The following is a 57671-nucleotide window of genomic DNA, read 5'->3' on the forward strand; positions in this document are numbered from 1 at the left end:
AGCAAGGACGCGGCAGCTGATGGCATAAATTGAAACTATATAAAAATACAAAGCTATATTTTTAATACTTGCTCCACAACTTTTGGCATTGATCCCTTTCTTTCTATTCATAGATGTGATAAGGATATTTAAATATAGCTTTGTGCCTTACTTAGCGAGCTGTTATGGAAGAAATAGTAAGTCTTGATGAAGCGCTGGCTTTGATCGAAAAAAGATATTTAAAATTGAAGCCAGAAAGTAGGACCGCATTAATGGAATGTGCCAGGATTGAGGTATTTGAAAGAAATGCGATACTTGTTAAAGAACATCAGTATTCAAAATCTTTAATGTTCATGGTAAAAGGAGCTTTGAGAGCCTACTATTTGAAAGATGGAAAAGACATCAGTGATTGGTTCGCCTTTGAAAATGACTTTATCTGTGAAATAAACAGTTTCTTTCTGGATAAACCCAGTGATCATTATTTTGAAACATTGGAGAAATCTACTATCCTGATCCTTTCAAAGGATTCCATAATGAAGCTTTGTGATCAATATCATGACATAGAAAGACTGGCGAGATACTCGACTACCAAAACGATGATCGGGCTTCAGCGAAGATTGGTTTCTCTGCAATTTGAAACTGCATTGCAGAAATACAATAACTTGCTGGCCGTTCATCCAGGTATTGTCCAGAGAGTCTCTCTAGGCCATATCGCTTCCTTTCTGGGGATCACATTGGAAACGCTGAGCAGAATCCGAAACCCGAGAAACGGAATTTGATCTATATCAAATGGACTAAGGATAATTAGTGAGATTTTTGAGATAAATTAAATTTTATGAAAATTTTAATAATTATTGGCGGTGTACACAGCCTGCTTTTCGGTTTGTTTCATTGCATGTTCTGGGATAAATTACATTGGAAATCGGAGCTGAAGAAAGTTGACCCAAACAATGAGGCCGTGATGCAGATCTTAAATCTCCGGATCATCTATGTTTTCTTTTTGCATGCTATTCTGTGTTTCTTCTTTATTGAAGAACTGTTGACCACTTCCCTGGGAAATTTTATGCTGATCGGATCGGCATTGTTCTGGTTGGGTAGAACAATTGAACAATTTGTATATCAAAAGCAACTGCCATTTAAAGACCCGGTCAATATGGCTGTAACGGTAATGTTTTTCATTGGAATAGCCATTTACACGATACCACTTATCCCATTCATATGATGCTCAGGATTGCTGGATATTTGAATGTTTTGATTTCATTTGGGCATATTGCCGGGCTGTTCCAGGCGGAGAAAATGTTCCGGTTAACCGGAATTGAACACGAAATGCAGGAACTCAGTGCTGTACATCATGTTTTGCCCTATGCATTGACGGTATTTGTTGCCCTTGTATTTTTCGTATTTGGTTTATATGGGATTTTGGCAACAAGCGAGGGGCTAAGATTGCCTTTTCTGAAACCCGGAATCTACCTCATTTCGGGAATTTATTTTCTGCGCGGAGCGGGAGAATTAATAGCCGATGGTATCCGGGGAACAACTACAACGTTAGGCTCGCTTTATTCGGTCATCGCGATATTCATTGCCTTATTGTATCTATTTGGTGGTTTACAACTGAACAGGACTCAAATGGAGTAAATATAAAAAAGGGATATACTGAGCTTTTCAGCCTGTATGATCCCTTTTTTTCTTTACGCTGGTATTTTTGGCCTTTTAAGCAGCTACCAACACTTGTTTAGGCTTTTTTTTGCTCTTTTTCTTTTTTCCCCACCAGATATAAAATCCGGTAATGGGTAAACTTGCACAGATCAGACTGGCTAAGAAGTATAGAATTTTGGTGGTGAGACCGCCAATCGCGCCTACATGTATCGCATAATTGAGCTTGCGTACCTGATCGGGGAATTTAAGATCTCCCAGTCTTTTCGTTGAATTTGGCAGGAGCTCCAGGGTTAAGGGATCAAAATTAAGGTCCCTCCAGAAGCCCATGGTCATGTCAGTACAGGCATAAATGGCCTCATCTGGTTTTTCTGCAAAATGTATGATGACCTGGTCTTTGTTATACAACGCAATTTCATTGACCACTTTATTATAAATCAAATCTGCATTTTGTAAAGAGGTGTTGACTGATGGACCGGAAACTTCTACTTTCTGTCTTCTCGGCCTTGAACCATTTTCACCTCCTGTTAACCAGTAAACGCCTTTTCCGAACCAGGAGAAGCTCATCACCAAGCCAGTAACTGCCATTAATACGGCCAGCAGCAGGGAATAGAAACCCAGTACATTATGAAGGTCATAATTTACCCGTTTAAAGCGTGCTTTCCATTTGATTTTAAAGCTTTGGTCGCGGGTGGATTTGGTCCATTTTTTTGGCCACCACAAAACGATCCCGCTAATCAGCAATAAAAAGAAGATAAAAGTAGACCAGCCTACAATTTGTCTGCCCAGCTTGCCTTCAATCCAAAGGTGCCGGTGTCCCTCATCCATAAAATGGAAGAAGTCGTCATGATCAACCATTGCAATGACTTCGGCAGTATATGGATTTACATAGACCATCGAATCCGACTCATGGACGCTGAAATGTGCAGTACGGTTTTCTCCATGATACCATACGGATTCAACATGTTTTCCAGGCAATGCCTGCTCTACTGCACGATGTAATACAGAAGGTGCTAATATTTTAGCATCCTTAGGCCTTTCGGCATGAAGCCATGGATAGGCAAGGCTTTTGATCTCCTGCTCAAACACCAGGACGCATCCGGTGATGCTGAGAATAACGACTACAATTCCTGAAGCTAATCCCAGCCAAAGGTGTAACCATGCGTTTATTGCGGATAGTTTGGATTTCATCTTTTAAAATAAACGGCAGCGCAACACCGTCGGTTGCGCTGCCGTGATTTTTTGTGGTGATTAGTTTAACTTGTAAAGCACAGGGGTGTCGCCATCGCCACCTTCAACTTTTGCTCCTTTTGTTAGTTTATCGGTATTCGAGTCGTATTCCCAGATATAAATTGCATCAGCCTTGGCATCGTTTACTGCGATATAGACTTTGCCGTTATGAACTACTGCAGAACGGGAATTCAACAAAGGGGGAAAGTCAAGTTTCCTCACGATTTTTTGTGAATGTACGTCAACCACAATGTATTCCCACATTGATTTGTACCACCAATCGTCTTTTTCTTTAACTACATTTTTGGCATCACGGGCATTGATCAATAAGGCCTTTCCGTTTCCAAGATATTCTACACCAAGCTGGTTGTCACCCTGACTAAGGGCACTGATGTTGAAGAAATATCCCGGATCAACAACTGTAGTCCCGTCTTTGATGCGGTAGAATCCTGTAGGCATGTTAGGTTTGTTACCACCTAACATTGGCATCGGATGGGTTAGTACATACGTATTGCCCTGATCATTAAACTTGTGGAAGTATCCGTTACGTAAAGCACCAAGAGGAGCAGAACGTGTATCCTTTCCTGTGATTTTAAAGTTATTCAAACCCGGATAGTCTATGGATGCAGTGTATGCAGTATCATAGGTAAGTTTGGTAATGCTGTTTCTTACCATGATGCCCATAAAAATCTTTCCACCTTGTGGTGTAATGGAGTTTACAGACAAAGTATGGTCTTTTGGTAATTCCTTTCCGGTATCAAATACACCACTTTTTATGACGGTCATATTGTCTACATCGATAACTGCATATTCGCTATTGCCACGTCCGCCGATCATCAGAGTTTTGCTGTCTATCCAGGTATGCCATCCAAGGTATAGATAAGACATTGCCGAAAATGGAATCTCTTTTATGGTCTGTAAAACTCCGTTTTCAAAGCTGTATTTCCCGAATTTGCCGCCATTTGGCTCAACGGTATAGAAGTATTTTCCTTTCTGGATGATGTTCTCACCCCAGGTAAAAATATTGGTTACATCGGTACCTGTTCCTACAGGAGTAATTACACCCGACATTAAATCACGAATTGGTAACAGGTATGAACCTTTAGACGTGCTGTAATGTATGGCAAATTCAGGTTTCCCCTCAGGAGTAGGGCCAGTGTCCCCTCCTTTAGATTTGCTGCAAGCGGTAATTGATGCAGCCACAAATAATGCACCTGCAAAAAGCAGACTGCGGTTCTTGGTTTTATTAAACATATTTATATTGATTTATTAAAATGAATTAATGTTATATCTCAGTTTTAAAAAGAATGCCCTTCCAGGTTTTTGCTGTTTGAATACATCATAGGCAATCTGGTCGGTTAGGTTGCGGGCCTCTCCGGTGATGTTGTAACGGCCATTCTTTAGGGAATAAGTGAGCGCGATGTTTTGTATCCATTGTGCCGGGATGTAATCTTTAGTTTTCGCATCCCCTAATTTTGACCAGCTTAAGGAATAGTCGTTCACAAACTGCATATACCAGTTAAACTGAATACGGTTGCCCTTTTTACCAAATACATTGCTTTTTCCCAAGCTTACATCAGTGTTCCCATACAACCAGGGTTCGTTTGGAGTACGGCTGCCATAGGTTATCTTTTCCCTGTTGGTCCCTTTTACATACCTTTCACGATCCACCGCATCGTAATAACTCATGTTTACCAACGCGGATAATAAGTCGCCATAAGTGTATTTTAATTCAAAATCAGCTCCTTTTATTTTTATTCCGCCTTCGTTTGCTGATTCGGAATAAGCGCCCTGAGAATTGCTGTAGGGTCTTGAAATGATGTAGTCTTTTGCGTTTCTATAAAATACGGATCCGTCAGCGCTAAAACGGTGCTTGCCGATTGTTTTACCAAAGAAAAAGCCCAGGTTAAAATTGTCGCTGTTTTCAGGCTTAAGCTCACTGTTACCGATAACATCCAGACCGTTTCCGAACAATTCAACCATACCAGGTAATCTGTAAGCATGTTCATAAGAGGCTTTGATGCCTAGTTCTTCTGTTATTTTATAAGTAGAAGCCAGACCATATCCATAGTATTCTGCTGTTTCAGCAGGCTTATTTGCGTCTGGCCGGCCACTGAACCCAAAGTATTTACCAAAAAATGAATTGGTCAGTTTATTGTTGAAGAAGTTTTGCTGATAATTTAAGCCTAAAACTGTTTTGTTTACACGATTGGTTTTGTTGTAAGTCTGGTTGTAGGGGTCTATCTCATCGTAACCTTCACGGCTGGCGCTGTTCAGGTTGTAGTTCAGATTGAAAAGGTGCTGTTCAGAAAGTTGATAATTCAGATTTAGCTGAACAAGGGCATTGTTGTTATTGTAGTGCAGGATAGATTTATTGCCCATTTCACCTCTGTTGGGATATTTTGGGTTTGGCAATTCATCTGGTTTACCGTTCCACCGGTAAGAGAAAAAAGAGCTGGTATCTGTGCGTACCTCTTTGCTGATCGACATATTTGCGAAAACAGTAGCCGACAAGCCATCTACAAATATCCTGTTTTTACGGTAGCGAAAACTCGGAACAATACTGTGGCTGTTGGCATCAACATTTCCATATATTTTCTCTTGTGTGGCCCCTGTTTGACGCTCATTTTTTACGTTATTATACGTTAAACCAAAAACCGCTATATCTGCCCATTTTTTATCGGCAACGCCCAATTCAACCTGCCCCATGTAAGACTGGTAGTCGTTATGGAATCTCCTGGCCGACGACAGGGTATCGAAACCTGATTTGTCTTTACTCGGAACCTGCAGATATACATTGGCTTTTGGATAGCTCCTCATTTTATAACTGTTGTCGGAATAGTTGTAATAGGAGTTTACGTTAATCTTTATGCCGCTTTTTGGGTGGGTATAACTTCCGCTAACGGCGGTACGGTGGGTGTTGAACGAACCATAACTGTAACTTACATCCAGGGATTTTCCACGGTCACGATTCGTGACGATGTTCACCGCCCCGCCCAGGGCATCCGAACCCAGATAGGGAGGAACAACCCCTTTATATACTTCTATGCGTTCTGCAATGTTGATCGGAATGTTATTGAAAGACATCCCACTTCCATAAGATTCCAAAGGAATTCCATCAATAAAAAATTTGACGTGGTTGCCCGAAAGCCCATTGATAGAAAAGGAATAATCAGAGCCCAATCCACCTTGTTCACGGATTTTAACGCCTGTGCTTCGGCTCAATACCTGATTGATATCGGAATTTGTATTGGCATATTGTTTCGTCTCGATCACGTTGACCGCATAGCCGGATTCTTTAATCTTCGTCGCTTTAGTCTTCCCGTTAATCGCCACATCCTTTAGCTCATTTTGACTTCCCTTTAAAGAAAAATTTAAAGCGCGTGTTTCCGATTCTTTAAGTACAATCTTCTGGTCGATCTTTTTGAAGCCGACAACGCTGATCTGAATGGTATAAGATCCAGGTGATAAATCCTGGAGTTCATAATTACCTTGCTGGTCGGTAGCGACCGTTTTGTTAGCAGGGAGCAGCCTGATCGTCGCGAATGGAATGCCTTCTCTTTGCTCATCGGAGACCTTTCCTTTGATGCTGCTTTTGATTAATTTCTGCGCTTGCCCACAAAATATACAGGCGCATAGTATGCCTGTTAGCAAGATTTTTTTAATTTGCATTACTTTTAGATGTTTCGATTTAAGAGTAACCCTTTTCAGGGCTTGGGTCATACAGCTGCGAACTGTATGGCCCTTTTTACTTAATAATTATCACAAGTCGTCCGTTTCCCCTACGTTATTTAGACTTTTTTTAAATAAGCTTTGTCAATAACTGATTATTACCCTTATATACCTGAATTGGAACCCCTTTCTTTATGGAATTCATCTGCAATTTTATGAAGCGGGGATGATATCCCTGCGCTAAACCTTAAAACCAAATAGGATGAAAACTACCTCCAATTACCTCCTCAGGGCGATGCTCTTTGTCGTATCCTGCTCTTTTGCCTGTAAGAGGGATTCCAGTCTGCAAGAAATGAACGCTGCTCCGGCAAAAGCACTGAAAACAGCAGCTGTGGCGTCTGTCGCAGATCATGTCATCGAAACTGGGATGAGCTTATCACAAATTAATGCGGTAATCGCCGGGGCAAATCCCGGAGAAACGGTGCTGGTACAACCGGGAACTTATTCGGTTACCGGCAAAATTGTGATGAAGGCCGGTGTTTCAATCGCCAAACAAACAAGCACCAACCCCATTTTCGATGCAAGTGCTTTATCCACCATTTTGACGATGAGTTATACCTCAGACATGAGCAATTGTCTGGTTTCCGGTATCACCTTCTGGAACATCAGGTTTTCTATGATCGGAGCCGGAAGTACTTCCTTTAAGTACTGCATTTTTGATTATGGAAAGCGGGCGTTGAATACCAATAAAACGAACAACTTAAAAGATGCTTACCTGGAATTCAGAGATGCAGACCTGAGCCTGGTCAGCAACTGTGTATTTTGTCACAGGGTGGCGGACCCGGGGAGGGGAGTCTGGTTGAAAAACACGACGAATTCCAAAATCATGAACAATACCTTTGGAAATGGAGGCACAACGGGGTATTTTGTGACTGCCATTAACGACAACAGTCAAAGCAATTCTTTAATCGACGGGAATACGATCACCAGAAATCCGGCACTGAGTCTGGTCGACAGCCTTACGGATCATGGCATTTATGCGCATAGTTTTAACGGATTAACGATTTCGAACAATACGGTTTCCGGATGGCCGGTAAATGGAAGTGGGGGAAGTATCAAGGCAAGAAACGGGCAAAACCTGAATATTTCGGGTAACACGCTGAATGACTCCGGAATCCTGCTGTATGAATATGCCAACAGCCCTTCTTTTCCTTACCTGAAATATGTGGTTGTAGCTAACAATACCATTAATATTCCTGCGGCTGCGGCCGATATGTATCATGGCATTGGGTATTACCGGGACAATACGATTCACTCGGAATACTCGATTAATATTTCTGATAACCTGCTGCCTAACGGAACAATTTATGCTGCCGGATCGGCCATTAATGTCGCTGATTTCAATGCTGCAGGGGGTGGCGTATATCATAATGATACCGCAACCGGATATCTGTTACTCAAGACGGGAATCAGTAATTCAGGTAATTATTAATTGACTTACGACTTTTTTCCAGTCTTGTTGTCATAACAGTATGAGGAAAATCTACCCGTTATTACTGGCGTTAGTTTTATTCGGTTCCTGTACAGCATTGAAAGAACTGCATGCTGAGCGAATGTCCAGGCCCGATTCCCAGTTCAGGATTCATGCCATCAGTCCGCTGATGAATGGATATTGTCTGCTCAGCGGACAGGATGATGACCATAACCAATATAGTTTTATTGCTAAGGATATTCCACATACTTTGAAAATAGGCGATGTCTATTCTATGAAATAAAATCAGGATGGTAACAGCTCAAATTGTAATACATAAAAAAGACCCGGATCATAAATCCGGGTCTTTTTGTTAGGGGGTACTGGGGGCTAACTCTTTTTTGATGGCTTCAGTGTTCCGGGAGCTGCCGGTTTCTGACCTTTGTCGGCTTTAGGCAGAGATTTAGTGTCTTTTGCCGGAATCTCTTTTTTTATCGTGTCTTTTTTAGCCGGAGCTTGTTTCGGTTTAATTTGTGCCATCGCACTCATGCCGATGGGCATTACTGCACAGAAGATAGCCGCAAGAATGGAACTTTTTAAAATAGACTGGATGCTTGAATTGTTTTTCATAATGATTTAATTTAATTGTTGTTTTAAGGTGTTTAATTGTTTTATGGCGCGATATTCACCAACGCTTTACTTTGTTCAGCATACTTTTTTACTTTCCCGTTTTTGGTATGGAAAACGCTGATTTTATCATTTGGTAAATCGATGCTCAATGTATAATCGTTATTGGCGCAATTGTGTTGCTCACAACCTGTGGTTGATATGATGTTATTTTCAACGCTGATTGGAGTTTCTGTATTCCAATATTTAATCATGAGGTCATAATCTTTGCCCAATAACTGCTGAAGCCTTGGTTTCAGTTTTACATTTTTTAATAATGCAACCTCATTGGGATACCTGCCGGTATAAGCAGCCAGGTCTGCCAGATCGGAATTGATCGGTTTGGCATCTATAATCTCAATTTTTGTATTGCCTTTATTTAATCTCTGCTTTTCAGTACATGAACCCAGCAATATGGTCATCGTCAGGGCTGCTAAAAATGTGCGGTTCATCGCTTTATTTTTTAAGAAGTAACTGTCCTCTGATTTCACCGGCAGGGAATTTTGTGGAAACGATGTTGAGGTACACCTTGTCTTCCAGTAGTGCTTTTTCTCCGGCCTCATTTAAATCAACGGTACCGCTGGAGGGTGAGTTGTACTTTGCACCATCTTTCTTGATATTGGCGACTAAGGTGCCCAATTCTGTTGCTGTTCCCAGGTGAAGGTTGATGCTTTCCGGATTTATGTCGCTGAAAGTCAGTCTGTAGGATAGTTTTTTAGTCGATTTTTTATAAGTGGCAGTAAGTGTTCCCGTTGCTGTGGAACCGGTTTTGGTATTGGTCGCATTCACACCAGAAGTGATGTTGTATTCGATTTCTTTTTTCTCGGTCGGACGTACGCTTTTTTTCTTACAGGCGCTGAAGAGGGCAAGCATACAAAAAATCGCGCCGAACATTAAGATTGGTTTTCTGAAGGAAATTCCTTTTAAATTGATGGATGTTTTCATTAACATAAAAATTAAATTTGTTTTTTGTTAGTAAGACACCCCTTCTTTTTAAAAGTCTTAGTCTTTTATTTTTTTTAAAAAATAAGAAGATTTCAGTAGGACTTAAATGAGTTTAGGTTGTCATCATGTATATATAGACTAAGGAATACTTATGACTGATCAGGATACTGAGCTCATAGAGGGGATCTGCCGAAAGGATAAACGGAGTTTTGAGTTGCTTTATAAAGGGTATTATAAAAAATTATACATTCTGGCATTTCAGTATGTACGTCAGCCGGAAATGGCTGAAGAGCTGGTAAATGATGTCTTCCTGAAGCTTTGGAACGATGCTGAGCAATTGAATATCAGGCAATCCCTGAGTTCTTATTTGTCCAGGTGTGTGATCAATACCGCACTAAACACAATAAAAAAAGAAAACCGTAAGGCCTTTCACCAGGAAAAATTCCTCTCTGGTTACGAGGAATCTGAAATGGAAAATGACGAAGCGCAAATGCTGGAAAATAAACTGATCAGACTGGAGAAAGCATTGGACAGTCTCCCTCCTCAATGTAAGAAAGTCATCATGATGAGCAAGTTTGATAAGTGTAAACAGCAGGAAATCGCGGATGCCTTAAACATTTCGGTGAAAACAGTGAAAAGCCACCTGACCAATGGGTATGAAAAAATCAGGGTCATGCTGTCAAAAGAACAGGTGCTGTTTTTCTTTCTATTTCTTTTATTCGCAGTTGAATTAAGACTTCTGCACTTAAATATTGTCTTATAAGTATCATGGAAGAAATTAATCATCCCAATCAAATCCCCTACCATCTGATCATGGATGAAATGGAAGGGGAAATTTCAGTGGCCGACCTTCAGGAGCTGGAAAACTGGAAAGCAGCCGATCCCGCTCATTTGCGGAGCTATCAGGAAATTCTTGACATCGCCGATCATGCGGAATTGTTAACGGTATACCGCGAAGCAGATCCGGAACTGGCCTGGCAAAAATTTAAGCCCTCGATCCCTGAAGAAGTTAAAATCGTTCCCCTTCATTCGGAAAAGAAAAGCGGATTGTTCTTTTTGAAATGGGCTGTTGCTATAGTAGTGGTCATTTCAGGAGCCTTGTTGCTGGCAAATCAGAGCGGATGGATTGGAAGCCAAACCATTAGCACCGGAAAAAATGAGCGGCAAAAACTAAACTTGCCGGATGGTACGGAAATTTTTATGAATGCCAATACCACGATTTCTTATCATAAGTCTGGATTTTTGAAGGCAAGAAATGTGGAGCTGGAAGAAGGAGAAGCTTATTTCAACGTCATTCACGATGAGGAAAACCCTTTTTCCATCAAGGTGGGCGATCTGAATGTAAACGATCTTGGAACAAGCTTCAACCTGAAAGTAGAACCCAAACAAGTGGTGGTAGTCGTGAATTCCGGAAAAGTTTCTTTGGAAAAAGCAAAGGATACAATTCTGTTATCTGCCCAGGACAGGGGAACCTTCAACAGGGAGACAAAGCAAATGAGCTTTGCTAAAAACAATGACCTCAATTACAGGGCATGGCACGACAAAACCTTACACTATGAAAAAGCGTCCTTGTCTGAAGTTGCGGATGACATGAAGGAATTATTCGGTACACACATTATTTTTCAGGATGCTGCGTTAAAGGAAAGGACATTAAGCGCTTACTTTAAGGACAAGACCGAAGCCGAAATTATGAATAGCATAGCCGAAACGCTAAGGCTAAAAGTAACGAAAAGAGGTGGTACATTTGTTTTATCTAATTAAATCCCAGGCCTATTTTTAAACTATACATTTTAACCATCATTACGATATAATTGTTAATATGATTTCTTTTTCCCTCATTTCTGAATGAAGGTCTTCTGTATCCGGCAATCCATGGTCATTAAATTTATGGCCATGGTTTTTCTTGTTTTAACGATAGGGAGCCTTGCAAAAGCTCAGCATATTCCTTTAAGAAAAAAAATGACTGTTCGCTTCTCCAATGTCACGCTGGAGGAGGCTTTAAATCTGTTGAATGCAGACCATACTACCCCGCTATCCTTTGATCCTGCGATTATCCCTTCCGGGAAAAGGTTTAACCGGTCTTTTTCTGATACCCCTCTCGCTTTGATTCTGGAGTTCCTCCTCGCTGAAACGGGCCTTTCTTACAAATTTCTTTTCAGAGAAGTGATTATCCTGCCTATGGAGCAGAATAAAACCACCCTGAATGGCCGTATTGTGGATGCAGAAACCGGCGAAGATTTGATTGGTGCCAGCTTTTATATCGAAAGTCTGAAGCAAGGGGTAAACAGTAACAACTATGGTTTTTATTCCCTGACTGTTCCTACCGATGATTATGAAATTCTGGTGAGTCATGTGGGCTATTCCTCACAAAGGCTGAAGTTCTCCCTGCAATTCCCCAACCATCTTCAAATGATCCGCCTGCAGAAACAGGTCAATAAACTGGAAGAGATCGTGGTAAAGGTGGTCCAGAGTCCGGATTCTATTGCGGCCAAAAATCCGGGGCAGTCCCTGAACTGGGAATCACTGAGAAACGCGCCCTATTATAGAGGCGAGGCAGATGTCATTAAAGCTCTTCAAATGCAAAATGGGATTGTTGGTTTAACGGAAGGCAGCAGTCAGATGTTTATCCGGGGAGGGAATAAAGATCAGAACCTGATCTTACTGGATGAGGCCATTGTCTACAATCCTGCACATTTATTCGGATTAACCTCCATTTTTAATCCGGATGCGTTAAAAAATATTCAGACTTATACCGATGCGATACCTGCCAATTTCGGGGGACGGTTGTCTTCTGTAATTGATGCCCGGATGGCAGATGGGGACGATAAGAATTTCCACATCAAAGGAGGGATTAGTTTATTGGCGGCAAGGGTTTCACTGGAAGGACCTCTGGTGAAGGAAAAAGGATCCTTTTTGTTTGCCGCCCGCAGGAGCCTGAACAATGTGCTCAGCCGGGACCTGGAGCTGTTTGATTTGAAACCTGCATATCATGATTTCAATTTTAAAGTCAATTACAGGTTCAACACCCGCGACAGGATCTTTTTCTCCTCCTATATCGGAAGAGACAAGGTGAGGTCGCAAAACGGATATTTTAACCGTTGGGGGAATCAAACGGCTACCTTACGCTGGAACCACATCTTTACGCCGAGGCTGTTTTTAAACTTATCAGCGATCTATAGCAACTATAAAAATCAGCTTTTTATCAATGCAGATTCCCCGGCAGGGATGGACAAATGGATCACCGGTATCAAGGATGCTACGGTAAAGGGGGATTTTATTTTCTATCATAAACCTCAAAGTCAGTTTCAGTTTGGCTTCAGCAGTATTCTTCATCTTTTTATTCCGGGAGAAATCAATCGGGAAGATCAGACGAGTATTCCCCGTGCGAGGGCTGCGGAATCCGCGATCTATGCCTCTCATCGACTGTTTTTAGGCGAGAAAATAAGACTTTTGTATGGCTTAAGGATGGGGATGTTTCAAAATATTTCCACCCCCAGGCTCTTTTATTTCGATGAATTCTATGAGCCGATTAACTATGAGGAAGATGTTAGGGGTGGATACAAGAAATTCTTTAGACTTGAACCTCGTTTTTCGTTCCAATATATGCTGCAACCTTCCAGTTATCTGCAATTCAATTATAACCGGAATTACCAATACCTGCAATTGGTGCAAAATGATGAACTGGCATTTTCATCTTTGGAAAGCTGGATTCCATCGAGTCCCAATCTGGCGCCACAGCAATCGGATATGTTTTCTCTGGAATATAAAAAGCGTGTTTCTTTTGGAAGCTTCTCTTTGAGTGGCTATTATAAAAAGATGCAGAATCAGCTGGAGATGATCGACCATGCACAGGTCATCAAAAACCCTGCGGTAGAAATGTTACTCCGTCCGGGCTCATCAGAAGCTTACGGTTTGGAGTTCATGCTGTCCAAAGATATTGGCCGCTTTAAGGGAAGCCTTTTCTATACCTGGTCCAGGGTCTTTCGTAAGATTGATCAGATTAATCAGGGAAAAAGATATCCGGCAGGGTATGACATCCCGCATGTGGCAAAGCTCGCCTTAGGCTATCAGCTTTCCGACCAGATATCTGTTAATTCCCTTTTCACTTATAATAAAGGCAGACCAGTGACATTTCCTATCGGATATTTTCTGCAAAAGGACGTGAAGGTGCCGATCTATCCGGAGCGTAATTCTGCCCGGATGCCTGATTTTCACCGCCTGGACATTAGCATGAAATGGGAACCTTCCATTGGCAATAAGACTAAAAAACGCTGGGTCAGTAGTTTTAATGTCGGACTGTATAATGTTTATGGAAGGAAAAACCCCCTGGTGTACAGAATCAACCAGAATAATCCGGAGGATTTGCAGTTTGATCAGCAGATTTTTTCCGGAAGAACATTGGCCCTCAGTTATAACTTTAAATTTTAGCAAATGAAATTAAAAGCCGATTTATGGATCCTTACGTTACTTCTTGTATTGATGGGATGTAAAAAACAAGAAGATCCTTTTATACCTCCCATGTATGATCTGATTGTCGAGGGAGGAATCAATACTTACAGTAAACACCAGTATATCCGCCTGATTAAGCCGGTAGACTTTGGAAATGAAGAGGCTTCGGTGAACCTGAATCCCATCAGTGGTGCAGTGGTGAGTGTAAATGACGGTGTTCAGGATGTTCCTTTTACTGAAATTCCGGGAACAGGTATTTATACAGCTGTTATGGAAAATAATGACAGATATGATGCTGCATACACTTTGACAATTAACTACAATCATAAAGAATATAAAGCAATTGATTCGCTGTATCCGGTGTTTCCTATTGACGCAAATTATATTCCGCTCTCTATAAAAAAAGCGCAGACGGGAGGAGTCAGACTGACCATTCCCAAGCATACTTTCGGAACCAAAATAGCACAGCAATGGTTGATCCTGCCGGAAGGCAAGACCTGGGATCCCGGAAAGTTTAATGAAAGTTATCCTTATAGTTACTCTCATGTGTATGGTACGCCCAATGCACTGCACCCCTTGATTCAAAAGGCAAGAATCGTAGATTCCGGAATAAACGACAACCTGGTCATTTATAAATATTCTCTCTCAGAAAATTATAGTGCTTACCTGTACAGTGTGTTCCAGGAAACGGATTGGAAGGGCTTATTGTCTTCTGTCCCCGGAAACGTAAAAGGCAATATTTCAGGCAATGCAAACGGTTTCTTTTATGCGATCGATGTAGAGGTGCAAACAAAATCTATCAAAGAACTGATGGAAAACTAAATCATAAAATATTTCATTTTCTTTCTAAGACTTTTTGAAGATTCCGTTGTCATAAAGGAAAACACTTGATCGTGTGCGCTTTTTTAGCCGCAGATCGAACACATTTATGAAATATTTTACGTCGTTATTCTTCTTTTTTATCATTTCCGGGGTCCGCGCACAGTCTGTTCAAATAAAAGGAAAGATCATCGATCAGTCCACAGGATTACCCTTATCTCATATCAATATCGGATTTTCAAATACTAACGTTAAATCGCGCAGTGATGCTGATGGAAAATATACCATCAGTACCAATGCAAAGGTTAAAGAGGTCAGTTATTCCGGCGTCGGCTATAAAAAGCAGGTCAGGACGATTACCAAAGCGGAGGTTCAGGAGATCAACATCAGCATGGAACCATCAACGCAAGACCTCTCTGAAGTTAGCGTAGTGGCTGCAAAACAACCCAGGTACAGGAACAAAAATAATCCTGCTGTAGAACTGATCCGCAAAGTGATGGAGCATAAGGAACGAAACAGTTCCAAATTTCATAAAGAAATGGTCTTTGAGCAATACGAAAAGCTAAATATGTCTTTGAGTATCAGCAGCGAAAAGGCGAAAAAATCTTCACTGCTCAAAAAGCTTCCTTTTCTGATCAGGAACTCGGATTCATTAAGAAGGCCGGGAAAACACCTGATTCCTGTATTCATGCAGGAGAAATTAAGCCGGTATAAATATTCCGCTCAGGGCCAGGATTCCAGCCTGGTTCTTGGAGAAAAGCAGTCCAGAATAGACCAGTACATTGATGAGGATGGAATCAATGAATATCTGGAAAAAGTGTACCAGCGGGCAGACCTCTATGACCATGATATCGGTATGGGAAACCAGCGTTTTCTAAGTCCTATCGCCGATATGGCGCCTCAGTTTTACAAATATTTTATTCTGGATACCTTGAAAGATGTCTCTCCATGGCAGCTTAAAGTGATGGTTTCCCCAAAAAACAAACAGGATGTTCTCTTTATGGGGTATTTATATGTGAGCCTGGACGGGCACTATGCCGTGCAAAAGGCTACACTTTCTGTAAATAACCAGATTAACCTGAACTGGGTAAGAGATTTGCAGATTACATTGGATTACCGCCAGGATTCCTCTGGCCATTACCACCTCGGCAAAAGTGTGATGAGCATGGACCTTGGAATCTTTAAAGAAGGAACCAGCGTTTTTGGGGAAAGGACAATCATGATCAATGATTTTGTTTTTGGTCCGCAGGCCTTGCAGAAAAAGATAGGGCCGAATGTGATTGCCGATCAGAAAGTAAACCGTCAACCTGAAGATTTCTGGGAAAAAGCAAGACATGAAAAGCTGTCCTTAACAGAGCAGATGGCGTATACGAATATTGATAGCCTGAAAAGCTCGAAGCCTTTTAAGCGGAAAATGGCGGTGGCTGCACTTTTACTGTCCGGTTATCTGACCAAAGGACCGGTAGAGATCGGACCATTTAATTCCTTTTTTAGCTTTAACCCGGTAGAAGGGGCAAGGTTTCGTTTTGGCGGGCGTACAACAGAAGAGTTTAGTAAAAAGCTGGTCTTTGATGGCCATGCTGCCTATGGCACAAAAGACCAAAAATGGAAGTATAGCCTGGGTGCCATTTATTCATTAACAGACCGCTCCATCTATCAGTTTCCGGTGAGGTCGCTGACGGTAAGGCATAGCTTTGAAACACAAATTCCAGGTCAGGAGCTTAACTTCCTGGAGGATGATAATTTCCTGCTTTCTTTCAAAAGAGGGGTAAATGACAAATGGTTGTACAACAGGAAATGGATGGCAGAATACCTGCATGAAACAGAACAACACATTTCCCTGCGGCTGACGTATAAAAATCAGGCGCTAAACCCTGCTGGCGGACTTTTGTTTCTTCCGCAAACTGCAATCCCTTCCCCGGCGATCCGGGAACTCCGTACTTCAGAGTTTTCCGCTGAATTGCGTTGGGCACCCCATGAGAAGTTTTATCAGGGGAAAAGATTCAGAAGGCCGATCAATAACGGCCACCCTGTATTTACTTTAAGAGGAAGTCTTGGCATGAAAGATTTTCTGGGAGGAGATTATAATTATCAAAGCCTGACCTTGAACGTAGCCAAACGTTTCTTCTTTTCTCAGTTTGGATTCTCGGATGTAGTGCTGGAAGGAGGGGCCGTATTTGGCAAAGTGCCTTATCCATTACTGAGTATCCACCGGGCCAACCAGACCTATGCTTACCAGCTGACTTCTTATAACCTGATGAATTTTATGGAATTTATGAGTGACCGGTATGCGAGCCTGAACCTGCAGCATTCATTTAATGGTTTTTTTCTGAATAAGGTGCCCTTAATCAAAAAGTTGCAATGGAGAGAGGTGATCTCGGTCAAAGTTTTAACCGGCAGTATCAGCGCCGGGAATGATCCGGCAAAGAACCCTCAGTTGTATCGCTTCCCTTTTGATGAGCACCAGAATCCCCGCTCTTTTGCCATTGGAAATGTGCCTTATATAGAGGGAAGTGTGGGTGTTTCTAATGTGTTTAAATTCCTGAGGATAGATTTTGTAAAACGCTTTACGCATTTGAATAACCCTGGCGTAAGTCCATGGGGCATTCGTGCAAAAATTAATGTAGACTTCTAATCGTATGAAAATTCAAATATCGACAATGACATGGCGACAGGCATGGAGCAACGGGGCTTTTAAAGCCAAATTGTTCTTAGGTGTTTTTATAATGGGATTGCTGGCTTTTTTTCTGCCGGTTTTCTTTGCGGAGATTGAGCAAAGAGATGGAATGGTGCTGGGCGATGAATTGTTGAAAATGATTCCTTCCTACGATGTTTCTCTAATGATCTTTATCGTCCTTTACGGGGGGATCTTGTGGTTGATCAGGGATGTGATCCGGAATCCCTTAATCTTCCTTACGGTACTTTGGGCCTATATATTCCTATGTGTAAGCCGTATTGTTACCATCAGTCTGGTTCCTTTGGACCCACCAGCCGGATTGGTGGAAATGTGGGATCCGCTGTCTATTTTCTTTTACCATACCAAAACCATTACCAAAGACCTGTTCTTTTCCGGACATACTTCTATTTTATGTCTGCTGGCCTTGTGTCAGCAAAGCAGGCAAAGAAAACTAATCGGATTTGGAATGACACTCCTGATGGGGGTATTGTTGTTAATTCAGCATGTCCATTATACGGTAGATGTCCTGGCGGCTCCTGTCTTTACGGTATTCTTCTGGTACCTGATCAGTATATCGGGTATCCAGCTTGGCGTATCCGATTTTAGGGCAGTAAGTAGTTCCCGCTCTGCCGATTCATCGGGATTGTAAGATTTTTTTAATAAATTGTCTATACTTTTAGCCCCCATACTAAATGATCCACGCAGATGATGAATAAAAAAGTCTCTATCAAAGATATTGCAAGACTTACCAATACCTCTATTACAACCGTTTCCTTTGTATTAAACGGGAAAGGACACATTAGTAAAGAGATCATTAAAAAAGTACTCGATAAGGCAAAGGAAATCGGATATGAACCGAACCGCATGGCCATTGGCTTGCGCACCGGGGTCTCTAAAGTCATCGGTTTGGTGGTAGAGAATATCGGAGGACCCTTTTTTGGAGAGATGAGTAAAGTGATCGAACAGGAAGCGGATAAGCTGGGCTACCGCATTCTTTATTGCAGTACCGATAACAGCATTAGTAAAGGAAAAGACGTCATCCGAATGCTGACCCAGCAACTGGTTGATGGTTATATTATTACTCCTTTAAAAGGCCTGGAAGAAGAGGTTCAGAAATTGGTGGATCAGGGGAAACCTGTGGTGCTGGTAGACGGCTATTTCCCGGGATTGAATATCCCGCATGTGCTGGTCGACAATTATAACAGCGTCAATAAAGCGGTGAATTGTTTCGTTGAGGCCGGGTATAAAAATATTGGTTTTGTGACCTCTGATCTTGACCTTATCCAATTGCAGGACCGGTTGATGGGCTATAAAGCGGCTTTGAAGATGAATGGGCTGAAGGAAGAAAAGGAACTGACGCTAAGATTGCCTTATCAGATGGATAAAGATGAAAGTGTAAAGGAGATCAAAAGCTTTATCGAAGCACATCCGGAGATGGATGCCATTCTTTTTACCACAAATTACCTGGGTATTATGGGTTTGAGAAGTGTAAAGGAACTGGGCTTAAATATCCCCTCGGATATGGCCATGATCAGTTTTGATGAGAGTGAAATTTTCAGTCTTTTCCCCCCGGGAATAACAACGATTCAGCAACCTGTCTATCAAATCGCGAAACTGGCGATAGATATGTTATTGTCGCAAATACGGAAGGAAGAAAGTACAGATGCGAATGAAATGAAGCTGCAAATCCCATCAAATCTGATTGAGCGGGGCTCTACCGCGAAAAAGGTTTTATCCTAGTCAGGGATTCCCAATTGTTTGACTGATGTCTGAATAATTGAAAACATGTGAATTGAAAGTCATATCAGTCATTTGCCCTTATCGGGGAGCTGTTTTGATTGTATTTTTGATTTTATTTTATTCACATGAAGAAACAACTGACTTCCATTCCTTATTCTGTATTGGACCTGGCTACTGTTATTGAAGGAAAAAAGCCTGCAGATACGTTTAAAAATAGTTTGAATCTCGCACAACAGGCAGAAGCCTGGGGCTATCACCGTTACTGGCTGGCAGAACACCACAACATGATCAGCGTGGCAAGTTCTGCAACTTCAGTTGTGATCGGACACATTGCAGGTGGTACTAAATCGATCAGGGTGGGTTCCGGAGGAATCATGTTGCCAAATCATTCCCCTTTAGTTATCGCCGAGCAGTTTGGAACTTTGGAGTCCCTCTTTCCCGGCAGGATTGACCTTGGACTCGGAAGAGCACCGGGAACCGATCAGGTGACCGCAATGGCGATCAGGGGAGAGCGGATGAATGCCGCCAATAGTTTCCCTCAGGATGTGCTGAAGCTTCAGGCTTATTTCTCTGAAGAAAACAGTGCCAGTAGTGTCCGGGCAATTCCGGGAGAAGGTCTGGATATTCCAATCTGGATTTTGGGTTCGAGTACCGACAGTGCCCGTTTAGCTGCGGCATTAGGCCTTCCTTATGCTTTTGCAAGTCATTTTGCCCCGGCACAATTCCTGACGGCCATCAATATTTACAGACAGAACTTTAAACCTTCCGATCATTTAAAAGAACCTTATGTACTGGCTTGTGTAAATGTGGTTGCCGCAGATACAGATGCGGAAGCTAATAAACTGGCTACTTCCCTGTACCAGTTGTTCAGAGGTATTGTAACAGGGAAACGTTCCCTGCTCCAGCCACCGGTAGAAACGATGGAGGGAATCTGGACCCCATATGAAGAAGAGCAGGCAGAACAGATGCTGGCCTGTACTTTTACAGGAAATAAGGAAACGCTGAGCAACGATCTGCAACAGTTTCTGGACCAGACTCAGGTTGATGAACTGATGACCACTTCGCATATTTTTGACCATCAGGCACGTTTAAAATCCTATCAGTTGCTATCAGAAGTCTTTAAAGGAATATAAATTGATGCGATATATTCAGCTTCCCATCTTGACTTTAGCCTGAGTTTTAGGGCTTTTACTTTTGAGATTAAAGCGTATCAATTTTGTATCAAGGGGTCACAAGGGACTTTATTCCGGTATTGGGTAAGACGGTATTAAACGCGTTGAAGCTCAGAAAAATTTAGCAGCAGCAGGTTTATTTTTTTCATCAGGCAACGCTTGGGGGAGAACATTCGTAATAGGAGTATAGAACTATTAATTAACCCCCTAAAATCTGACCTATGATGAACAATTCGAAAACCAGACTCCTGATGGTCCTGTGTCTGTTAACCAGTTTTTTTGCCTGCTCCAAGAAGGATGAAGTTAAAGATCCGGTTATTACTAAAAAAGGCTTACAGCTAACTACCAATGCTAAATTTGGTGCTGTTCTTACAGACAATGCCGGAAAGACACTTTATTTTTTCGCCATGGATGCCAATGGTACCTCCGGATGTACCGGTGGTTGTGAAGCACTATGGTCAGTTTACTATTCGGCCGAGCTTAGCGATAATGCCGGTATCAATGCTGCTGATGTAGGTGTGATTACCCGGGCTGATGGAAAATCACAAAACACGTATAAAGGCTGGCCATTGTATTATTATAAAAATGATGTTGCCACCGGCGATATCAATGGCGACGGAGTTGGCGGCATCTGGTTTGTTGGGAAAGCCGACTATTCCATCATGCTGGTGAACAATCAACTCCTTGGTGCAAATGGGAAACAGTATACTGAAGCACTTACAGAAGGACCAGGAATCACACAGTATTTTACCGATGGAAACGGAAGGACGCTTTATGCATTCGCTCCTGATAAGGCCAACAAAAACACTTTTACCCTGGCTGATTTGAGTAACAATAGCGTTTGGCCACTTTATGAATCAGATGTTAAAAGTCTGCCTTCAGTGATTAAAGCCGAGTTTGTCGGACAAATCACGGTATTTGGCAGGAAGCAGTTAACTTTTAAAGGTTGGCCCTTGTATTATTTTGGACAAGATGCCAAACGTGGCGACAATAAAGGAGTAAGTGTTCCTACTCCCGGAAAATGGCCGGTGGTTAAATTGAGTACTGCTGCGGCGCCATTAAACTAAAAACGCTTTCAACATTTTAAGGTTATTCTTTGACCCATGTGGGGCCGAAAGCTTCAGCATAAGCTGGAGCTTTCTCTTTTTACCGAAATGGCCCTCAACTGCTGAATCCAATCTTGGTATGTGTCCCGTCACAATAAGGTTTATTGGCGGAAGCACCGCACCTGCAAAAAGCCGTTACTTTATTCTTTCTGGTTTCATTTCCTTCCTTGTCCTTCACAATGAGGTTTCCATAAACGAGCAATGGCCCATTTGGGACGGCCTCGACAATGCTTTCCGCATGGCTTTCCTGGGGTTCTTCTACCTGATCATTCAGGTAATAACTAAGTGCGCCGGATGGACATCGTTTAACCTGGGCGATGATCTGATCGGTTGTCGCAGCTTCCGGTTTTATCCATGGGCGTTCAGCAGGATTAAATACCTCCGCAAGGCCACGCCAGCAGATTTTTGAATGGATGCATACGCCGGGTTTCCATACGATAGTCACCTCTCCATTGCTGTATTTTTTCGTGATGTCTTTCATGATAGGAGATTAACAATTAAGCCTATCATTAAGTTATGGAAAAAAAATCAAATTTAATTAATGCACCGGACGCTGTAAGGCTTTAAACACATATTCTTTATAGCTTGCCCCGATGGGAATTTCGGTGTTTCCGATTTCGATATCATAGGTGGTAAAAGCAGTTACCTTTTTCAGATTGATCAGGTAAGAACGGTGGATGCGCAGAAAACCTTTGCCTTGTAATTCTGCCTCCAGATCGCTGATTTTATATTTAGCCGTTACCTTGTTGCCAACACAATGGGCAACTACATAGTCTTTCAGACTTTCGATATATAAGACCTCGTCAATATTTAATTTGTGAAACTTACCTCCCGATTTAAGGTACATAAACTGTTGATCTGTGGGGGGAAGCAAGGTCGGACTGCTTTGGTTATTTAACCTTAAATACCGTTCAATGGCTTTGAAAAAACGATCAAAGGTAATCGGCTTTAACAGATAGTCGATGAGGTCCAGGTCATAGCCTTCTATAGCGAATTCCCGATAAGCTGTAGTAATAATTACTGCCGGAGGGTTTTTTAAAGTCTTTAAAAAGTCTATTCCTGAAATCTGGGGCATTTTAATATCCAGAAACAACAAGTCCACCTGTGTTGATCTTAGCACTTCGAGCGCTTTAATGGCATTCCCGCAGGTACCAACCACCTCAAAGGAATCGAGTTGATCAATGTGTTTTTGGATCAGTTGAATGGCCAGCGGTTCATCATCTACCAGGAGACACTTTACTTTCATGGGATTCATGTTTTACGCTACGGGATGCTGCAGGTTAATGGTTAATAAAGCTACAAAAGTCTCTTCATGTTGTGATAAATTCAACTCATAATTTTCAGGATAAATTAAATCCAGCTGTTTCCTGATGTTGTTTAATCCGATTTGCTCGTTTTTATTTTTGTGCTCCCTGGGCATAAAAGAATTAGAGACCATAAATTCAAAATGGTGGTTCTGAAGCTTCAGGTGAATGTTGATCACCGGATTTCCAATGTCTTCTCCGGCGCCGTATTTAAAAGCATTCTCTACTAAGGATAGTAAAATCAGCGGAGCGATTTCCGCATTTTCATCTATCGTTTGCTGGAAATTTACCTGCAGACGGTCATCATATCTTAGCTTTTCCAGTTCAATGTAATTCTTTAAAAGGGTAATCTCAGCCGATAAAGGTACATAGGTGCCATCGCAACGATAAAGTACATGATCCAGAATTTCAGATAAACCAGCAATAGACTTTGAGGTCACTGGTGAATTCATGAGGGATAAGGAGTAAATGTTATTTAGGGTATTGAAAAGAAAATGAGGGTTCAGCTGGATTTTTAAAATTTTCAGCTCTGCTTCTGCCTTTTCTTTTTCCAGCTGAAGTGCACGCTTTTGAACCAGGTATTGATCCTTGAGTAATTTTAGAAAAGTAAAAACCCATGCTGTGGAAAAATCATGAAGAAAATAAGAACCTGCAAGCTTGGGAATATCTGTTAGTATTTCCAGAAAGGATTCCTGGCCAAAAGGTGGAGTTCTTACCAGAGGTTCTACGACATAAATAACTACTGTTCTTGAAAATGCACAGATCAGGTAACTGCCGATCAGGAAATAGAAGATCACAAAATAGTAATTCTTTACATTCAATAGTTTTGGAATGACGAGGTAAGCGACGAAGTAAGTAGGAATCATGGATAACAAAAGAGCAAATCCTTCTGTAATCAATTCCGTTCTTAATTCTTCAGATACAGAGGTATGTCCTTCCGGCTTGCTAATCGACAACAAAAAAACCATCACCCAGAAAAGGATATGGCTAGGTATTCTATATACCGTGCTGTAGTGTACAATTTTCTCAAACAATGACATATTCCTATCAAATATAGAATTCGCAGGAGAAATCAGGTCCTTTTGTCGACGAATGTGCCTGAAATGCAGATGGAAATATGGAATTGGCCTATGGAATCGCTTTGTCGTTGTCTTTAACTTATCTATCCTCCTTTGTATGCTGTGTAGCGTTATGCTCTTTTTGGTGTCTTGTCTTTGATCATTTTCGGAAAACTAAACCCAATTAAACGATGAATAATGTCGAAAAGTTAATCCTGATCTTTCTGATGTTTTGCAGCTTACAAAGTTTCGCACAACAGGCTCCGGAAGTAAATGTCAGAGGAAAAGTGTTGGACAATACCACACAACAGCCATTAGAATATGCAGGAATAACCTTGTTGTCTCTTACTGGAAATAAAATCCTGAAAAGCGTAGTAACGGATAAAAAGGGGGGATTTTCCCTGGCCATTGCGCCGGGACAGTATCACCTGAAAATAGAATTCATTTCCTATAAATCGGTTTTACTGGAAAATAAACCACTCAAAGAAGACACAAATCTGGGCAGCATTCTGCTGCAGGAGGATGTTAAATTGTTGAAATCGGTAGATGTTGTCGGAGAGAAATCTACGGTAGAGCTAAACCTCGACAAGAAAGTTTTTAATGTGGGAAAAGACCTGATCTCCAAAGGAGGTTCAGCAAATGACATTTTAAATAATGTACCCTCTGTAAGTGTAGATGCCAATGGTGGTGTCAGTTTAAGAGGGAATGGAAGCGTCCGGGTATTAATTAACGGAAAACCATCGATGCTCACTGCCAATAACGGTTTGGAGCAGATCCCTGCCAGCAACATAGAAAAAGTGGAAGTGATCACGAATCCTTCTGCAAGGTATGAGGCGCAAGGCGGAGGAGGGATCATCAACATCGTATTGAAGAAAAATACACAGGGCGGATTGAACGGATCTGTTCAGGCCGGACTTGGAGACCCGGTCAACTATCATGGCAATCTAAACCTGAGCTATAAAACAGAAAAATTTAATCTTTTTTCCAATGTAGGTGGCCGGTCCAGAGATTTTTATGCAGCTGAGAAACGCTTTCAAACGACTACGAAAAATGGGCTGACAAACATCTTACGTCAGCAGAACAGGCAGAAAAGGAATGACGATACTTACAATATTTACGTTGGCGGGGATTATTACATCAACCCAAAAAATACCGTGACCGGCAGTTTCTACCACAGTACGTTATTCAACAGAGATACCACCAATTATGGTTATCGGTATGACAACAGCAACAATACGCTTGACAGTGCGATCAATCGATTTGAAAATTACAGGGAGCCACAAAAGTACAATCAGCTGGAATTGAATTATGTAAAAACTTTTGACAATAAAGACCAGAAGTGGACCACTAACCTGCAGTATGATTTTTGGAATGACGATGAAAATCAGAACATCACACAGCAAAAGAATTTTCCGTTTCCCAAAATGATCTCCAGACTCAGTTCCCGGAATATTGAAAGTAGCGACGACATTTATATCCAAAGTGATTTCGTTACCGCTTTTTCTAAAGATTCCCGCTTTGAAGCGGGAATCAGGACAGACCTTCGAGCGATCAGGAGCGATTACCTGGCGAAAGCAGATGAGGTACTACTGGAAAAATATAACAATAAGCTGAAGTATGATGAAAACCTGTATAGCGCTTACATGCAGTATGGCAATAAGATCGATAAATTTAGTTACCTCCTTGGACTGAGGGCTGAATTATCTCAGATCGGAATTTCAGATAGGGCAGGAACTTTCAATAACGACAAGAATTACCTGAACCTTTTTCCAACAGTTCATCTGACTTATAAACTCCCCGAAAGTGCGGAATTTCAGCTAAGTTATAGCCGAAGGATCAACAGGCCTCAGTTCTGGCAGTTAAACCCTTTCTCCGGATTGTCTGATACCCGAAACCTGACGGTTGGAAACCCGGACCTGGATCCCACCTATACCAATTCATTTGAATTCTCCCTGATTAAAAGATTGGGGAAACTGAACATTAATCCTTCCATTTACTATAAGCATACGACCAACTATTTCCAGTATGTGATTGAGCAAACACCTGATGGCTATTTTGTGAGTACACCGGTCAACCTTGATTTTGAAGACCGGTATGGTTTAGAACTTTCCAGTACTTACAATCCATTTGGATGGTGGCGTTTATCCTGGGATTTTAACTATTATAAGTATAAGCAGCAGGGGGCATATGATGGAAAAAACTACAGCGCTGAAGATCAGACCTGGTTTACGAGAATTGGTTCTAAGATGAAATTCCCCAAAAATCTCTCTATAGAATCAAGTTTAAACTATACCGGTAAAAAGCAGGACATACAGTCCATCAATAAAGCGCAATACCGGGTAGACATCGCGGCGAGCAAAGACTTTTTTAAGGATAAGATGTCATTTACCCTTGGGGTAATTAATGTCTTTGATTCGATGGTCGATAAACGGATTACCAATACAGATACTTATCATTTTGAATCTGAATCCAGGAGGTTTGGCCGATTGGTTTCGGCAACGGTGGTTTATAGGTTTAACAGGAAAAAAGAGGATAAAGACCGTTTACCTGATGAATAATTTTTTATTAAAATAGACTGCCATAGGGTTGTCAGTGGTCCCTGTTTTCTTTGTGTTGTAAATAGATACAAAGACCCTATAAAACCTTAAAACATGGAAAATCATATTGCAGACGTACAGAAAATTTATGCCTCACCCTTTGTCATTGCCACGGAAGAACTGCTGGTTCACTGGCAGGGACACCGCCGGCTTACCCGAAGAGCGATTGAAGCTTTTCCGGAAAAAGAGTTCTTTAATTACAGCATTGGCGGGATGCGCCCTTTCTCAGAAATGGTGCTGGAAATGATCGGATTGGCATCGTCAGGAATGAAAGGGGTATTGACCGGAGAATGGGATAAAGTCGGCGCATTGCCCCATCATACAAATGGTTCAAAACCTGCAACGAAAGGCGAAATACTTCAGTTATGGGATGAACTAACAGCAGATATCGAGGTCAACTGGTCTAAAATCCCTTTGCCTCGTTTTCATGAAATCGATCTTGCCTATGGTGAATATGAAGGACCAATCTATTCTTTCATCTTGTATTGGATAGACAATGAAATTCACCACCGTGCTCAGGCAACGGTCTATCTGAGGTCATTGGGAATCGAACCACCGTATTTTTGGTTGCGTGATTAAAATAAGGAGGATAAAGCCCGAAGATCTGATGAACAATACCCGGGCTTTATCCTTTTTTGAAGAAATACAATTTCCGGTTTTGCTGTCCTGTTTCTTTATGAAAAAGAAAGGTCTTTCCTGCAAAATCTACCTTTTTTAGCAGACTAGCCTGACTTTCATCCGTATAGCTGATTTTAAAATTGATTGCTGCTCCGGCGAATTCTATTCGATAATAGTAGATCGAATGGTCCTGGAACCATCCCTTTGGAAGTCCGTCATAAGGCCTGATGATCTGGTTTGTCCCGTTGTCTGCCGCCCGATATTCCGAAATGGACCAATCGGCGTTGAATTTGCTTTCGCAATATGCACAGTTCTTGAAAAGGATCTGGTAAACTTTCCCCGCCTGCTTCATGTAATAAAAGAGCCCGTTATAATCTTTGCGTTGAAAACTGAGTAAAGTGTCCCCTCTTTGCGGCATTTCAAACAAGGTTTTTCCATCGATTTCGAAGGAGTGTCCTGATCTGGTAGGCCGGTCAGTGACTTTCATTTGCAGTATTGGCCGGTATTGATAAGAACCGTGTTCAAAATAACCTTTAGCTGCATAAATGTTTTCCAGGTCATCGGTTCCGAATAAGCCGTCCAGTTCAGGAGCATCGATCTTTTTCAGGACGTTTAGCGTGGTATCATAAACCTGTAAACGGTACATTTTAAGCGTATCTTCTCTGATTAGTCTGCTGATCACAACGAGCCTTTTCTGATCTTTTGAAGGATATACCCGACAGATATCTTCCTCATCAGTACCAAGCTGTTCCAGATGAATGTTTTTCGAGGTACTGTTAAATTCAGGAAAGTTTTTAATTTCCGGATGCTTGTCTTTCTCTTTGTTGCTGCAGGAACTAAAGATGAATAGGAGTAGAAATAGCTTAATTGTTGATTTATGAGTCATGGTCGTCTCAAAGTTATTCAAAGATCTTTGTTTTTCACACCTGTTATGTCTCCGGTGCTGATTAAATATCTTCGATTCTGAGTCTGGTATAGACCCGCTGTTGGGAGAGAAGCTTGCCTGGTTAGTTTAAAAGCGGCGCAGGCAAAAGTCCGGATTCCGGAAGTTCTCCGTTTACAATTTCCGTTAAAGACCGGATCAGTTGGTTAACCTTGTCCAGCGTCTCCTCATCTGTAATCTGAAGATCTGAATTCAACTTCGTTTGGATTGCAGAAATCAGGAGTTGTGTAGCTGAACTGATTTTGGATTCAATAATCAACAAGGTGCCCAATAAAGATTGATGCGCCCTGGTTCCCGCGGTTGATGCGGTAATCAAAGCCACCGGTTTTTTAGAGAATTCCATCGTAGAAACGGTCCAGTCGATGGCATTTTTTAAGGTGCCGGGAACACCAACTGCATATTCGGGGGTACAGATTAAAACCGCATCAGCATCCCTGAGCTGCTTTCTGAAGGCGGCCACATTTTCATCCTCTGTCACTTGCCCATAGTCCAGATCCGGATTAAAATGAGGCAATTCCGTAAGGCCCTCGAAAATGCTGATCGAAAAGGATTCCGAAGCCAATAAAGCAATGGCCTTAATCAGGTTAATATTTGAAGAACTTTTTCTGGTACTTCCGGAAATGGCAAGGATTTTTATTTTATCTGTTCTCATCTGTTGATTAACCGTAGGAATATTCAAAGATAATCTCTTTCTTTTTTGATTTTGATGCACTTTGTTAAAAAACATATATTGCGGGCTGATCCCTAATTTAAATTAAGATGAACTTATGAAACACTTAACTTTTATCCTCTGCATCTTCCTTTTTTCTGCTTTTCTGAAACCTGCAATGGCACAGGATAAATCCGTTTTTACGGGTGCCAAAGCAACGATGAAACACTATAAAGCGCTATATGTGCTCAATAGCGGAGAGGAGAAAAAGATCAATGGAACTTTACGAAACATCAAAAATGCATTGGAAGATCCCCGCCTTAAAGGCAAACTGGAATTGGAACTGATTGTCTTTGGTGACGGGGTTGCGGTATACCATAAGAACAGCAGTTATGAACCTGCTTTAAAATTGTTACAGTCGAAGGGCGTGATCCTGGCCCAATGTGAAAACACGCTAAAAGAAAGGAAAATCGAAAAATCAGAATTGTTCGATTTCATCAGTTTCGTTCCCAGCGGAAATGGAGAAATTATCATCCGTCAGCAACAAGGCTGGGCCGTTGTTCATCCTTAAAGTTTTTGGGTCCGTTTAAAAAAGCTATGTTTGCAAGACATGTATAAAATCTCAAATCCCATGCGAAATGAAAATGCCAGCCGGCTAAAACCGCTGCTGCTATTTGTATTGATGGGCTGCTTTGTACTTTCTGCATGTTCTGTTAGAAAAGGAATTCAATCTTTTTTTGCGGAAGTCAGCCCTGTTGCTGCCACCAGCGTCAAAGCCAGTAAGATTTGTACTGCTTCGCTGAATTCCGCAGATGGAAACCTTCTTTTTAAACAGGATGTGACCCGGAAGTTGCCAACAGCCCTGGTTCTGTTTTTCCTTTTACCGGATTTCCTGCTGTCCGTATTTTTCTTTAAAAAAGACAAATACCTGGCGGTACCCTCAAATCCGGACCTTTCCGCCACTGCGGTTCCCCTGTTTATCAAAAACAGGCTTTTACTGATATAGCATCTCTTCAATAATTAAACAGCGCCGCTGTTTACCTGCTCATGTCGTTCTCAAAGAACCTCATGCTAATCACGTATTTCTACAATTTTAATTTTTGATGATGAAGAAGTTCCCTCTTTATCTGACGGGTATGTTGCTCATGCTGTACAGTGTTGGCGCGTATTCTCAGGGACCTAAAGAAGGCTCACTTTCCTATTTATGGGAATTGATGGGCAACAACTATCCTATGCTGACTGAAAAGCAGGCAAGGATCGAAGAATTTGAATACCGGAAGAAAGAGTTGAGCACTGTGGCCCTTCCACAGGTTCAGCTGCAACTGCAAAACTCCTTTGGCACTTTTGCAGGTACAAATGGCGCATTCTTTCCAATTCCAGGAGTATTTAATGTAAATGGCAATGTGGCGGAGAAGCCAGGTGTGCCAGGCAGCACAATGAATACTTTTGGTTCGGTCTTGCTCGATTGGAAAGTTTCCCAGTTCGGCAAACAACAAAAGATGATGGAAGCTGCGGGTTATGAAATCCAGGAAGCACAAAGTAATTATGAGGCTGCCCGTCTGTCGCTCCGTGCTAAAATGACGAGAACTTACCTGAATCTGCTCTATAGCCAGTCGGGTTTAAGCTGGGCGGATAAAAATGTATTGCGGGTAAAGGAAATCCTTGACCTTTCCTCAAGCCTGGCCGAAGCGGGTTTAAAACCAGGTGCAGATACGGCACTTGCGGCTGCTACTTACCTCCAGGCCATGGCACAGCAAGAGGAGTGGCAGGGTAAATATGCCGCAGGCCAGGTTAACCTGAAGGAATTTGTACCCGAACTGAACGGAGAACTGAGGCTTCCGCTGGAAGTTTATCGGAACATCGGACTGCCAGATCAAAGTCCGGACACGGTGTCCACAAGTCACCCTTTTCTGCAGGTGCTGGATAAGCGGTTTAAATATCAGCAGAGCCAGAAAAAGGTTTTGGCAAGGAAACAAATGCCATCCATATCCTTGCTGGCGGGGCTTTCCGCCCGGGGAACGGGAATTAACAGGGATGGGAGGGTGCATCAGAATTTTGCTTCCGGCTTTGACAACAGCGCTCATAATTACCTCATCGGACTGGGGCTTAGCTGGAACCTGACTGGCCTGTATATCGGTTCTTTGGAAAAAAAGCGCGCCCGGAAACAGGTCGATGCTGCCGCATCTCAATACCAGCTGCAGGAACTTCAGATGAATACTGCTTTGCAGGCCATCTCTTCCCGGATCAGTGCACAGGTAAAACAGGTGGCGAAAACGAAAGACGCACTGAAGAAAACCTTAAATGCCTATGATTTGTACTTGTCGAGATATGAAGCCGGACTCATCAATCTGACAGACCTCCTTCAGATTCAGGCGCTGTTACAGCAGGTCGAGAAAAGCAATATTGAAGTCTGCCAGGAGCTTTGGAGCCGGCTGAATACCAGGGCGGAGCTTTCCGGTGATTACAGCTATCTGTTCAACCATTTAAAATAAGACATTATGAATATGATCAGGTTTGCATTAAAAAAACCTTTAACAATAATGGTCGCCATCCTGGCGATTGCCTATTTTTCTTTTACAGCCATTAGAAATATCAATGTAGATATCTTTCCAAAGGTCGAGCTGCCGGTCATCTATATTGCCATGCCTTACGGGGGATTGACACCGGCTTATATGGATGGCTTTATGGCCAATGAATTTCAAAAAGTACTCATTTTTGTGAGCGGGGTAAAGGGCATAGATTTTAAAAGTGTTCAGGGATTCACCCTGATGAAGCTTACTTTTTATCCCGGAACCGATATGGCACAGGCCTCAGGAGAGCTCTCGGCACAGGTGTCCCGTGCGATGGGCTTCCTGCCTCCGGGTGCAGTACCGCCACAGGTGGTCCGTTTTGATGGGAGTTCTCTTCCCATCGGACAGCTGGTGTTTGAAAGTTCGGAAAGATCGATTACAGAATTACAAACCCTTGCGCTGACCAAAATCAGGCCCATGTTTGTGACCATTCCCGGAGTAACCGCACCGGCCCCTTTTGGAGGGAATGTACGGACAATGGTGGTAAAGGTGAACCCGGAACTCATGCTTTCTTATGGTTTATCCGCGGAAGAAGTGACGACTGCCATTGCTAAAAACAACTTCCCCGCTCCGGCAGGAAACATCCGGATTGGCGATCAGAACCTGATGAGTCCGGTTAACTCCATGGCCAATGGCCCGGAAGAGTTCCTGGATATTCCCATCAGGACCGGTTCAGGGACGAATATCTTTGTAAAAGATATTGCCAGTGTGGAGGATGCAGCCGATGTAACGACCGGATATGCCATTATCAATGGCAAGCGCTCGGTTTACCTTCCGGTGATTAAAAAAGCAGATGCTTCGACGCTAAAAGTGGTAGAAAACCTGAAAGCTTCGATTCCAAAGCTGAAGGCTGCATTGCCGGAAGATGTAAATGTAAAATATGTATTTGATCAAAGCGGATATATAGAACGCTCATTGGAAAACCTGATTCATGAAGGCCTGCTTGGGGCGATCTTAACAGGACTGATGGTGTTCCTTTTTCTCGGAGATTCCCGGGGAGCCTTGATTGTGGTGCTCACGATTCCCATTGCGATACTTTCGGCAGTGATCATGCTGTATATGTTTGGTCAAACCATCAATGTCATGACCCTCAGCGGGCTGGCGCTGGCCATCGGTATTCTCGTCGATGAAGCCACAGTAACGATAGAAAATATTCACCAGCATTTTGAAATGGAAAAGCCGAAACAAAGGGCCATTCTGGATGCCTTACTGGAGATTTCTATCCCTAAAATTCTGATTCTTTTCTGTATCCTGGCGGTGTTGATCCCTTCTTTTATGATGACGGGTATCCCCAGAGATATGTTTATGCCATTATCACTGGCAGTGGCTTTTGCCATGATCGCTTCCTTTATCGCTTCACAAACCTTTGTCCCTATTCTCGCCAACTGGCTGATGAAACCGGAGCTTTTCCAGCACCATAAGATCAGTCTGCATAGAAAGAAACTGACGCGGTTTGAGAAATTCAAGCGACGTTACCTGATCCTGATTCGTGCAGGTCAGCAAAAAACAGGAGACGTAACAGGGCTTTATGCTTTGTTGGTGCTGATGATGGTTCTTGCCGCTGGATTAACGATTGGAACAGATATTCTTCCGACGAGTAATAGTGGCGATATTCAGATCCGTATGTTGGCGCCCGAGGGAAGCAGACTGGAAAAAACAGAAGCTTACCTTGAACGGTTAACGCGAATCATTACGGCGCAAATGCCCGAAGGCTCGGTCAAAATCAGCTCTGCATTTGTCGGCCTGCAACCTTCGGCTACCGCCATCAATCCGATTTTCCTCTTTACGAGTGCTTCTCATGAAGCCGTTTTGCAGCTGTCCATAGATCAGAAAAAATTCGATAAATCAATTTCCGGTCTTAAAGAACAGATTCGTAAAGAAGTCGGTAAACAGATGCCTGAACTAAAGATCAGCTTTGAACCGATGGAGTTGGTGGAGAAAATCATGAGTCAGGGAGCAATGAACCCTGTACAGATTAAAGTAGCCGCAGGACAACTGAAGGGCGCGGAGCAGTTTGCCTTGAAGATCGAAGCTGGCTTAAAAAAAGTTCCCTTTCTTCGTGATGTGCGGATCGCAGAACCTGTCAATTATCCAAGTGTACAGATCAATGTAAACAGGGAGCAGGCGGCCCAGTTTGGACTGACTATGGACGATGTCAGTAAAGCACTGACGATGGCGACCTCATCTACCCGTTTTACGAATAAAAACCTTTGGATAGACCCGAAGTCAGGCCTTGTGTTTCAGGTGCAGGTACAGGTTCCTGAACCAGACATGCAATCGCTGGATAAATTACGTTCATTGCCTTTGAAATCGGGACAATCAAGACCGGTTCTCGAAGATGTTGCTACCCTTCAGATGGTAAAATTACCCGCCCAGGTGAACCGCCAGGGGCCAAACCGCTATGTAACCGTATTGGCCAATGTTCATCAGTCGGATCTGGGTGCCGCTTCAACGGCGGTACAAAAAGTCCTGAAGGAGGTAGGTGAACCACCCAGAGGGCTGGTGGTTTCTTCAGAAGGATTAATGCAATTGCTTGAAGAAACCCTTTCCGGATTACAAACCGGATTGGCAGTCGCGATAGTGGTGATTTTCCTGATGCTGACCGCCTATTATCAGTCTTTTGCCTTATCGGGCCTGATCCTTTCGGTCGTTCCTGCGGTGATCGGAGGGAGCCTGCTGATGCTGCTGATTTCCGGAAGTACCTTGAACCTGCAATCTTATATGGGCATTATCATGTCGGTAGGTGTATCTGTTTCCAATGCCGTGTTAATGATCAATCAGGCGGAAATGAATCGCCTTAAGCATGGATTGCCTGCAAAACAGGCGGCCCTTCTGGCTGCTGCTTCGCGTTTACGCCCCATCATGATGACCACCATGGCCATGATTGCAGGAATGGTTCCGATGGCAATAGGAATGGGCGAAGGTGGCGAACAGATCGCCCCATTGGGACAAGCGGTAATCGGCGGACTGATCTTATCAACCCTGACGGCACTTCTTGTTTTACCTCAACTCTTTGTACTGATCATGAAGAACAAAACAAGAGACAGCCTTAGCCTTGATCCTGATGATCCAATGAATAAAAATGTATTAACTCCCCATATATAATCCGAAAATGAGACGAATGAAAACAATACACATCGAAAAATATGCCTTTCTGCTATTTATTTCTCTGGCAGTAGCGGCATGTTCTTCAGAGCAACCCAAAGCCGGACAGCAGATGTCAGCAAAAACCGAGCTTCCAAAACCACAATTTGTGAAGCCGGTACTGGAACATCCCGTATATCAGCTTTCCCTGCCGGGAGAGTTAAGGCCTTATGAAGAGGTGACAATTTACCCTAAGGTCAAAGGATTCGTGAAAAAAATCTTTGTAGACAGGGGAAGTAAAGTGAAAAAAGGGCAACTGCTGGCTTTACTGGAAGCCCCCGAAGTGGCACAGCGTTATGTGTCTGCAAAGTCCGGCGAACGGAAATTTTATGAAGATTTCCGTTACAGTCAGCAATCTTATGAAAGGCTTAAAAAGGCGGCAATGAAGACAGGGGCTGTGGCGGCAATAGAGCTGGACAAGGCATTGAGCAAACTGAAAAGCGACAGTGCGGCTTATGCTGCAGTGAAATCGAATACGCTGGTGTCCGCACAGTTGCAGCAGTATCTGAGCATCAGGGCTCCTTTTGATGGAACAGTAATGGATAAAAATGTTTCCGTAGGCGCGTTGGTGGGAGAGAACAATACGACCCCATTATTTGCGATTGTACAGCACGATAAGCTTAGACTAACGGTGGCCATCCCAGAGAAACACAGTCAGTCGATCTCAAAAAACACGAAGGCTTCGTTTACGGTCAGCGCTATGCCAGGGAAAATATTCCATGCCCTCCTTTCCAGAAACGGCGGGTTTTTACAGCAGAAACTGAGGTCGGTCACGGCAGAATTTGATGTGATGAATAAAGACCTGGTTTTAGGAGGTGGAGCATACGCGCAGGTAAAACTGGAGATGCGCCGGCAGGAAGCAACATTTTGGTTGCCGGCAACGAGTATCGTCCAGGCGCAATCAGGCGTCTTCATCATTAAGCTGGAAGGACAGGTCCTAAAGAGGGTTCCCGTTGTTGTGGGCATCCGTAAAGGGGAACTCATGGAAGTATTTGCAGATTTGACCATCGCTGATCAGGTACTGCAAAAAGGCACTGAGGAGTGGAAAGACGGACAAAAATTATAAAGCAATAAAAACATCGCGGGAATAGCTCATTCTTTTGAGAATCATTCCCGCGATTTTATTTATAAGATTTTAAATTACACTTTTTGTTATTTTTATGTTAGCTTCGTTTTAAACTTTCTAACCAAATTTGTGAACGCTAATCATTTAACTCCGGACGATGAACTCATCTTGCTCCTTAGGCAGGGCGACGAATTAGCTTTTACAGAGATCTACAACCAGTATTGGGATAAGTTATATTACATCGCCCATAAGCTCTTAAAAGATCCTGATGCTGCCGAAGGAATTGTTCAGGAAGTGTTCCTTGTGCTCTGGAAAAAGAGAGCAACCCTCCACATTCAGTGTATCCCATCTTACCTTGCTGCGATGACCCGTTATGCGGTATTCCGCTACCTCTCTAAGGAGAAACGCTCCAGGCAACAGGAAAATATTGTTGGCCTTTTAACGGCCAATGCCACATCAGAGATTGAGATAGACCATAAAATCCTGTTGGAAATGATCACCGAGCTGTCTAATAAGCTCCCTGAAAAATGCCGCCTGGTATTTCAATATAATAAATTGCAGGACCAATCACTTGCCGAGGTGGCCGCACAGCTGAACATTACTCAGAAAACAGCCGAAGCGCACCTGACCAAAGCATTGCGCATCATTCGCGCTAATGTTGGAGACGTACTAAACTTACTCATGGTGCTGTATACCATCAAATAATTTCTTTAATCTGTTCCGATAGTTACTCCAATTGAATTGTTCCGCTAAAAAGCCTGTCGTTTCCTATAATGACCTAACCTGAAAACAAGGAGGGAAATTAAAATAAAAAACTTTTGTTTCGGACTAAGGGTGTTTTGTTTCCACATGACTCTATAAGAGAAAACAGGGTCATTAAAAATCAGATGGATAGGAACGAGCTCAAAAGACTGGCACAAAAATACCTCGATGGAACCGCCAGTGAGGAAGAAAAAGCGCTGCTGAACCAATGGTACGATACCAATGAGGAGGGCTGGGTAGAAAATGTTCAAACCAAAAAGCCGGAAACTGAAGATCAGGTCAGGGCGCGGATCTTTGATAACCTGAAAAACAAAGGTTTCCTTAAAACGGAAGAAGAAGGAGAAAATCCGGTCCGCAGCATTTCAATGAAAAAGCTGATCCTAAAAATTACTGCCGCTGCCGCGGTATTGACCCTGGTCTTTTGGGGATGGCAGGCCGGCAGCTCCCGTTTCGGCGCTGCAGAAAAAAAACTGGTCAATGTTCCTGGCAACAAGATTATAGAGATCATGCTACCGGATAGTTCAAAAGTCTGGCTCAACGCAGGTTCTGTATTTAAATACCCTAAAAAATTTGATGAGAAAAACCGGACGGTAGAGCTGATCGAGGGCCGTGCATTTTTCGAAGTGAAGCATAAAGACAAGCATCCTTTTATTGTAAAAACCAATAGCCTGAATGTGGTTGTTCTGGGAACTTCATTTGATGTAAGGGCTTACAAGAAAGAAGGCAGCACAAAAGTAAGCGTGGTGACCGGAAAAGTAGGAATCACGATGAAAGACGCGGTTAAAAAACCTGCTGTGATGTTGCTGCCTAAAGAACAGGTCGTGCTGACCAATATTAAAAATCACCTGATTAAAGCCGTTGCTCCTGAAATTGCCGTAAACGCCTGGTGTAACAGTAAGCTTGTCTTTGAGCAGGAAACTTTAAGAAACGTATTCTCTGTCCTGGAGAAAAAACACCACCTAAAAATCAACACCCAAAACCCTGCATTGCTGGATGAAAGAATTTCGATTACCCTTAATGATCAGAATCTGGCGGTGACAATGGATGCCCTAAGCTTTACCAAACATTTTAAATACCATATGGCCGATGACAACAGCATAATCATTAAATAGACCTTCCTTCTTAGCAGCTAAGAAAGAAAAAACCGGGAACAGAACCTGCCCCCGGAATAAGAATAGCCACTGTATACATGCTTGAGACCCATAGACAGTAGGCTTCAGTTTAAAAAATTAAACCAAAACAAATATGATGAATTTTTACGGCAAAGCATTGCCTATATTCCGAAAATGCATGCGCATTTCTACAATTATTATTGGCATACAAGTGTGTTGTTCCACACTACTCATGGCCAAACACACCAAGGCTCAGGAAATGAGCTTCAAATTGGTCAAAGCAAGTGTGAAACAAGTCTTTAAAAAAATAGAGCAACAGGCAAATGTGACCTTTGTTTATGATGAACAGGTCCTGGGCCGCATGCCTAGTCTTACCCTTAACGTTAAAAACGAGCAGCTTTCGGAAGTCTTAAAAACACTTCGCGAAAAAACCGCACTGGAATTCAGAATGGTTGGCAATTACATTGGTGTCGCACAAAATGCGGCGGGTATGCCGAACCTTAGCCTGTCTTCCGAAGGGGACAGCAACCGGATCAAAATCAACGGTGTGGTGAGAGATGCAACGGGACAACCTTTGATCGGGGTAAGTATCTTGTTGAAAGGAACACAGGTGGGGGTAAGTACCAATACCAACGGACAATTTTCCATCGAGGCAAATGTTGGCGATGTATTGGTGGTTAGCTATCTCGGCTATATTACCAAACAAGTGACCATTAGCAGCCCTGGAGCTTTGAACATTCTTTTAGATGAAGATTCAAAACTGTTGAGTGAGGTGGTAGTTACCGCCTTAGGTATCAAAAAAGAAAGAAAAGCACTGGGATATTCTGTGACTGAGGTAAAGGGTGAAGCCCTGACTCAGGCCAGAGAAACAAACATCATCAATTCCCTTGTAGGTAAGGTTGCTGGTCTGAATGTGAATTCTATCGCCGGTGGGGTAGGAGCTTCGTCGAATGTGATCATCCGTGGGGTATCGAGTATTTCTCAAACCAACCAGCCACTATATGTCGTGAACGGGATTCCAATGGAAAATAAAGGAAATAGCCTTCCGGGAAATCAATACGACAATGCGCCGGATCTTGGAGACGCAATCGGAAACCTTAACCCTGATGATATCGAAACGATTTCTGTACTAAAAGGGGCTGCTGCTTCTGCATTGTACGGTTCACGTGGTAAAGCGGGGGTAATCTTAATTACCACCAAAAGTGGAAAAGGGAATGCGATTGAGTTCAATTCTAACTTCGTGATGGAAACTGCAATTGACCAGACAGACTGGCAATATGTATATGGAAGCGGAGCAAACGGTGTGAAACCCGATGATGAAAAAACGGCCTACGATTCTGGTCAGAACAACTTTGGAGCAAAATTAGATGGCAGTAGTGTCATTCAGTTTGATGGTGTTGCACGTCCTTATGCTGCACAAAGAAATAACTTTAAAAATTTCTTCAGGATAGGAACAACAGCCACAAATACGCTGGCTTTAAATAAAAGTTTTGATGGTGGTTCTATCCGTTTTTCTGCAAGTGACCTGAGCAATAAGGCCATCACTCCCGGATCCGGATTAAACAGACAGTCTTTTAACCTGAACGGAAATTACAATATCAGTAAAAACCTGACCATCGATGCCAGGGCAAATTACATCCTGGAGCAGGTTAAAAACAGACCATTTGTAAGTGACGGGGCTGGTAATTCAAGCTACAATGTGACTTTGCTGCCTACCAGTTTAGATGTCCTGACTTTAAAAAAGGCGGTTAAGGCCGATGGTTCTGAGTTTGGATATAGCTCCAATACTTTCGCTACAAATCCATGGTTTGCAGCAAACAAGTTTATCAATAATACAAAAAGAGAGCGCCTGATCTCTTCTATCAGCTTGCGCTACAGCTTTGACAATGGTGCTTTTATTCAGGGACGTGCCGGACGGGATGCTTATTCTGACCGTTATACTTCTGTCGTACCAACCGGAACAGCCTATCGCCCTGCGGGCTCTATGTCAGAAGCGACTACTCAATTCTCCGACATCAATACGGATGTACTCTTTGGAAAGAGTTTTAAAGCGAATGACTTTACCATCACTCCAAATATTGGGGGAAGTTTCAGAAAAACAAAATCAGAGACTTTCACCCTTGCCGGAAATGACTTTTCCATTCCTTTTAAATATGTGATTACCAATGCGAAAGTTCAGCTTAGCCCAATTTTCAGACCTAGTGAAAGCGAAGTAGCTTCAGTATATGGTACTTTAGACCTGAGCTATAAAACGTTCCTTTATGTGAGTGGCTCCCTTCGTAACGACTGGTTCTCTACACTGGCAACACCAGGTAAAAACAATGCACTGAATTCACTTTATCCTTCAGTAAACGGTTCATTTGTATTCTCAGAGTTGTTGCAAAAAGACTGGTTGAGCTTCGGTAAACTCCGTGCAGGTTTTGCTCAGGTAGGACAGGCAACAGACCCTTATCAAACTCAGTTGGGTTATGGTTTTAATAACGCTTCATTCAATAACAAACAGTTGGGGGTGATCTCTAATCCTTTTGTGCCAAGCGAAACTTTGGTGTCTTCTCTCGCTTCGGAGTTTGAGATTGGAACTGAAATCCGCATGCTGGACAGCCGTTTGAACATTGATTTCACCTGGTACAACAAAAAGTCTAAAAACGAAATCGTACAGGCTCCGGCTTCCATTGCTTCCGGTTACGGAGGGGCGATCCTGAACATTGGAGAACTGAGAAACAGGGGTGTGGAAGCCTTAATTTCCGGTATCCCTGTGAAAACGAAGGATTTTAGCTGGACCACTTCTGTGAATGGTTCCATCAATGAGAATAAAGTAATTGCCCTGGCTCCGGGCCAAAATTCAATGCCTGGTGCAACTTCCCGCACCGGAGATGCCTTTACGCAGCAGATTGTAGGTCAGCCATTCGGACAAATCATGGCCTTTGATTATGCATATGATGCCGCTGGAAATATTCAGGTTGGAAGCAATGGTATTCCATTGCGTGGTTTATTGAAGTCTTATGGAACGGCCTATGCCAAATATGTGGCAGGATGGAACAATGAGTTCTCTTATAAAGGGTTTAATTTCTCTTTCATGATTGATGGTAAGTTTGGCGGTAAGATCTTCTCTGCTACTGATTCCTATGCCTATACTTTAGGCTTGCATAAAGGCACCCTTGATGGAAAACGCGAAGAACTGGGAAAAGACGCGAAAACCTATTATACTACACTCGCCAGCAATGTATCCTCCCTTTTCGTACAAAGCTCAGACTTTATCAAGTTCCGTCAGATCATGCTTGGCTATACCATTCCCGGAAAAGTGTTTAACAATGTGATTAAAGGAGCTACGCTTAGTTTTGTTGGCCGTAACCTGTTTTATATCAGTAAAAAAACAGACAACATTGATCCTGAATCTGATTATAGCAATAATGCTAAAGGATTAGAATTAGGTGGTGTTCCGGCTAGCAGAACTTACGGATTAAACCTAAGTGTAAAGTTCTAAAAACAAGGTTAATAGTATAAACTTTCAATTCAATAAGACTTAAATGAAAAACATATATAAATACGGTACCATGTTGGTCATCTGTTTGGTGGTTGCAACGGGCTGCAGAAAACATTACGAAGAGATCAATACTGATCCTTCCAGCTATAATCCAACGAATTTTAATCCTAATTTTTTATTAACCGGCGCCCAGTTGGGCTATACCGGCAGTTCAGATCTGAGCTATGACACCTGGCGCGCGAACCTAATCTATTGCGGTACCATGATGCAGGGGATTTCATCGGTCATTAACTATTGGGCAGGAGATAAATACATCCTGAATTCTGGCTATACCGCAGCTTACTGGGGTTTCGCAGCAAGCAATATCAATAGCGGAATCGGAGCTTACCCTGAACAGGTAAGACTGGTTGTTGACCTGGTTGCTTTCACTAAGGACAAGCCACAGTATAAAAACCTGCATCAGATTTCCAGAATCATGAAAGCCTTGATTTTTCAGCGCATTACTGATTTATATGGTGACGTTCCCTATTCTCAGGCTGGATTGGGCTTCCTTGAAAAAATCTATTTCCCGGTTTATGATAAACAACAGGACATCTATATAGATATGCTTAAAGAGGTGACTGCAGCGTCTGACTTATTGGATGCGAAAGGCGATATTTCTACAGGAGATGCCATCTTTAATGGTGATATCGCGAAGTGGAAGCGCTTTGCAAATAGTTTAGTGTTGAGATTAGCCATGCGTCTGAGTAAGGTTGATCCCGCAACAGCACAAAGCTATGTGCAAAAGGTGATTGGTAAAACCATGCTCAGCAATGACGACAATGCCTTTATCCAGGGTGATAACAACGGTGGAAGAACTACGCTAAACAGGAACAGCCAGATTTTACAAGGTGGCGGTGGAAAAGAGAACTTTTACACCAGATGGTCCAGTACCTTCATCAATTTCCTTAAAACGAACAATGATCCCCGTTTAGGTGTCATTGCGGTAACTAACCTGTATGTGAATGATGAAAGCAAGACTCAGAATCCGGGTGCCAATGCAGACCCTGCAGTGCAGAAAGGAATGCCTAATGGTAAAGATCAAAGTCTGATTGCAGGCCAGGGAGTCAGACTGGATCCTTCATTTACCACATATACCGATTATTCTTCCCCAAGTCCTGCATTGATTAAAGGCAACGGGCCAACATTTATCCTGACCTATGCGGAAACAGAATTGTTATTGGCAGATGCAGCGCAACGTTTTGGCATCGCCGGAAGTGCATCCCAGCACTACAGGGCTGGTGTAATTGCGGCCATGACCTATCTTTCTCAATATGATGCCGCTGCAACGATCTCAGTAGCTGCAGCAACGGCTTATGCGGATGCACATCCCTATAACTCTGCAGATGGATTAAATATGATCAATACCCAACTTTGGGCGCATAACAATACAAAACTTGATTTTTATGAATCATGGGCCAACTGGAGAAGAACAGGTTTTCCAGTGTTAGTTCCGGTAGTTTACCCGGGTAACTCAACCAATGGGACTATTCCACGTCGTTTCCCTTACCCGGTAACGGAAGCAGGAACAAATACAGAAAATTATAATAAGGCTGTGGCCAGTGTTCCTGGCGGAGATTTATTGACCTCCAGAGTTTGGTGGGATAAAAACTAATATCAATACGCGCTCCATTTTAAATCCCTGCTTCGGCGGGGATTTTTTGTTTAAAAGGAAAACGGGAGTAAATCCTCCGACTTACCCCCGTTTAAATTAACGCTCTCAGGGACAAATGTAAAAATAAATTCAATGTCAAAACATACAATTTTAAATTATTGAATTAAGATTACAATTTGAGGACGAGGCAGATAGCTATAGATGAAAAGAAACATCGGGCTTAGCATGCGTTTGTCAATTACGAATGTGGGTTGGATTTCCGACGCTTACAAATAGCCGGTAAAAGGAAAACGGGAATAAGTCAGACGACTTACCCCCGTTTAAATTAACGCTCTCAAGGACAAATATAGAAAAAAAAATAAAGTTAGCGCACCATATTCAAAATTATTGAATTAAGATTACAATAGCTCGCTCCTGATGTCTCCAGTTGGGCCCTCTTGTCAAAAACGCTGAACACTTTGACAATTAAGCAAAATATTTTATAGGAAAATCGAGCTTCCTTTGTTTAGACCACAACCAAATAGACCTGAATATGAAAACTTTAAGACTTAGCCTTGTATGGGGCTTGTTACTTATTTTGCAGCTGTCGGCAGCCAATGCCCAGGAGCGCCCTGCATGGGCAAAAGAAACCAAAGAGCAGAAAGGAAAAAGAATGAAATGGTGGACAGATGCCCGGTTTGGGATGTTTATCCATTGGGGCCTGTATGCCGTCCCTGCCCGTCATGAATGGGTGAAGTACTATGAACGGATCGCTGATAAAGATTACGAAAAATATTTCAACCTGTTTGATCCGGATTTGTACAATCCTAAACAATGGGCCGCAAAGGCCAAAGAAGCGGGAATGAAATATTTTGTCATCACCACCAAACACCATGAAGGCTTTAGTCTGTGGGATACCAAATATTCTGACTATAAAGCGACTAAAACACCTGCGGCAAGAGACCTCATCAAGCCTATGGTTGAAGCTTTCAGGGCAGAAGGGATCAAAGTAGGCTTCTATTATTCGCTGATCGACTGGCACCATCCTGATTTTGAATTAGATGCGAGTCACCCCCCAACCCCTCAGGGCAAAGAAGCCCGCGAGGCAGCCAATAAAGGCAGGGATCAAAAGAAATACCAGGCGTATATGAAGAACCAGATCACTGAACTCTTAACACAGTTCGGACCGATCGATGTCTTATTTACCGATTTTTCTTATGAAGGAAAAGGACATAAGGAATGGGATTCAGAGAACCTGTTAAAGCTGATCCGGAAATTACAGCCCAACATCATTGTCAATGACCGTCTGGATCTGAACGATACCGACTGGGGCTGGGACATTAAAACCCCGGAACAATTCATGCCAAGGGAATGGGTAACCGTTAAAGGAGAAAAAGTACCTTGGGAAACTTGTCAGACTTTTTCCGGATCCTGGGGATACCACAGGGATGAAAACTCCTGGAAAAGCGTACCGCAGCTCATCGCAATGCTGATCGAAACGGTAAGTAAAGGAGGAAATCTCTTGCTCAATGTTGGCCCTACGGCCCGTGGAGAGTTCGATGAAAGGGCAAATCAAAGGCTGGAAGGTATTGGGGCATGGATGAAACAGCATAGCCGTTCTATTTACGGATGTACACAGGCGCCTGATACTTTTAAAGTTCCTCAAAACTGCTTCCTCACTTATAATGCAGAGAAGAAGAGGCTGTATATCCACCTGATGCAATGGCCCTTTAAGTCGCTGCACCTGGAAGGATTTAAAGGTAAATTTAAATATGCACAACTGCTGAATGACGGTTCAGAAATCAAATTTTATTCCCCAACGAGGGAAGGGAGCCATACCACCGAAACGGCTAAGGATGGGGATGTGATCCTCAATCTTCCCGTACAGAAACCAAATGTGGAAGTTCCGGTTATTGAATTGATTCTGGAATAAAACAAGATTGTGTGATATAGCCTTTTTTACCGTAGTAGAAAAGGCTATATTTGATTTGTGCCCAACAAATGATGAACCACACTAACCAAAAAAAACTGTTTCTTTTCTGTTGTTTTTTGATGCTTCAGCTGTTGACGGGCTGTGAAACAAATGCTCAGGGGGATCAACCATTAAGTGCTGGAAGTACCGAAAGCGTTGTTAAAGCCAGAATCACAGCCTTAAATAAAAGAGCGAAAAGCCTGAACAGGGATTCTACCAATCAAGCCATTGCCTCCGCTTATGAGGCCTACCTTTTAGCTTACGAAAACAAATACAAAGAGCTGGAAGCTGATGCCCTGGTCATCTTATCCGAAGGCTATCTGTACAATGATATTTATGATCTTGCCCTCGAATATTCATTTGATGCATTGGAGATCTATAAAGGCCTGGATAAACCGGCTAAAATGGGCGCTACTTATACCTTATTGGGATGGATTTATTACGATGTGGAAAATGCAGAGTTTTCCCTGAAGTACCATACCATGGCCTACGATTATTATAAAACACATCAGAATCCCGATGAGACGGGACTGTCACTAAATGCCATCGGCTTAATTTATCAGCTTAAAAATGAATTTGGAAAGGCCGAAGGCTTTTTCAAACAGGCATTGGTCATGGCCGAGAAACATAACAAAAGAGCCTTGATTAGTGCCGCTTACAATAACCTGGGCATTTCCAGCAACAACAATAAGAACTACAAACAGGCCATTATTTATTTTAATCTTGCCCTGCAATACTCCACGAAACAATTGCTTTCACTGGCAGAACTGAACAATCAGATGGCTTACTCCCTGATTAACCTTGGCAGAAACGAAGAGGCTTTGGTTGCTTTAAAAAAAGCAAGGGCATTTATTGACCAAAGCAGCTCTAACTCCAAAAAAGAAAATCTTTTAGACAATTATAAGGTCTTTTCCCTCTTGTATCAGCGAATGGGCGATTACCGGCAGGCTTTTGAGAACACCAATAGTTACAATGCCGTTAGAGAAGAGTTCCTGTCTAAAAACAAAGTAAACGCTTTACTGACACTGACCCTAAAGCGTGAGGCCCAGGAGAAGGAGCGACAGCTGGAAGCTTTATCAGTGAAAGAAAGTCTGAAATCCTTTCAGCGGAATGCCCTCGCTATCATTGTCGTATTGTTAATTGTGATTGGTATTCTTCTGTATGGTAAACTGAGAAGCAGGCAAAGGAAAAAGGCCGAACAGGCAGCCATAAAACAGCAGGAAATTGAGAAGGAACTGGAACATACCGTTCTGGATAAGAAGGCCCTGAATGAACGCCTGGATTTTAATCATATTGAACTGAAGAATTACGCTTTATATATTGCGCATAGGAATGACCTGATTGTGAAGTTCATTGAAGAACTTGGCGGTCTGGACAGAACCGAACCGGTAGAGATCCCGCATCAGTTGCATAAGCTGGTCAATAAGTTTAAGTACGACATCAACCTGGAGAAGTATGTGGAAGATTTTAACCTCAAGGTAGAAACCCAATACCAGGACTTTTTCTATAATCTGCAACAGAAATTTCCCCACCTCAGTCAGAATGAGCGAAGACTCTGCGCCCAGATCAGGTTGAGCCTTTCCATTAAAGAGATTGCGACGCTGAACAACATCTCCGTGAAGTCTGCGGAAATGGCAAGGTACCGCCTGCGCAAGCATTTTGGCTTGCAGCAGAACGATAACCTGAACGATTACTTAAAGTCGTTTTAAAGCGCTTTACAGCGGTGTTTGTCGCTCGTGTAGAGGTCTTGTAGGGGTAAGACAGCGCTACATGTAGGGGTACAGAATTCGTTTTTCGGATCATAGTCATATTAAGTTTGATTGAATCAATCAACTCAAACCAAATATTATGATTAAAGATTTACGATTGCCAATAAGCAATTTATGGAGCAATAAATTCGCTTGGCTCATGTTTGCTTTCTGTCTGTTCTCGGCGCTCGCCGGCAGCAGCGTGTTTGCTCAGACCGGCACCATAAAAGGTCAGGTCCTCGACGAAACGGATCAACCACTTCCCGGAGTCAATATTAAAGTCAAAGGAACAAAGACGGGAACAACTTCAGACCAGGAAGGTAAATTCCGGGTCAATGCTTCCGCAAAAGATGTGCTCATTTTCTCCGCTATAGGATACCTTACACAGGAAATTCAGGTGGTTGCCGGCCAGGATATCCTGCTGAAATTGCGGACAGACATGAAAGGACTCGACGAAGTCGTGGTGATTGGTTACGGAACCCAGCAGCGGAGTAACCTGACCAGTGCCGTAAGCTCAGTAAGTGGCACAAAGCTGGAACAGGTAGCGGCCAGCAACCCTATTAATGCGCTTCAGGGTAGGGTAGCCGGATTATCCATCAGCAGTCCCGGCGGAAATCCAGGACAATCTTCGGATGTCAGGTTACGGGGGATCGGCACCTTTGGTGCACATCAACCCCTGTATATTATCGATGGTACACCTGGCAATCCTTATTACCTCAGTAACGGCGACATTGCCTCTATCGAAGTCCTTAAAGATGGTGCTGCGGCATCGATCTACGGTTCCAACAGTGCGAACGGGGTGATCCTCATTACCACTAAAAAAGGAAAACAAGGCGCACCGGTGATCGATTTTTCTTCCTTCTACAGCATTGTAAGGCCAACAGAACAATTTAAGTTCCTGGATGCAGAAGGTTATAAAAAGCTGCATACCATGATGTACACCAATGCAGGTCCTTCTGCTCCGGCTTTACCGGCATACCTGTCTAAAAGCACGGGTACCAATACCAACTGGCAGGACTTAATTAACCGTAAAGGCATTTCACAGAATTACAATGTCAACCTGAAGGGTGGCGGAGAATACCTGACCTATTCTTTGAGCGGTGACCTGACCGACGACCGGGGAACCTTTATCGGCTCTGAGTTCAATAAGAAATCACTGCGGTCCAGAAATGAGTTTAAAAAGGGACGGTTAACAGTAGAAAGTAACATCATCTATTCAGAAACCAGATCTGAAGCTGCCAAATTTGATCAGAAAGACAGTTATTTCCAGTCGCCATTACTTCCGGTATTTGATGAGAAGGAAAAATATGGTTACGGATTAACGGAAAACGGATTGCCGAAATTTCAGAACCCTATTGCTGCGGATCATTTTCTGGATGCCAATTCTAAAACCAATTATCTGGGCGGAAATATCCGCTTCGGACTGGACATCATCAAAGGATTAAAATATACCGCCAACCTGAATTACATCAATGCCAGGACGGATGAGTATGCTTTCAATCCACCGTATCGCGCCAATGCCAATGATCCGTTGGTTTCTTATACCAGAGTATTCAACAGAAACTCCCTTTATAAGGAACGTTTAATGGAGCACTTGCTGAATTACGACCTGAATATCGGTAAACACAGCCTGAAACTTCTTGCAGGATATACCGCACAGGAAAAAACAAACCGCTTTATCAGCGTAACCGCAGATGGAAAAACCATTGTAAGAACCGTTGTAAACGGAAAAATTGTGGAAACTGAAGTACCGGGAGGATTTACCAATCCGGATTTCAATACCATTTCTGCGGGGCTTGGCGGGACTTTCAATGCCTCAGGAACGAACAACAAATATGTCCGCCTTTCTACATTGGCAAGGTTAAACTATGCTTATGACAACAAATACCTTTTACAGGTCTCTGTCAGAAGAGACGGTTCTTCTGTATTTGGAGAAAACAGGAGATATGGGGTATTCCCTTCGGTTTCCCTGGGTTGGAATATCCACAAAGAATCCTTCCTGAACGAAGTTAAATGGCTGAATAACTTAAAACTTCGTGCGAGTTACGGAGAACTTGGAAATGAGGGTGCTTTAGGATATTATGACCATCAGGCACTCATGACCACCCGTAACAACTGGTCCGGAGGTTCGGTGCAGGGTTCTGGAGCTACTCCATGGCCGGGTTCTGCCGCTTATACGCTCCAAAACCTGGACTTGCAATGGGAAACGATTAAGTCCAAAAACATCGGTCTTGATTTTGGACTGTTTGACAACAAACTATCGGGTGCCATCAACTATTTTAACAACATCACTGATGGCTTGCTGATCACCAAAGAAGTTCCGCCTTCGGCAGGTGTCGACAATCCGATTCTGAACGTAGGTAAGATTGCCAACAAAGGACTGGAACTAGAAACCAATTATCACTTCGATTATAATGACTGGAATTTTGACATTGGTGGTGCCATCAGTTTATTGAAAAATGAAGTCCTGACACTGGCCAATAAAGACCAGATTTTATATGGTACAGGCTTACGGTTTGGAACAGACCATATTCCAACTCAAACCATGGTAGGAAAAGAGATCGGTGCTTTTTATTTATACGAGGCTGATGGTATTTTCCAATCCGATGCAGCAGCTGCAGGATACAAAAACGGTGCTGGCAATGTCTTGCAACCAAATGCGAAAGCAGGGGACATCAGGTTCAGAGATACCAATGGTGATGGTACAATCGATGAAAAAGACAAAACTTACCAGGGCTCAGGTTTTGCGAAATACGAATATAGCCTGAACCTTGCAGCCAACTATAAGAACTTCGACCTTTCCTTGTTCTGGCAGGGGGTAGCAGGAAATAAGATCTATAACGGAAACCGTTTTGAGCTGGAAGGAATGGAAGCCGGAAGAAACTTCCTGGCCAGCACCCTCAATGCCTGGACTCCGCAAAACACCGGAACAGCTATGCCAAGGGCCGTTCTCGGAGATCCCAATCAAAATGCACGTGAATCTACGCGTTTCCTGGAAAGCGGATCTTACCTGCGCTTAAAATTGGTTCAACTGGGGTATAGCCTTCCTAAATCTGTACTGGAACACCTGAAAATTTCTAAACTCAGGATTTATGTCAGCGGACAAAACCTGGTCACTTTTAGTAAATACAGCGGACTGGATCCGGAGGTAGGGAATTTTAATGTCCTGAACAACGGTGTAGACCGTTTGATGTATCCTCAGAACAAAAGATGGCTCATGGGACTACAGTTGACATTTTAATCACCATAAAAAAACGAAGAATGAAAACGAATAAACTATATATAGGCTTGTTCCTGCTAATGGCAGTAATGGGTTGCAAGAAATCTGAGCTGGAACAAAGTGTACCGGATCAGCTTACAGTAGATAACTTTTGGATCAATAAAGATCGGGCATTGTCCGGATTGTCTGCGGCTTATTCTCAGCTGGAAGGCTTTGTAAGCTGGGATAACTATGTAGAAGCACGCTCGGTAAGAGAGTTTTACAGGGAAGATTACGTAGTTCCGGGCGCCGATGCTTTCAATTATCCATGGTGGACGGAACATTATAATTTTGAATTTACCTCCGGCAACTATGCCGTTGACCTGCTGTGGAGAGAGAATTACAGAGGGATCAATTTTGCCAATCAGGTGCTGGAAAATGTAAGTAAGATGGCTGCAACCGCTATCGATGATGCCAGCAGAAAGCAGATTCTTGCGGAAGCAAAATTCCTGAGGGCCTATTATCATTTTAAGCTATTGACCAATTATAGTAAGATCATCATCAGGGATAAAGTCCCTACTTCAGAGGCTGATCTTTCCAAAGGCTTTGCGGAAAGAGCGGAAGTTTATGGCTTTATCCTTAAAGACCTTCAGGAAGCGGAACCAGATCTGCCATTGAGGTCTGCACGTCCGGCAACGGAATTGGGCCGTGTAACGAAAGGTGCAGCGCAGGCTTACCTTGGAAAAGTAAACTTATACCGGGTAAGTGACGACCAGGCAAATGCCGCAGCTTATTATACAGAAGCGGCAAAATGGCTGGATAAAGTGATCCTGTCTAACGAGTACCAGCTGGATAATAATTTCCTGGGCATGTTTAACGGTACCACAAAAAACAGTACAGAATCCATCTTTGAGTTGCAGCAAACTTCAGATGCCAGCAGCGGAGCGGTATACAGATCTTATTTAAGTGATTGGGTGGCGGCATCAGAACTGGGAGGCTATGGAGAGATTTATGGTACCCAGGCACTGTTGACCGAAATGTTAAAAGAAGGTAAGGTTGCCAATGGTAATTATGATGCCAGGGTGTACCAGACCATGTATTTTAACGATGCCTATTTTAACGATGTAGCGACCCCAAGGGTATATGGAAGTACTTATAACGAAATTTTCGGTGTCAATGCTAAAACCATTGCTTTCCGGAAATGGATCCCTGCAGGACCTGATCGTATCGGTTTTTCTAATGCGATCAATGTCCCATTAATGCGCTATGCGGATGTTTTATTGATGTATGCTGAAGTGCTGAATGAACAACAGAAATCTGGTGATGCGGTAACCTGGATCAATAAGGTTCGGGGCAGGGCAGGCTTACCGGATGTTAGCCTGAGCGGTAAAGCACCTGTATTTGAACAGATCATCCATGAGCGTGTAATGGAGTTTACACTGGAAGGAAGTCGTTTTTACGACCTGAGGAGATGGGGCCTGCTTGCACAAAAGATGCAGGCTGCAGGCAGGAAATTCAGTGCGGATAAAGCTTTTTATCCTACGCCACTGAAAGAAACGACCAATAACCCATCCACACCATAATAGAACCACGAGCGCTCTGATTATTTAACACCATCGTCATGCAGCAATGCCTGCGTGACGATGCTTTATTTCCTTGTTCATGAATCTAATCAAACCCTATTTCCTTTGTTTAATGCTTTGCCTGGGTTTTACAGGTTCAGTGATTGCCCAAGCTCCGGCAGATTGGGAAAACCCTTTAATTCCTTCTCAGAATGCAATTAAACCCCATGCCTGGTTTATCCCTTATCCGGATCAACAGACATTGGATCAGCAATCGAGTCCTTTCCTGAAATCATTGGATGGTATCTGGAAGTTTAAACTGCTGAAGAACCCTTCCGAAAGATCTCATACTTTTTATAAAAACCTGGCAGAAACCAAAGACTGGGGTACGATTAAGGTGCCTGGCCATTGGCAAACGCAGGGCTATGCTAAATTTATATTTACTGATGTGGAATACCCGATCCCGGCTACTCCACCATTCGTGCCTAAGGAGGACAATCCCGTAGGACAGTATCAACGGGAATTTACAATTGATCCCAACTGGAATGGAAAACAGGTCTTTGTTCACCTGGGAGCAGTAAATTCTTTCTTTTACCTCTGGATTAACGGCGCATACATTGGTTTTAGCAAGGACAGTAAAACACCCACCGAATTCGACATTACCAAATTCCTAAAGAAGGGAAAGAACACGATTTCTTTGCAGGTCTTCCGGTTTAGCGATGCCACTTATCTGGAAGGACAGGACATGTGGAAGCTGAGTGGTATAGAAAGAAGCGTTTTTCTGATCGCGAGACCCAAATTTCACTTATCTGACTTTGAACTGAGGGCAACTTTAGACGAAAGCTATAAAAACGGGAAGTTCAATCTCGACCTTGCTTTCAATAAAGCGCCTGAAAAAACAGATCGGGGAACGATAGAACTAGAAGTCTTTGATCCGAAAAACCCTTCCATACCGCTTTATAAAACACAGAAGAACATCACCGCAACCTTAAACTTCAACACTACTTTTAAGGATATAAAAACCTGGAATGCCGAACATCCTAATTTGTATGTAGTACAAATCAGCCACCTGGATCAGAAAGGAAAACCGGTGGAAATCATCCGTCATCATATAGGATTCAGGTCCGCAGAAGTTAAAAACGGACTTTTCCTGGTCAATGGGAAAGCGATAAAAATCAAAGGGGTGAACCGCCATGAACACGACCGGATCAATGGAAAGATCGTAACCGAAGAGGGAATGATCAAGGACATCAAGGTGATGAAAGAACTCAACATCAATGCGGTAAGGGCAAGTCATTATCCCAATACAGAGCGATGGTATGCATTATGCGACCAGTATGGCCTCTATGTGGTAGACGAAGCGAATATCGAATGTGATGGGATGAGCTTCACGCCTTTGAAAACCTTATCCGATAAACCCGAATGGAAAGCCGCTTACCTGGACCGGATTCGCAGGATGTACGAAAGGGATAAGAATTTTACCAGCATCATCACCTGGTCTTTGGGGAATGAAAGTGGATTTGGGGAAAACCTGATGGCGGGATACGACTGGCTGAAAGCGAGAGATGCTTCCCGCCCGGTGCAATATGAAGCAACTAAAGAGGAAAGGTATTCGGATATTTTCTGCCCGATGTATAAATCCATCACGGTAATGGAAAACTATGTGAAGACCTGGAGAAAGAGACCCTTGATCCAATGCGAATATGCCCATATGATGGGCAATAGTGGAGGAAACTTAAAGGACGATTGGGACCTGATCTATAAACACGAACAGTTACAAGGCGGTTTTATCTGGGATTTTTCCGATCAGACTTTTAGTAAAAAAGATGATAAAGGAAACAACATCTGGGCTTATGGCCGGGATATGGGAACCGTAGGGCTAACGAGCGATACGAGTTTCTGTGCGGATGGGCTCGTTGCCGCAGACCGTTCCTGGCATCCTCAGGCTTATGAGCTGCAAAAGGTCTATCAGAATGTGAATTTTGAGGCAATAGACCTTCAGCGTTATGTGTTTAACCTAAGGAACAGGTTCGACTTTAGCAACCTGGAAGATTATACCATCAAATGGAACATCAAAGGAGGAGGCACCGTTGTGGCTTCCGGCACGATGGAAAGCCTTTCCCTGGCCCCGCAGTCTGTAAAAGAAATCAACCTTAAAATCCCTGCTTTTGAACTTAAAGGCGGACTGGAATACCTGATCGTTTTCGAGGTCTTTAGTAAAAAGGCAACGGAACTGTTGCCGGCGGGATTCAAGGTGGCAACGGAACAGTTTTTATTGCCTTTAAAAGCCAAAGAGGTTCTTTCCACTAAGCATACAGCCGAATTGAAAACCAAAGAAACTGCAGAAATAGTTCATTTTTATACCGATGCACTGAACATCGGTTTCAATAAAAAAACAGGATTACTGGAAAGCTATATGATTGCCGGAAAAGAATTGATCAAGGCCGCATTGGTTCCTCATTTTTGGAGGGCAGCAACAGATAATGACATCGGAAACAGCATGCAGATCAGGTCTAAAATCTGGCAGACTGCCTTTGATTACGCAAAACTGAGCAGTATTGAAAATAAGCAGGTCTCAAAAGAAACCAGAACCCTGAAAACCGTTCATGAGCTTCCAAAATTAAAACTGAGCATTACTACCGTATATACGATCAAAGGTGATGGCAGCATCAATGTCAATTATCAGCTTAAAGCCGGCGACGTGGCCTTACCTGAAATTCCAAGAATAGGAATGAGGGTGATCCTGAATCCTGAATTTGATCAGGTGAGCTGGTTTGGCAGAGGGCCTTTTGACAATTATGCAGACCGCGATTATGCAGCGCATATCGACCTTTACCGCATGCCGGCAGATGCGCTTTTCCATCCTTACCCAAGGGCACAGGAAAGTGGCTACCGCACCGGGGTGAGGTGGATGACCCTGGCCAATCAGCAAGGCATAGGGCTTTCTGCAACAGGTGCGCCTGAAATCAGCACAGGAGTTTTACATTTTGACATGAAACACCTGGATTTTGATAAAGACGCAAAGGTCAATGTACACGGTGGCTCGATGACGAATGAACCGCTGATCTGGTGGAACATTGATGCAAAACAAACAGGTGTAGGCGGCGATAACAGCTGGGGTGCCGAAGCACATCCGCAATATCGGTTGCCTTACCGTGATTATACTTATTCTTTTACCCTTCGTCCGGTTTTTAACAAGGCCGGCGAAATCAATAACATAAAATAATGATGTCTCTTATACGCAGTTGCTGCTTATGTAGTTTTGTATTGCTGGCCTCCGTCAATGAGTTCAATGTTACAAAAAAAGATGCAGAACGCAGCCATTTTCCGGATGTGCTGAGCATGGGCTTTGAAGTATCCGACCCGGAGAAAATTGAAACGAATGTGTTCTCCGACCTTGGGGCCTGGCATGCTTATACCCAGCCTACTTCGGCGAAGGACCATGGGGCTTTTATCGGTCCGCTCCTGATGGATCTTAAAGGGGAGTGGTTGGGAAACACGATCTCTAAAATCGGAATCAAAGAGGCTGAAAAGCTGATTGACCTTTCCGGCGCTAAAACCGAGCTCAAATATTATCCGGGCTTACTTACTCAGGAAATGTGGATCAACGACCTGAAAGTTGAGCTGCAACTGATCTTTGTTTCCAACAGATCTGCAATGATCAATACAAGGGTGTACAATCTTGGGAAAAAGGAACGGAAACTGCAATTGTCCTGGACCGGGAAGAGCTTGTTAACCGGGGCTCAGATCAAAAAGGCAGAAAAGGAGGTTAACATCAGCTTTAATGACAATGAACACCGCTTTACCCAGCAGTTCGATGGTTCACATAAAATGAACATTCAGGTTTCCGGAAATGGGTATCAGGCAGATCTGGAAGAAATCAGCATTCAACCGGATGCGCATTTCAGCATCGGCCAGACACAAAGCTATTACCTGAATGCAGCAGAAGAACAAGCCGCAACAACAACCGCATTTAATTTCAATAAGGAATTCCGTGCCAACCAAAGGCGCTGGGATAAATACCTGAACGATTATTTCAATGCTCCTGGACTACCACTGAGCAGTGTGGTGCAACAAAAACTCGCAGTAAAATCAATTGTAACCCTGCAAACCAATTGGAGAAGTAAATCAAAAGACCTGTTACATGGCGGCGTTTTCCCTTCTTTGAATTACCAGGGGTTTTATGGCTTTTGGAGCTGGGACAGCTGGAAACAGGCGGTAGGATTGAGCTATTTTAATCCTGCACTGGCAAAAGAAAATATGCTGGCCATGTTTGATTACCAGGATGAACATGGGATGGTGGCGGATTGTATTTATACGGATAAGAAAGAAAACAACTGGAGGGATACCAAACCTCCGCTTGCCGCATGGGCAGTCTGGAAAATCTATGCGCAATCAAAAGATGTTTCTTTTTTGAACACGATCTATCCTAAGCTGGTCAAATACCACAACTGGTGGTACAAAAACCGGGACCACAATAAAAATGGCCTGTGTGAGTTTGGTTCAACAGATGGAACTCGGATTGCCGCAGCATGGGAAAGTGGAATGGACAATGCGGTTAGGTTTGACAAAGCGGTTTTATTAAAAAACAATGCCACCGCATGGTCCTTAAATCAGGAATCCGTGGACCTGAATGCCTATCTCTATGCCGAAAAAGGGTATCTGGCAAAAATTGCCCTGGCGATGGGGAACAGGAAAGCACAGCAGGAATGGAAAAGCCAGCTCCTTCCTTTAAAGCAAAAAATCAATCAGACTTTCTTTCGGGAAGAGAAAGGCTTTTATTACGACAAGAGCCTGGAAGGACAATGGATTGATGTGGATGGGCCTGAAGGATGGCTCCCATTGTGGTGCGGCCTGGCGGACCAGCAACAATTCAATTCTGTGCTGAAAATGATAAAAAAAACAAATAAGTTTGATACATCTGTTCCCCTGGCCACACTCGCGGCCGATCATCCCGGTTTTGACCCTTTAAAAGGTTACTGGCGAGGTCCGGTATGGCTGGATCAGTTCTATTTTGGTTATTCCGGTTTGTTGCGGTATGGCAGAAAAGAAGAAGCAAACTACTTTTTGAATAAACTATTGAAAAATGCAGAAGGGCTTCAGGGACAGGGAGCCATCCGCGAAAATTATCACCCCCTTAGCGGCAAGGGGTTAAATGCCAAAAATTTCAGCTGGTCAGCAGCACACTTGTTAATTATACTTAAAGAGAATACACATGATACTTTCTGAGAAAAACCTTAAAGAAACCCTGAACACCTTTTACAAGCTGGATGCTGAGGTAAAGAAAATTGCCGGTTATGAAGAACAAAATTTCCTGCTGAACACTAAAGAAGGGCTGCGGTTGATCTGTAAAGTAAATCCTGCACCTTATGATGAACCTTACCTGGATGCCCAGATGAAGGCCTTACAGTTTTTATCAGCAACGCCATTGGCCGCTAAAGTACCGGTCTTAAAACTCAATCTGGACGGACAGGCCATCACCAAAACTGAAATCAACGGACATCAGTACTGCATCAGGATCTTGTCTTTTCTGGAAGGCACTTTCCTTGCAGACCTGCCGGTATTGAGTACCGGGTTGTTAACTGATCTGGGGACTACGCTGGCAAAAATGGACCAGGCGCTCCGGAGTTTTAATCACCCGGCTGTTTACCGTTATAACGAATGGGACATGGCCTATGTCCTGGCTTCAAAAGCGAACCTTCACTTTATCAAGGACCATGAAAAGAGAAGGATTGCGGCTTATTTTCTCCTTCAATATGAGATGGAAGTGCTTCCGCTGATGTATGAGTTGAGAACAGCCGTGGTCCACAATGACGCCCATGACCTGAATGTACTGGCCGATCAGGACAGAGTTACCGGCTTCATCGACTTTGGAGATATTGCCAAAACCCAGCTCATTCATAATATCGCCATCACGCTGACCTATGTGATGTTCCGTCAGGAGGAACCCCTGAAAGCTGCGGTGACCGTATTGAAAGCATACCATCAGGAGTATCATTTAACGGAGCAGGAATTGTCGGTCTTGTATTACCTGATCGGGGCAAGGTTAAGTTTAAGTGTAACACAATCTGCGAGTAAAAGAGCGCAGGGCGATAATGCACATCATTTTGTATCGGAGAACGATGCCTGGAAGCTACTGTTCCAATTGCTGAAGATCAATCCTGTCCTTGCGCAGAATGAGTTTAACCTCGTCTGCGGCTTTCCAAAAGTAAGCCCGGAAAAGGAAGCGATTGAGACCTTGTTGAAAACAAGAAAAGAGCGGATCGGGGCCAACCTGAGCATCAGCTATAAAACACCCCTGAAAATCGTTAAAGGCGCATTTCAATACCTGTACGATGATCAGGGCGATACTTTTATCGACTGTGTCAATAACGTGAGCCATGTTGGCCATTGCCACCCTACCGTGGTACGGGCAATCCAGCAGCAGGCCGCAAAATTAAATACGAATACCAGATACTTGCACGACAGCTTATTGGAATACGCAAAACTGCTGACTGATAGCTTGCCTGCGCCATTGAGCGTTTGTTATTTTACCAATTCAGGAAGCGAAGCCAATGACCTGGCCATCCGCATCAGCAGACATTATACCCGTCAGAAAGATGTCATTGTACTGGACCATGCTTATCACGGGACGTCTACCGTGGCGATGGAACTGAGTCCTTATAAATTCG

General features: G+C 43.0%; 43 protein-coding genes (1 of these 43 running past the window's edge). 32 read left to right on the forward strand and 11 right to left on the reverse strand.

Going from position 1 to position 57671, the window contains the following annotated elements; genetic code table 11:
- Nucleotides 1–164: 164 nt before the first annotated feature.
- The 3 genes from BLQ87_RS31180 to BLQ87_RS31190 are packed head-to-tail and all read left to right on the forward strand — an operon-like array spanning nt 165 to nt 1614.
- Entirely contained in the window at nt 165–758 is a 594-nt protein-coding gene (locus tag BLQ87_RS31180) for a Crp/Fnr family transcriptional regulator (RefSeq protein WP_074612826.1), read from the forward strand.
- A gap of 56 nt (nt 759–814) precedes the next feature.
- Nucleotides 815–1201 carry a hypothetical protein gene (locus BLQ87_RS31185; RefSeq protein ID WP_074612827.1) on the forward strand — a complete coding sequence of 129 codons (387 nt, stop codon included), beginning with the start codon at nt 815–817 and terminating at the stop codon, nt 1199–1201.
- Nucleotides 1198–1614: a hypothetical protein gene (locus BLQ87_RS31190; RefSeq protein ID WP_216857892.1), complete on the forward strand. Its 417-nt coding sequence runs from the start codon at nt 1198–1200 to the stop codon at nt 1612–1614. The genes BLQ87_RS31185 and BLQ87_RS31190 overlap by 4 nt, the downstream gene beginning before the upstream one ends.
- A gap of 75 nt (nt 1615–1689) precedes the next feature.
- On the opposite strand, the gene BLQ87_RS31195 is transcribed toward BLQ87_RS31190, so the two are convergent.
- The 3 genes from BLQ87_RS31195 to BLQ87_RS31205 are packed head-to-tail and all read right to left on the reverse strand — an operon-like array spanning nt 1690 to nt 6534.
- Complete coding sequence (locus tag BLQ87_RS31195) at nt 1690–2823, reverse strand: PepSY-associated TM helix domain-containing protein (RefSeq protein WP_074612828.1); 1134 nt, start codon at nt 2821–2823, stop codon at nt 1690–1692.
- Nucleotides 2824–2883: 60 nt separating this feature from the next.
- On the reverse strand, nt 2884–4116 hold the full coding sequence (locus BLQ87_RS31200) for a hypothetical protein (RefSeq protein ID WP_074612829.1): 1233 nt from the start codon (nt 4114–4116) through the stop codon (nt 2884–2886).
- Nucleotides 4117–4131: 15 nt separating this feature from the next.
- Nucleotides 4132–6534: a TonB-dependent receptor gene (locus BLQ87_RS31205; protein ID WP_074612911.1), complete on the reverse strand. Its 2403-nt coding sequence runs from the start codon at nt 6532–6534 to the stop codon at nt 4132–4134.
- A 262-nt stretch (nt 6535–6796) separates the two neighbouring features.
- On the opposite strand from BLQ87_RS31205, the gene BLQ87_RS31210 reads away from it, so the two are divergent.
- Nucleotides 6797–8026 (forward strand): right-handed parallel beta-helix repeat-containing protein, encoded by a 1230-nt coding sequence (locus BLQ87_RS31210; RefSeq protein ID WP_074612830.1) that lies wholly within the window; start codon nt 6797–6799, stop codon nt 8024–8026.
- 40 nt (nt 8027–8066) lie between these two features.
- Nucleotides 8067–8309 (forward strand): hypothetical protein, encoded by a 243-nt coding sequence (locus tag BLQ87_RS31215; protein ID WP_074612831.1) that lies wholly within the window; start codon nt 8067–8069, stop codon nt 8307–8309.
- Between the two features lie 86 nt (nt 8310–8395).
- Here BLQ87_RS31215 and BLQ87_RS31220 read toward each other — a convergent pair whose 3' ends face one another.
- From BLQ87_RS31220 to BLQ87_RS31230, 3 genes are read right to left on the reverse strand one after another with little or no spacing between them, the layout of a single operon-like run.
- The gene (locus tag BLQ87_RS31220) at nt 8396–8635 is read right to left on the reverse strand and encodes a hypothetical protein (RefSeq protein ID WP_074612832.1); all 240 of its coding nucleotides are present in this window, start codon (nt 8633–8635) and stop codon (nt 8396–8398) included.
- Nucleotides 8636–8676: 41 nt separating this feature from the next.
- A complete protein-coding gene (locus BLQ87_RS31225; RefSeq protein WP_074612833.1) occupies nt 8677–9123 on the reverse strand; it encodes a hypothetical protein in 447 nt (148 codons plus the stop codon).
- 4 nt (nt 9124–9127) lie between these two features.
- Entirely contained in the window at nt 9128–9616 is a 489-nt protein-coding gene (locus BLQ87_RS31230; protein ID WP_074612834.1) for a CHRD domain-containing protein, read from the reverse strand.
- 151 nt (nt 9617–9767) lie between these two features.
- On the opposite strand from BLQ87_RS31230, the gene BLQ87_RS31235 reads away from it, so the two are divergent.
- From BLQ87_RS31235 to BLQ87_RS31275, 9 genes are all read left to right on the forward strand, one after another.
- Entirely contained in the window at nt 9768–10379 is a 612-nt protein-coding gene (locus BLQ87_RS31235; RefSeq protein ID WP_074612835.1) for an RNA polymerase sigma-70 factor, read from the forward strand.
- A 5-nt stretch (nt 10380–10384) separates the two neighbouring features.
- Nucleotides 10385–11377 carry a FecR family protein gene (locus tag BLQ87_RS31240; protein WP_074612836.1) on the forward strand — a complete coding sequence of 331 codons (993 nt, stop codon included), beginning with the start codon at nt 10385–10387 and terminating at the stop codon, nt 11375–11377.
- 132 nt (nt 11378–11509) lie between these two features.
- Nucleotides 11510–14044 carry a TonB-dependent receptor gene (locus BLQ87_RS31245; RefSeq protein WP_176833005.1) on the forward strand — a complete coding sequence of 845 codons (2535 nt, stop codon included), beginning with the start codon at nt 11510–11512 and terminating at the stop codon, nt 14042–14044.
- Between the two features lie 3 nt (nt 14045–14047).
- Complete coding sequence (locus BLQ87_RS31250) at nt 14048–14887, forward strand: DUF4249 domain-containing protein (RefSeq protein WP_074612838.1); 840 nt, start codon at nt 14048–14050, stop codon at nt 14885–14887.
- Between the two features lie 106 nt (nt 14888–14993).
- Nucleotides 14994–17519, forward strand: a complete 2526-nt coding sequence (locus BLQ87_RS31255; protein ID WP_074612839.1) for a DUF5686 and carboxypeptidase-like regulatory domain-containing protein — start codon at nt 14994–14996, stop codon at nt 17517–17519.
- Between the two features lie 4 nt (nt 17520–17523).
- Entirely contained in the window at nt 17524–18210 is a 687-nt protein-coding gene (locus BLQ87_RS31260) for a phosphatase PAP2-related protein (protein ID WP_074612840.1), read from the forward strand.
- Nucleotides 18211–18266: 56 nt separating this feature from the next.
- Entirely contained in the window at nt 18267–19301 is a 1035-nt protein-coding gene (locus BLQ87_RS31265; protein ID WP_074612841.1) for a LacI family DNA-binding transcriptional regulator, read from the forward strand.
- Between the two features lie 125 nt (nt 19302–19426).
- The gene (locus BLQ87_RS31270; protein ID WP_074612842.1) at nt 19427–20434 is read left to right on the forward strand and encodes an LLM class flavin-dependent oxidoreductase; all 1008 of its coding nucleotides are present in this window, start codon (nt 19427–19429) and stop codon (nt 20432–20434) included.
- A 260-nt stretch (nt 20435–20694) separates the two neighbouring features.
- On the forward strand, nt 20695–21540 hold the full coding sequence (locus BLQ87_RS31275) for a hypothetical protein (protein ID WP_245723968.1): 846 nt from the start codon (nt 20695–20697) through the stop codon (nt 21538–21540).
- 94 nt (nt 21541–21634) lie between these two features.
- Here BLQ87_RS31275 and BLQ87_RS31280 read toward each other — a convergent pair whose 3' ends face one another.
- The 3 genes from BLQ87_RS31280 to BLQ87_RS31290 are packed head-to-tail and all read right to left on the reverse strand — an operon-like array spanning nt 21635 to nt 23923.
- Entirely contained in the window at nt 21635–22060 is a 426-nt protein-coding gene (locus BLQ87_RS31280) for a (4Fe-4S)-binding protein (RefSeq protein WP_074612844.1), read from the reverse strand.
- A 57-nt stretch (nt 22061–22117) separates the two neighbouring features.
- Nucleotides 22118–22825, reverse strand: coding sequence for a LytR/AlgR family response regulator transcription factor (locus BLQ87_RS31285; protein ID WP_074612912.1), 708 nt, complete (start codon nt 22823–22825; stop codon nt 22118–22120).
- Between the two features lie 12 nt (nt 22826–22837).
- On the reverse strand, nt 22838–23923 hold the full coding sequence (locus tag BLQ87_RS31290) for a sensor histidine kinase (RefSeq protein ID WP_216857893.1): 1086 nt from the start codon (nt 23921–23923) through the stop codon (nt 22838–22840).
- Nucleotides 23924–24132: 209 nt separating this feature from the next.
- Here BLQ87_RS31290 and BLQ87_RS31295 point away from each other — a divergent pair, with 209 nt between their 5' ends.
- Both BLQ87_RS31295 and BLQ87_RS31300 read left to right on the forward strand, forming a co-directional pair.
- Complete coding sequence (locus BLQ87_RS31295) at nt 24133–26499, forward strand: TonB-dependent receptor (protein ID WP_074612845.1); 2367 nt, start codon at nt 24133–24135, stop codon at nt 26497–26499.
- A 93-nt stretch (nt 26500–26592) separates the two neighbouring features.
- On the forward strand, nt 26593–27117 hold the full coding sequence (locus BLQ87_RS31300; RefSeq protein WP_074612846.1) for a DinB family protein: 525 nt from the start codon (nt 26593–26595) through the stop codon (nt 27115–27117).
- Nucleotides 27118–27163: 46 nt separating this feature from the next.
- Here the strand turns inward: BLQ87_RS31300 and BLQ87_RS31305 are convergent, their stop codons facing one another.
- Together BLQ87_RS31305 and BLQ87_RS31310 are read right to left on the reverse strand one after the other, a co-directional pair.
- Complete coding sequence (locus BLQ87_RS31305; RefSeq protein ID WP_143010611.1) at nt 27164–28063, reverse strand: hypothetical protein; 900 nt, start codon at nt 28061–28063, stop codon at nt 27164–27166.
- Nucleotides 28064–28163: 100 nt separating this feature from the next.
- Nucleotides 28164–28751, reverse strand: coding sequence for an NADPH-dependent FMN reductase (locus BLQ87_RS31310; RefSeq protein ID WP_074612914.1), 588 nt, complete (start codon nt 28749–28751; stop codon nt 28164–28166).
- A 115-nt stretch (nt 28752–28866) separates the two neighbouring features.
- Here BLQ87_RS31310 and BLQ87_RS31315 point away from each other — a divergent pair, with 115 nt between their 5' ends.
- The 16 genes from BLQ87_RS31315 to BLQ87_RS31390 all read left to right on the forward strand — a co-directional run.
- On the forward strand, nt 28867–29319 hold the full coding sequence (locus BLQ87_RS31315; protein ID WP_074612848.1) for a DsrE family protein: 453 nt from the start codon (nt 28867–28869) through the stop codon (nt 29317–29319).
- A gap of 39 nt (nt 29320–29358) precedes the next feature.
- Nucleotides 29359–29754, forward strand: a complete 396-nt coding sequence (locus BLQ87_RS31320) for a hypothetical protein (protein WP_074612849.1) — start codon at nt 29359–29361, stop codon at nt 29752–29754.
- Between the two features lie 97 nt (nt 29755–29851).
- Nucleotides 29852–31240 carry a TolC family protein gene (locus tag BLQ87_RS31325; protein WP_083362157.1) on the forward strand — a complete coding sequence of 463 codons (1389 nt, stop codon included), beginning with the start codon at nt 29852–29854 and terminating at the stop codon, nt 31238–31240.
- Between the two features lie 6 nt (nt 31241–31246).
- Nucleotides 31247–34423, forward strand: a complete 3177-nt coding sequence (locus tag BLQ87_RS31330; protein WP_074612851.1) for an efflux RND transporter permease subunit — start codon at nt 31247–31249, stop codon at nt 34421–34423.
- 16 nt (nt 34424–34439) lie between these two features.
- Complete coding sequence (locus BLQ87_RS31335) at nt 34440–35528, forward strand: efflux RND transporter periplasmic adaptor subunit (RefSeq protein WP_074612852.1); 1089 nt, start codon at nt 34440–34442, stop codon at nt 35526–35528.
- A gap of 129 nt (nt 35529–35657) precedes the next feature.
- The gene (locus BLQ87_RS31340) at nt 35658–36233 is read left to right on the forward strand and encodes an RNA polymerase sigma factor (protein ID WP_074612853.1); all 576 of its coding nucleotides are present in this window, start codon (nt 35658–35660) and stop codon (nt 36231–36233) included.
- 182 nt (nt 36234–36415) lie between these two features.
- The gene (locus BLQ87_RS31345) at nt 36416–37402 is read left to right on the forward strand and encodes a FecR family protein (RefSeq protein ID WP_143010612.1); all 987 of its coding nucleotides are present in this window, start codon (nt 36416–36418) and stop codon (nt 37400–37402) included.
- Nucleotides 37403–37535: 133 nt separating this feature from the next.
- Entirely contained in the window at nt 37536–40886 is a 3351-nt protein-coding gene (locus BLQ87_RS31350; protein ID WP_083362159.1) for a SusC/RagA family TonB-linked outer membrane protein, read from the forward strand.
- Between the two features lie 43 nt (nt 40887–40929).
- Entirely contained in the window at nt 40930–42540 is a 1611-nt protein-coding gene (locus tag BLQ87_RS31355; RefSeq protein ID WP_074612855.1) for a SusD/RagB family nutrient-binding outer membrane lipoprotein, read from the forward strand.
- A 532-nt stretch (nt 42541–43072) separates the two neighbouring features.
- Nucleotides 43073–44452 carry an alpha-L-fucosidase gene (locus BLQ87_RS31360; protein WP_074612856.1) on the forward strand — a complete coding sequence of 460 codons (1380 nt, stop codon included), beginning with the start codon at nt 43073–43075 and terminating at the stop codon, nt 44450–44452.
- 68 nt (nt 44453–44520) lie between these two features.
- Nucleotides 44521–46200 carry a tetratricopeptide repeat protein gene (locus BLQ87_RS31365; RefSeq protein WP_143010613.1) on the forward strand — a complete coding sequence of 560 codons (1680 nt, stop codon included), beginning with the start codon at nt 44521–44523 and terminating at the stop codon, nt 46198–46200.
- Nucleotides 46201–46339: 139 nt separating this feature from the next.
- The gene (locus BLQ87_RS31370; protein ID WP_074612858.1) at nt 46340–49480 is read left to right on the forward strand and encodes a SusC/RagA family TonB-linked outer membrane protein; all 3141 of its coding nucleotides are present in this window, start codon (nt 46340–46342) and stop codon (nt 49478–49480) included.
- 20 nt (nt 49481–49500) lie between these two features.
- Nucleotides 49501–51021: a RagB/SusD family nutrient uptake outer membrane protein gene (locus BLQ87_RS31375; RefSeq protein WP_074612916.1), complete on the forward strand. Its 1521-nt coding sequence runs from the start codon at nt 49501–49503 to the stop codon at nt 51019–51021.
- Between the two features lie 79 nt (nt 51022–51100).
- On the forward strand, nt 51101–54226 hold the full coding sequence (locus BLQ87_RS31380; RefSeq protein WP_083362161.1) for a beta-galactosidase, LacZ type: 3126 nt from the start codon (nt 51101–51103) through the stop codon (nt 54224–54226).
- On the forward strand, nt 54226–56229 hold the full coding sequence (locus BLQ87_RS31385; protein ID WP_216857894.1) for an MGH1-like glycoside hydrolase domain-containing protein: 2004 nt from the start codon (nt 54226–54228) through the stop codon (nt 56227–56229). The genes BLQ87_RS31380 and BLQ87_RS31385 overlap by 1 nt, the downstream gene beginning before the upstream one ends.
- Nucleotides 56216–57671 carry the 5' portion of an aminotransferase class III-fold pyridoxal phosphate-dependent enzyme gene (locus BLQ87_RS31390; protein WP_074612860.1) on the forward strand. It continues 845 nt past the right edge of the window, so 1456 of the gene's 2301 nt are visible here — the first part of the coding sequence; it begins with the start codon at nt 56216–56218; its stop codon lies beyond the right edge, outside the window. Before BLQ87_RS31385 ends, BLQ87_RS31390 begins: the two co-directional genes overlap by 14 nt.

The sequence above is a fragment of the Pedobacter steynii genome (assembly GCF_900103665.1).
Taxonomy (GTDB): Bacteria; Bacteroidota; Bacteroidia; order Sphingobacteriales; family Sphingobacteriaceae; genus Pedobacter; species Pedobacter steynii.

Coding starts and splice junctions, on each gene's coding strand:
- BLQ87_RS31205 (WP_074612911.1), bottom strand. CDS start 6,534: ATGCAAATTAAAAAAATCTTGCTAACAGGCATACTATGCGCCTGTATA.
- BLQ87_RS31285 (WP_074612912.1), bottom strand. CDS start 22,825: ATGAAAGTAAAGTGTCTCCTGGTAGATGATGAACCGCTGGCCATTCAA.
- BLQ87_RS31245 (WP_176833005.1), top strand. CDS start 11,510: ATGGTTTTTCTTGTTTTAACGATAGGGAGCCTTGCAAAAGCTCAGCAT.
- BLQ87_RS31260 (WP_074612840.1), top strand. CDS start 17,524: ATGAAAATTCAAATATCGACAATGACATGGCGACAGGCATGGAGCAAC.
- BLQ87_RS31200 (WP_074612829.1), bottom strand. CDS start 4,116: ATGTTTAATAAAACCAAGAACCGCAGTCTGCTTTTTGCAGGTGCATTA.
- BLQ87_RS31270 (WP_074612842.1), top strand. CDS start 19,427: ATGAAGAAACAACTGACTTCCATTCCTTATTCTGTATTGGACCTGGCT.
- BLQ87_RS31365 (WP_143010613.1), top strand. CDS start 44,521: ATGATGAACCACACTAACCAAAAAAAACTGTTTCTTTTCTGTTGTTTT.
- BLQ87_RS31195 (WP_074612828.1), bottom strand. CDS start 2,823: ATGAAATCCAAACTATCCGCAATAAACGCATGGTTACACCTTTGGCTG.
- BLQ87_RS31370 (WP_074612858.1), top strand. CDS start 46,340: ATGATTAAAGATTTACGATTGCCAATAAGCAATTTATGGAGCAATAAA.
- BLQ87_RS31315 (WP_074612848.1), top strand. CDS start 28,867: ATGAAACACTTAACTTTTATCCTCTGCATCTTCCTTTTTTCTGCTTTT.
- BLQ87_RS31375 (WP_074612916.1), top strand. CDS start 49,501: ATGAAAACGAATAAACTATATATAGGCTTGTTCCTGCTAATGGCAGTA.
- BLQ87_RS31310 (WP_074612914.1), bottom strand. CDS start 28,751: ATGAGAACAGATAAAATAAAAATCCTTGCCATTTCCGGAAGTACCAGA.
- BLQ87_RS31240 (WP_074612836.1), top strand. CDS start 10,385: ATGGAAGAAATTAATCATCCCAATCAAATCCCCTACCATCTGATCATG.
- BLQ87_RS31215 (WP_074612831.1), top strand. CDS start 8,067: ATGAGGAAAATCTACCCGTTATTACTGGCGTTAGTTTTATTCGGTTCC.
- BLQ87_RS31385 (WP_216857894.1), top strand. CDS start 54,226: ATGATGTCTCTTATACGCAGTTGCTGCTTATGTAGTTTTGTATTGCTG.
- BLQ87_RS31230 (WP_074612834.1), bottom strand. CDS start 9,616: ATGAAAACATCCATCAATTTAAAAGGAATTTCCTTCAGAAAACCAATC.
- BLQ87_RS31355 (WP_074612855.1), top strand. CDS start 40,930: ATGAAAAACATATATAAATACGGTACCATGTTGGTCATCTGTTTGGTG.
- BLQ87_RS31360 (WP_074612856.1), top strand. CDS start 43,073: ATGAAAACTTTAAGACTTAGCCTTGTATGGGGCTTGTTACTTATTTTG.
- BLQ87_RS31280 (WP_074612844.1), bottom strand. CDS start 22,060: ATGAAAGACATCACGAAAAAATACAGCAATGGAGAGGTGACTATCGTA.
- BLQ87_RS31335 (WP_074612852.1), top strand. CDS start 34,440: ATGAAAACAATACACATCGAAAAATATGCCTTTCTGCTATTTATTTCT.
- BLQ87_RS31250 (WP_074612838.1), top strand. CDS start 14,048: ATGAAATTAAAAGCCGATTTATGGATCCTTACGTTACTTCTTGTATTG.
- BLQ87_RS31380 (WP_083362161.1), top strand. CDS start 51,101: ATGAATCTAATCAAACCCTATTTCCTTTGTTTAATGCTTTGCCTGGGT.
- BLQ87_RS31275 (WP_245723968.1), top strand. CDS start 20,695: ATGATGAACAATTCGAAAACCAGACTCCTGATGGTCCTGTGTCTGTTA.
- BLQ87_RS31295 (WP_074612845.1), top strand. CDS start 24,133: ATGAATAATGTCGAAAAGTTAATCCTGATCTTTCTGATGTTTTGCAGC.
- BLQ87_RS31350 (WP_083362159.1), top strand. CDS start 37,536: ATGATGAATTTTTACGGCAAAGCATTGCCTATATTCCGAAAATGCATG.
- BLQ87_RS31330 (WP_074612851.1), top strand. CDS start 31,247: ATGAATATGATCAGGTTTGCATTAAAAAAACCTTTAACAATAATGGTC.
- BLQ87_RS31290 (WP_216857893.1), bottom strand. CDS start 23,923: ATGTCATTGTTTGAGAAAATTGTACACTACAGCACGGTATATAGAATA.
- BLQ87_RS31210 (WP_074612830.1), top strand. CDS start 6,797: ATGAAAACTACCTCCAATTACCTCCTCAGGGCGATGCTCTTTGTCGTA.
- BLQ87_RS31190 (WP_216857892.1), top strand. CDS start 1,198: ATGATGCTCAGGATTGCTGGATATTTGAATGTTTTGATTTCATTTGGG.
- BLQ87_RS31345 (WP_143010612.1), top strand. CDS start 36,416: ATGGATAGGAACGAGCTCAAAAGACTGGCACAAAAATACCTCGATGGA.
- BLQ87_RS31220 (WP_074612832.1), bottom strand. CDS start 8,635: ATGAAAAACAATTCAAGCATCCAGTCTATTTTAAAAAGTTCCATTCTT.
- BLQ87_RS31235 (WP_074612835.1), top strand. CDS start 9,768: ATGACTGATCAGGATACTGAGCTCATAGAGGGGATCTGCCGAAAGGAT.
- BLQ87_RS31255 (WP_074612839.1), top strand. CDS start 14,994: ATGAAATATTTTACGTCGTTATTCTTCTTTTTTATCATTTCCGGGGTC.
- BLQ87_RS31265 (WP_074612841.1), top strand. CDS start 18,267: ATGATGAATAAAAAAGTCTCTATCAAAGATATTGCAAGACTTACCAAT.
- BLQ87_RS31325 (WP_083362157.1), top strand. CDS start 29,852: ATGATGAAGAAGTTCCCTCTTTATCTGACGGGTATGTTGCTCATGCTG.
- BLQ87_RS31320 (WP_074612849.1), top strand. CDS start 29,359: ATGTATAAAATCTCAAATCCCATGCGAAATGAAAATGCCAGCCGGCTA.
- BLQ87_RS31180 (WP_074612826.1), top strand. CDS start 165: ATGGAAGAAATAGTAAGTCTTGATGAAGCGCTGGCTTTGATCGAAAAA.
- BLQ87_RS31300 (WP_074612846.1), top strand. CDS start 26,593: ATGGAAAATCATATTGCAGACGTACAGAAAATTTATGCCTCACCCTTT.
- BLQ87_RS31225 (WP_074612833.1), bottom strand. CDS start 9,123: ATGAACCGCACATTTTTAGCAGCCCTGACGATGACCATATTGCTGGGT.
- BLQ87_RS31185 (WP_074612827.1), top strand. CDS start 815: ATGAAAATTTTAATAATTATTGGCGGTGTACACAGCCTGCTTTTCGGT.